Origin of the sequence: Arthrobacter sp. CG_A4 (genome assembly GCF_035985125.1) — a bacterium.
GTDB lineage: Bacteria > Actinomycetota > Actinomycetes > Actinomycetales > Micrococcaceae > Arthrobacter.
In genome coordinates this window covers 1-43,186 of the sequence record NZ_JAXCID010000036.1, presented here as the reverse complement: position 1 = coordinate 43,186, position 43,186 = coordinate 1, and the positions used below count along the sequence as shown (strand labels likewise).

General features: G+C 65.3%; 44 protein-coding genes and 1 pseudogene. 21 read left to right on the top strand and 24 right to left on the bottom strand.

The window, feature by feature from the left end:
• The 4 genes from RCH07_RS14590 to RCH07_RS14575 form a co-directional block, all read right to left on the bottom strand.
• A partial coding sequence (locus RCH07_RS14590; RefSeq protein ID WP_326968202.1) for a hypothetical protein occupies positions 1-2,175 on the bottom strand: 2,175 nt, incomplete at its 3' end.
• 505 nt (positions 2,176-2,680) lie between these two features.
• Positions 2,681-2,965, bottom strand: coding sequence for a hypothetical protein (locus RCH07_RS14585; protein WP_326968201.1), 285 nt, complete (start codon positions 2,963-2,965; stop codon positions 2,681-2,683).
• 308 nt (positions 2,966-3,273) lie between these two features.
• Positions 3,274-3,882 carry a response regulator transcription factor gene (locus RCH07_RS14580; RefSeq protein WP_326968200.1) on the bottom strand — a complete coding sequence of 203 codons (609 nt, stop codon included), beginning with the start codon at positions 3,880-3,882 and terminating at the stop codon, positions 3,274-3,276.
• The gene (locus RCH07_RS14575) at positions 3,780-5,084 is read right to left on the bottom strand and encodes a sensor histidine kinase (protein WP_326968199.1); all 1,305 of its coding nucleotides are present in this window, start codon (positions 5,082-5,084) and stop codon (positions 3,780-3,782) included. Before RCH07_RS14575 ends, RCH07_RS14580 begins: the two co-directional genes overlap by 103 nt.
• Positions 5,085-5,252: 168 nt before the next feature.
• Here RCH07_RS14575 and RCH07_RS14570 point away from each other — a divergent pair, with 168 nt between their 5' ends.
• The 3 genes from RCH07_RS14570 (at position 5,253) to RCH07_RS14560 (ending at position 8,273) form a co-directional block, all read left to right on the top strand.
• On the top strand, positions 5,253-7,124 hold the full coding sequence (locus RCH07_RS14570; protein ID WP_326968198.1) for a Na+/H+ antiporter: 1,872 nt from the start codon (positions 5,253-5,255) through the stop codon (positions 7,122-7,124).
• Positions 7,125-7,249: 125 nt separating this feature from the next.
• Positions 7,250-7,567, top strand: a complete 318-nt coding sequence (locus tag RCH07_RS14565) for a DUF6221 family protein (RefSeq protein WP_326968197.1) — start codon at positions 7,250-7,252, stop codon at positions 7,565-7,567.
• A 64-nt stretch (positions 7,568-7,631) separates the two neighbouring features.
• Entirely contained in the window at positions 7,632-8,273 is a 642-nt protein-coding gene (locus RCH07_RS14560) for an NADPH-dependent F420 reductase (RefSeq protein ID WP_326968196.1), read from the top strand.
• 16 nt (positions 8,274-8,289) lie between these two features.
• Here RCH07_RS14560 and RCH07_RS14555 read toward each other — a convergent pair whose 3' ends face one another.
• Positions 8,290-9,978: a long-chain-fatty-acid--CoA ligase gene (locus RCH07_RS14555; RefSeq protein ID WP_326968195.1), complete on the bottom strand. Its 1,689-nt coding sequence runs from the start codon at positions 9,976-9,978 to the stop codon at positions 8,290-8,292.
• Positions 9,979-10,080: 102 nt separating this feature from the next.
• On the bottom strand, positions 10,081-10,260 hold the full coding sequence (locus tag RCH07_RS14550; protein ID WP_326968194.1) for a hypothetical protein: 180 nt from the start codon (positions 10,258-10,260) through the stop codon (positions 10,081-10,083).
• A 277-nt stretch (positions 10,261-10,537) separates the two neighbouring features.
• Here RCH07_RS14550 and RCH07_RS14545 point away from each other — a divergent pair, with 277 nt between their 5' ends.
• From RCH07_RS14545 to RCH07_RS14525, 5 genes are all read left to right on the top strand, one after another.
• Positions 10,538-11,176: an AmiS/UreI family transporter gene (locus tag RCH07_RS14545; protein ID WP_326968193.1), complete on the top strand. Its 639-nt coding sequence runs from the start codon at positions 10,538-10,540 to the stop codon at positions 11,174-11,176.
• A 34-nt stretch (positions 11,177-11,210) separates the two neighbouring features.
• Entirely contained in the window at positions 11,211-11,498 is a 288-nt protein-coding gene (locus RCH07_RS14540) for an FmdB family zinc ribbon protein (RefSeq protein ID WP_326968192.1), read from the top strand.
• 36 nt (positions 11,499-11,534) lie between these two features.
• Complete coding sequence (gene fmdA, locus RCH07_RS14535) at positions 11,535-12,791, top strand: formamidase (RefSeq protein ID WP_326968190.1); 1,257 nt, start codon at positions 11,535-11,537, stop codon at positions 12,789-12,791.
• Between the two features lie 192 nt (positions 12,792-12,983).
• Positions 12,984-15,098: a putative bifunctional diguanylate cyclase/phosphodiesterase gene (locus RCH07_RS14530; protein ID WP_326968189.1), complete on the top strand. Its 2,115-nt coding sequence runs from the start codon at positions 12,984-12,986 to the stop codon at positions 15,096-15,098.
• On the top strand, positions 15,095-15,304 hold the full coding sequence (locus RCH07_RS14525; RefSeq protein ID WP_326968188.1) for an EAL domain-containing protein: 210 nt from the start codon (positions 15,095-15,097) through the stop codon (positions 15,302-15,304). The genes RCH07_RS14530 and RCH07_RS14525 overlap by 4 nt, the downstream gene beginning before the upstream one ends.
• Positions 15,305-15,330: 26 nt before the next feature.
• Here the strand turns inward: RCH07_RS14525 and RCH07_RS14520 are convergent, their stop codons facing one another.
• Both RCH07_RS14520 and RCH07_RS14515 read right to left on the bottom strand, forming a co-directional pair.
• Positions 15,331-16,005 carry a VOC family protein gene (locus tag RCH07_RS14520; RefSeq protein WP_326968186.1) on the bottom strand — a complete coding sequence of 225 codons (675 nt, stop codon included), beginning with the start codon at positions 16,003-16,005 and terminating at the stop codon, positions 15,331-15,333.
• Positions 16,006-16,106: 101 nt separating this feature from the next.
• Positions 16,107-16,706 (bottom strand): TetR/AcrR family transcriptional regulator, encoded by a 600-nt coding sequence (locus RCH07_RS14515; RefSeq protein WP_326968185.1) that lies wholly within the window; start codon positions 16,704-16,706, stop codon positions 16,107-16,109.
• Positions 16,707-16,772: 66 nt separating this feature from the next.
• Here RCH07_RS14515 and RCH07_RS14510 point away from each other — a divergent pair, with 66 nt between their 5' ends.
• Together RCH07_RS14510 and soxR are read left to right on the top strand one after the other, a co-directional pair.
• A complete protein-coding gene (locus tag RCH07_RS14510) occupies positions 16,773-17,315 on the top strand; it encodes a hypothetical protein (protein WP_326968184.1) in 543 nt (180 codons plus the stop codon).
• Positions 17,316-17,479: 164 nt separating this feature from the next.
• Positions 17,480-17,953, top strand: a complete 474-nt coding sequence (gene soxR, locus RCH07_RS14505) for a redox-sensitive transcriptional activator SoxR (protein WP_326968183.1) — start codon at positions 17,480-17,482, stop codon at positions 17,951-17,953.
• Positions 17,954-18,067: 114 nt separating this feature from the next.
• Here the strand turns inward: soxR and RCH07_RS14500 are convergent.
• Positions 18,068-18,196, bottom strand: a pseudogene (locus RCH07_RS14500) (glucosamine-6-phosphate deaminase); the annotation flags it as partial.
• A gap of 66 nt (positions 18,197-18,262) precedes the next feature.
• On the opposite strand from RCH07_RS14500, the gene RCH07_RS14495 reads away from it, so the two are divergent.
• Positions 18,263-18,835, top strand: a complete 573-nt coding sequence (locus RCH07_RS14495; RefSeq protein ID WP_326968182.1) for an MOSC domain-containing protein — start codon at positions 18,263-18,265, stop codon at positions 18,833-18,835.
• 18 nt (positions 18,836-18,853) lie between these two features.
• On the opposite strand, the gene RCH07_RS14490 is transcribed toward RCH07_RS14495, so the two are convergent.
• Together RCH07_RS14490 and RCH07_RS14485 are read right to left on the bottom strand one after the other, a co-directional pair.
• Entirely contained in the window at positions 18,854-19,783 is a 930-nt protein-coding gene (locus RCH07_RS14490) for a DUF817 domain-containing protein (protein WP_326968203.1), read from the bottom strand.
• 692 nt (positions 19,784-20,475) lie between these two features.
• Entirely contained in the window at positions 20,476-21,237 is a 762-nt protein-coding gene (locus tag RCH07_RS14485) for a FadR/GntR family transcriptional regulator (RefSeq protein ID WP_326968181.1), read from the bottom strand.
• 89 nt (positions 21,238-21,326) lie between these two features.
• Here RCH07_RS14485 and RCH07_RS14480 point away from each other — a divergent pair, with 89 nt between their 5' ends.
• From RCH07_RS14480 to RCH07_RS14470, 3 genes are read left to right on the top strand one after another with little or no spacing between them, the layout of a single operon-like run.
• Positions 21,327-22,235: a proline iminopeptidase-family hydrolase gene (locus RCH07_RS14480; protein WP_326968180.1), complete on the top strand. Its 909-nt coding sequence runs from the start codon at positions 21,327-21,329 to the stop codon at positions 22,233-22,235.
• 36 nt (positions 22,236-22,271) lie between these two features.
• The gene (locus tag RCH07_RS14475; protein ID WP_326968178.1) at positions 22,272-23,705 is read left to right on the top strand and encodes an APC family permease; all 1,434 of its coding nucleotides are present in this window, start codon (positions 22,272-22,274) and stop codon (positions 23,703-23,705) included.
• Positions 23,702-24,640, top strand: a complete 939-nt coding sequence (locus RCH07_RS14470) for an acetamidase/formamidase family protein (RefSeq protein WP_326968177.1) — start codon at positions 23,702-23,704, stop codon at positions 24,638-24,640. Before RCH07_RS14475 ends, RCH07_RS14470 begins: the two co-directional genes overlap by 4 nt.
• Positions 24,641-24,767: 127 nt before the next feature.
• On the opposite strand, the gene RCH07_RS14465 is transcribed toward RCH07_RS14470, so the two are convergent.
• The 6 genes from RCH07_RS14465 to RCH07_RS14440 all read right to left on the bottom strand — a co-directional run bounded on the left by RCH07_RS14465 (position 24,768) and on the right by RCH07_RS14440 (position 30,066).
• Entirely contained in the window at positions 24,768-26,357 is a 1,590-nt protein-coding gene (locus tag RCH07_RS14465) for an alkaline phosphatase D family protein (protein WP_326968176.1), read from the bottom strand.
• 160 nt (positions 26,358-26,517) lie between these two features.
• Positions 26,518-26,895: a hypothetical protein gene (locus tag RCH07_RS14460; protein ID WP_326968175.1), complete on the bottom strand. Its 378-nt coding sequence runs from the start codon at positions 26,893-26,895 to the stop codon at positions 26,518-26,520.
• The gene (locus RCH07_RS14455) at positions 26,892-27,470 is read right to left on the bottom strand and encodes a TetR/AcrR family transcriptional regulator (RefSeq protein ID WP_326968174.1); all 579 of its coding nucleotides are present in this window, start codon (positions 27,468-27,470) and stop codon (positions 26,892-26,894) included. The genes RCH07_RS14460 and RCH07_RS14455 overlap by 4 nt, the downstream gene beginning before the upstream one ends.
• A 134-nt stretch (positions 27,471-27,604) precedes the next feature.
• Complete coding sequence (locus RCH07_RS14450) at positions 27,605-28,339, bottom strand: TetR/AcrR family transcriptional regulator C-terminal domain-containing protein (protein ID WP_326968173.1); 735 nt, start codon at positions 28,337-28,339, stop codon at positions 27,605-27,607.
• 59 nt (positions 28,340-28,398) lie between these two features.
• Positions 28,399-29,139 (bottom strand): DUF4386 domain-containing protein, encoded by a 741-nt coding sequence (locus RCH07_RS14445; protein ID WP_326968172.1) that lies wholly within the window; start codon positions 29,137-29,139, stop codon positions 28,399-28,401.
• A 156-nt stretch (positions 29,140-29,295) separates the two neighbouring features.
• Complete coding sequence (locus RCH07_RS14440; RefSeq protein WP_326968171.1) at positions 29,296-30,066, bottom strand: GOLPH3/VPS74 family protein; 771 nt, start codon at positions 30,064-30,066, stop codon at positions 29,296-29,298.
• Between the two features lie 391 nt (positions 30,067-30,457).
• Between RCH07_RS14440 and RCH07_RS14435 the strand changes: the two genes are divergently transcribed.
• Positions 30,458-31,645 (top strand): TerC family protein, encoded by a 1,188-nt coding sequence (locus RCH07_RS14435; RefSeq protein ID WP_326968170.1) that lies wholly within the window; start codon positions 30,458-30,460, stop codon positions 31,643-31,645.
• Positions 31,646-31,778: 133 nt separating this feature from the next.
• Here RCH07_RS14435 and RCH07_RS14430 read toward each other — a convergent pair whose 3' ends face one another.
• The 6 genes from RCH07_RS14430 to RCH07_RS14405 all read right to left on the bottom strand — a co-directional run bounded on the left by RCH07_RS14430 (position 31,779) and on the right by RCH07_RS14405 (position 35,821).
• Complete coding sequence (locus RCH07_RS14430) at positions 31,779-32,543, bottom strand: potassium channel family protein (RefSeq protein ID WP_326968169.1); 765 nt, start codon at positions 32,541-32,543, stop codon at positions 31,779-31,781.
• Positions 32,544-32,637: 94 nt separating this feature from the next.
• Complete coding sequence (locus tag RCH07_RS14425; RefSeq protein ID WP_326968168.1) at positions 32,638-33,009, bottom strand: VOC family protein; 372 nt, start codon at positions 33,007-33,009, stop codon at positions 32,638-32,640.
• 92 nt (positions 33,010-33,101) lie between these two features.
• Positions 33,102-34,034, bottom strand: a complete 933-nt coding sequence (locus RCH07_RS14420) for an NADP-dependent oxidoreductase (RefSeq protein WP_326968167.1) — start codon at positions 34,032-34,034, stop codon at positions 33,102-33,104.
• A gap of 127 nt (positions 34,035-34,161) precedes the next feature.
• Positions 34,162-34,305, bottom strand: a complete 144-nt coding sequence (locus RCH07_RS14415; RefSeq protein ID WP_326968166.1) for a hypothetical protein — start codon at positions 34,303-34,305, stop codon at positions 34,162-34,164.
• A gap of 185 nt (positions 34,306-34,490) precedes the next feature.
• On the bottom strand, positions 34,491-34,721 hold the full coding sequence (locus tag RCH07_RS14410; RefSeq protein WP_326968165.1) for a hypothetical protein: 231 nt from the start codon (positions 34,719-34,721) through the stop codon (positions 34,491-34,493).
• A gap of 167 nt (positions 34,722-34,888) precedes the next feature.
• Positions 34,889-35,821 (bottom strand): aminoglycoside phosphotransferase family protein, encoded by a 933-nt coding sequence (locus RCH07_RS14405; protein WP_326968164.1) that lies wholly within the window; start codon positions 35,819-35,821, stop codon positions 34,889-34,891.
• 539 nt (positions 35,822-36,360) lie between these two features.
• On the opposite strand from RCH07_RS14405, the gene RCH07_RS14400 reads away from it, so the two are divergent.
• The 3 genes from RCH07_RS14400 to RCH07_RS14390 are packed head-to-tail and all read left to right on the top strand — an operon-like array spanning position 36,361 to position 39,604.
• Positions 36,361-37,137 (top strand): electron transfer flavoprotein subunit beta/FixA family protein, encoded by a 777-nt coding sequence (locus tag RCH07_RS14400; RefSeq protein ID WP_326968163.1) that lies wholly within the window; start codon positions 36,361-36,363, stop codon positions 37,135-37,137.
• Positions 37,138-37,148: 11 nt separating this feature from the next.
• Positions 37,149-38,135, top strand: coding sequence for an electron transfer flavoprotein subunit alpha/FixB family protein (locus RCH07_RS14395; RefSeq protein ID WP_326968162.1), 987 nt, complete (start codon positions 37,149-37,151; stop codon positions 38,133-38,135).
• Positions 38,135-39,604, top strand: coding sequence for a cytochrome b/b6 domain-containing protein (locus RCH07_RS14390; RefSeq protein ID WP_326968161.1), 1,470 nt, complete (start codon positions 38,135-38,137; stop codon positions 39,602-39,604). Before RCH07_RS14395 ends, RCH07_RS14390 begins: the two co-directional genes overlap by 1 nt.
• A 61-nt stretch (positions 39,605-39,665) precedes the next feature.
• Here the strand turns inward: RCH07_RS14390 and RCH07_RS14385 are convergent, their stop codons facing one another.
• Complete coding sequence (locus RCH07_RS14385) at positions 39,666-40,250, bottom strand: helix-turn-helix domain-containing protein (protein WP_326968160.1); 585 nt, start codon at positions 40,248-40,250, stop codon at positions 39,666-39,668.
• A gap of 121 nt (positions 40,251-40,371) precedes the next feature.
• Here RCH07_RS14385 and RCH07_RS14380 point away from each other — a divergent pair, with 121 nt between their 5' ends.
• The 3 genes from RCH07_RS14380 to RCH07_RS14370 form a co-directional block, all read left to right on the top strand.
• The gene (locus tag RCH07_RS14380; RefSeq protein ID WP_326968159.1) at positions 40,372-41,430 is read left to right on the top strand and encodes an NAD(P)/FAD-dependent oxidoreductase; all 1,059 of its coding nucleotides are present in this window, start codon (positions 40,372-40,374) and stop codon (positions 41,428-41,430) included.
• Positions 41,431-41,435: 5 nt separating this feature from the next.
• Complete coding sequence (locus RCH07_RS14375; protein ID WP_326968158.1) at positions 41,436-42,245, top strand: class I SAM-dependent methyltransferase; 810 nt, start codon at positions 41,436-41,438, stop codon at positions 42,243-42,245.
• A 45-nt stretch (positions 42,246-42,290) separates the two neighbouring features.
• Positions 42,291-43,186, top strand: an 896-nt coding sequence (locus RCH07_RS14370) for an alpha/beta hydrolase (protein ID WP_326968157.1), incomplete at its 3' end; no start/stop codon positions are given.

Below are 43,186 nucleotides of genomic sequence, written 5' to 3'. Positions count from 1 at the left end.
GAGGCGCCCGGCCTTGTCGTAGGTGTAGGCGGTGGCTACGCCGGTGAGGTTGTTCTTCGTCCACTGGATCTTGGCCCGGTCCGCGGCCGTCGTGGTCGGGCAGGTCGGGGCGGTGGAGCCGGCGGAGTAGCAGTAGGACAGGTCGACGACGGTGGTGTTGTTCGTGTCGCCTTCCCCGGCTTTGGAGGTGACCCGGGTGATCCGGCCGGTACGGTCGTAATCGGTGTGGGTGTAGGCCTTCCAGCTGCTGCGGGACTGGGAGGCCTGCAGCCAGGTGTCGGTCCGGCGTCCACGGTCATCGGTGGCGACCGCGAGGGTCTTCTGCACCCCGGAGATCAGATAAGTCAATTCGGTCATGACCCCGGAGTCATCGAAAGCATAGGAGGTGGTCCCGCGGGTGTCGGTGGTGGAGACCAGATTCGAGGCCTTGTCGTAGGCGTAGGTGATGGTCCCGCCGCCAGCGGTGTTTTCCCGGGACTTCAGCCGCCCCATCTGGTCATAGCCGTAGGTGGTGGTCCCGGACCCGTCGACCCGGGTCTGGACCCGGCCGTTCGCGGTGTAGGTGTAGGAGACCGCGGGGGTCCCGTCGGAGAACGTGGTCTGGGCGAGCCGGCCGACCCCGTCGTAGGTGTAGGTCAGGGTGATGCCGCGACCGTCGGTCGCCGTCGCCGGGCGGGCCCAGACGTCGTAGGTGAAAGCCCGGGCCCCGAGTGAGGACCCGGTGACCGGAGTCAGGGACGTCAGTTCCTTGGTGGCGTTGTAGCCGTACTGGGTTTTGTTTGTGCCGTTCCCCGGTGCGAGGGCGGTCTTGGCCGTTCCGTCGAGGTTCACTTCGAGGGTGGCCGTCGCGGCGAGGGCGTCCGAGGAGCTCAGGGTGTTCCCGGCTCCGTTGTAGGTGTAAAGGGACTGGTTCCCGGCGTCGTTCGTGGAGGAGGTCGCCAGGTACTTGGTGTTCGCGGCGGTGTTGGCGTAGGCGCCCTGCCCGGCGGCGCCGCCCTGGGACGCCGACGCGGTGATCGATTCCCCGGTGTTCGCCCCGTACGTGTTCGTCGTCGTCCCGGAACCCGTTCCGGTGCCCTGGGAAGAGGTCAGGGTATCGAAGTCCCCCGTATAGGTCGCTGTGCGGGCCCGGCCCATCGCATCGGTCGCGGCGGTAACCCGCAGATCGCTGTTCAGTGTGTAGGTGGTGCGCGGGCCCGAGGCGACCGCGACGGCCGGATCGGTGTTCGGTCCGGCGACCAGGGTCTGGGTCGCGGACGGGTACGCCAGGCGGGTGACCGAATTCCCGGGCGAGCCCGGGGAGGTGTTCACCTTTTCGATCTGCACCACCCTGCCGGATGAATCGTAGCTCAGCATGGTGGCGCCTCCGGCCGGCGGAGTGATCGTGGTGAGACGGCCCCCGCTGGTGGTGAACGTGGTGATCTTCCCGGCCAGGTCCGTGAAGGAGGACAGGTTCCCGTAACCGTCAGGGCTGAACGACACCGACCGGGCCGCAGCCCCGCTCGTCTGGGAGAAGCCGATGAGGGTGTTTGAGAACGAGTGATAGGACAGGCGCGCGGACCTGGCCCCGGTCACGCCCTTCGTGGCGGTGATGTCGGTGATTTTTCCCGTCGCCGGGGCAAAGGTGGTGGTGTTGGCGTTCCGGTCAGTCATCGATTTCACCCGCCCGTCAGCATTGAAGCCCACCACCGTCGCCGTGGTCCGGGACGTGAGCGTGTAGGACCCGTCCGCCTTTTTCTCCAGGTCAGCTTTCGTGCCGGCCGGCGCCGTGAACGCCGTCGTGGACCCGGCGACCGGGGTGTACAGGGAGGAATACCCGTCCCCGCCGGTGTGGAGAACCCCGGAAGGCGTGGTGGACAAAGATCCGGCCCCGCCCAGGGACAGCGTCCAGCGGTTCGCGACGTCCGCCCCGGTGGTGTCGGTGGATTCTGAGTTGTAGACCACCCCGAGCGGTACCTCACCGGTGATCCCCGGCAGGGAAATGCCGGTGACGGAGAGCATCAGGTTTCCGGTCCCGACATCGACGCTGGCGGCGACCTGATCGCTGATACTGATCGGCAGCCGCGTCGCGCCCGGCCGGGACCCCAGGGCCCCGATCGTGGTCACCGCGCCGGGCGGTGCCCCGGGGATGGCCATCGGCACCAGAGCCAGGCCCGGGCCGGAGGAGCCGGCCACCAGGGCCAGTCCCAACCCCGAGGCGAGAGCGCCCCGGCATAACAAAGCCGGCAGCCTGTGGCCACCGGCAACCCGATTTAGACGTGACGGCAGACGCCGCTTTCCCCAACATGCATCGTAGCTCCCCAGCTGGAAACGAGTGTTGGCTCACGGTACGCCCGGGATATTTCCAATGTCTAGAGTTCCGGCCATAAATTTTTGTCACAGCACATCAGGTTATCTGTCACGGTGAATATTCAGGCGAATGCGGCGACTCCCGCCCCGCCGTGCCATGGGCCCGGACAAGGAAGCGATTTACCGCTGACCGGGGCTCAAATTGGATTGACATTCTCAGGCGGGCTTGGGCGGCGGGTGGAGTCGGTGGCTGACGCAAGGAGCTGAATCCGGGCCTCTCCCAGACGGGCTGAGCGCTGGCTACGAAGATCCCGGAACTACACCCGGGACGTTGGCATCGGGCATACCCAGTTGAAGCGATCTCGACGTGGTGGGCTGGTGCCCGCTGACCTCAACTGGTGATGCTCAGCGGCTTCATTGGCATGACACAGGATGCCCGCTGCAACGACACCGCAGCCCCAGCGGCACGGTTACTATCGGCGCGGTTGTTCCTGCCGGTGTCATCGCACCAGTCGATGTTGTAGGGGAAGGCCGTGACAGCCGCAGCGCCGGCGGCCGCTTGAGCCGTAACCTCAAAAGTGTAAGTAAATCCGCCGGCGTCATTCATCGGGGCCGTGGTGTTGACCACCTCGGCGCTTGCCGCATCCGTGACGGTCACCTGGATACGGGCGTTCACCCCATAGCGGGGATTGCAGCCAGAGTCCGGAGCCGTGACGGTCACGCTATCGCCCGCTTTCGCACTCGACGGGTTCACCGAAAAGGCGGGCGGGAGGCAGGGCGGTTCTCCGTTCCCCGCGGAGGAAGCACATCCCGAAGCAGCAGCTGCCAGGGCGGCAGTGACAGCGACCAGCGCTAAAGACCGCCGGCTGCGATCGAGATCCGGGTGCCTGAGGGGGGCCGTCATCTCCTCATTATTGGCGGGTCAGCACCGAACGGATTGCCTGCCCGGCATTCGTTCCCGAATCGTTGCCGCATCAGGAGGGCTCAGCCCAGAAGACGGCGCTCGTAGGCGAACGCCACCAGCTGGAGCCTGCTTCCGAGCCCCAGTCTGTCCAGCACACTCCTGAGGTGCGTCTTGACGGTGGCCTCGGAAACAAACAGGCTTTCGGCGATCTCGCCGTTGCCCAGGCCTTTGGCTGCCAGCAGGAATACGTCCCGTTCGCGGGCCGAGAGGACTTCGAGCACTGACAGGTCCGGCCCCGCGGAGGGCAGCGTCCTGGCTGCGTGCTGGAACAACGCCTGCACCGACCCTGGAGCGATCACGGAATATCCCGAGTACACGGTGCGGATGGCGGCCAGCACGAACTCCCTTTCCGCGCTCTTGAGCAGGTAGCCGCTGGCGCCGGCGTGCACAGCCTCGACGACGGCCTGGTCCCGGTTGAAGGTGGTCAGGGCGATGATCTTGGGCGCGGCCCTCCCGGATGCCGCCGCCTGCTGCACTATCCGCCGGGTCGCGGCGACGCCGTCGAGCACCGGCATACGCAGGTCCATCAGCATAACGTCGGGGTTGCGTTCGGCGGCGAGCGCAACTGCCTGTTCGCCGTCGGCGGCTTCCCCGGACATCTCCATATCCGCCTGGATTTCGACCAGCATCCGGATCCCGGCCCGGAACAGCGGCTGGTCATCGACAAGCGCCACGGAGATTCGCGCTCCGGCATCAACCACGGACGCCGGCTTCCACACGGGACCCGTCCGGGAGCACGGCGGATGGTCCGGCAGAAACCAGCTGCGACCCGGTGTCCTCGTCGGCGGTGCCCCCGGCGTCGGAAATCCCCGCCCCGTAGGGGATAAAGACGGTCACGCGGTAATGTTCGCCGTCCGGTCCGGCCGTCACCCAGCCGCCGGCAAGGTGCGCACGTTCCCGCATCCCGGCGAGGCCGCGGCCCACCCTTGGTTCGCCGGCGCTTTCCGGGCTGCCGGAACCGGCGGACGGCACCTCCGACGCCACATGCAGGGTCAGCGTTCGTCAGGCATTCCTGGACAATCCGGAACACCGCGAGCTGCTGTCCGGCGGAAAGCTCCACAGGCACCCCGGTTGCGCTGCGCTCGATGCTAAGGCTGTCCTGCATCCGTTCCACCAGCGGTTCGACATCACTGAGCCGTGGCTGGGGCGTGACGAGGCCGTCGTCCCGGACGCCCTCGATGACGCGCTGCGCGCCCACCAGGGCACTCCGGGCCGACGTCGCAATGTTCTCCAGGGCGTTCAACACGGCTTTCGGCTGGTCCTTGCTCAGGTAGCGGGTGCCATCGGCCTGCGCCGCAATCACAGCGAGGGAGTGCGCCAGGACATCGTGGAGGTCGCGGGCTATCCGGGTTCGTTCCTGCTCTATGATCAGGTCCACTTCGGTTTCCTTCAGGCTGCTCTGCGCAAGGCTCCGGGCACGGAACAGGCTGCCGCGTTCCTGGTACAGGGCCAGAAGCAGGCCGACGGCGGCGCAGGAGGCGGCGATGAAGGCAAGCAGGGCGAAAAGCTGCCAGCCGTACTTGACCAACGTGTAGCGGTCACCGGCGTAAGTGGCCCCACACCCACCGAGGCCGTTGCTGTACCGCCAGGAGAGCATCATCAGGGTCATGACTGCTGCGAAGGCTACGTTGGCCCCCGCGGCCACCAGCCGCGTCCTGTGGCCCGCCGTCCACTGAATGAAGCCGAGGGCAATGAAGGAGCCGAGGTAAATCGCCCAGTCATTGCTATACATCGCGGGAATGACGTGCACAAGCTGGCCCGCGAGCAGGGCAACCGTGAATCCGAGGGACACATATGGCTTCCAGCCCGCCGAGGCGATTGCGGCCGTCATTATCAGCAGCGGCCAGGTCCCTATCCACGGCAGAGGGCCCGGCTTCGTCAATTCCTGTCCAGCTCAACCTCAAAGCCAGAAGATTCATCCTTTGGGCCAATCCGCCGGGTGACTTTCTTATAGGGGCCGTCCGGCGGCATCCGTTCCCGCACCTGACAGAATGGCCCTATGGACGTCGCTCTCGGACTGCTGGTACTCGTTGCGGTGGTCTGCGCGGGCAGCGCACTGGGCCGGAAAATCAACGTCTCCGTCCCGCTGCTGCTCGTGCTGGCCGGCGTCGCCGGTTCCTTCCTGCCTTTCGTCCCCCGGATCGAGCTGAATCCCGAACTCGTCCTGGTGGGCCTGCTCCCGCCGCTGCTCTACGCCGCGGCGCTGAAGACCTCGCTCTTCGATTTCGGCTCGAACCGCCGTTCCATTGGACTGCTGTCGGTGGGCTATGTCATCTTCGGCACGGTGGGTATCGGCTTTGTCGTCTGGTGGCTGTTTCCGGAAATCCCGCTGGCCGCAGCCATCGCCCTCGGCGCGGTCGTCGCGCCCCCCGACGCCGTCGCGGCAACCGCCATCGCCCGGAAAGTGGGGATGCCCCGCAGAATCGTCAGCATCCTCGAAGGCGAGTCCCTGGTCAACGACGCGACCGCCCTGGTCTGCCTCCGCGCTGCCATCGCCGCCATCGGCGGAACCGTCTCTGCCGCCGACATCGCCGGCGGTTTCCTGGTGGCGGCCGGTGGCGGCCTGGTGGTGGGCCTTGCGGCCGCCTATGTACTGACCGAGCTCCGCAAGCGGATCCGCAGCGTTGCCATCAACACCTCGACGTCGCTGATGGCGCCCTTCCTGGCGTATCTGCCTGCCGAGGCCATCCACGCGTCCGGTGTCCTCGCCGTCGTCGTCACCGGCCTGGTGATGGGAACGAAGGCGCCGTCCATGCCCAACGGCGCCGCGCGGCTGAGCCAGCGCAGCAACTGGACCACGGTGCAGTTCCTGCTGGAGAATTCCGTGTTCCTGCTGATCGGGCTGCAGGTCCGGACCATCATCGAAGGCGTCCAGGGGGATTCGCTGGGGTCGGCCCGGATCTGGGCCGGCTGCGCCGTGATCCTGCTGGCCGTGCTGCTGCTCCGGCCGCTCTGGGTGTTCCCCGCAACCTACCTGCCGCGGCTGATCCCGTCCGTCCAGCGGAACGACCCGGCGCCGCCGTGGCAATTCCCGGCCATCGTGTCCTGGGCGGGAATGCGCGGTGTGGTGACCCTTGCCGCGGTGCTGGTGTTGCCGGCGGATTTGGAACACCGTTCCGTGCTGGTCCTCGCGGCCATGGTGGTGGTGGGCGGAACCCTGGCGCTGCAGGGCTTCACGCTTCCGGCGCTGGTCCGGCTGCTGCGCGTCCAGGGACCGGACCCGCGCGAGGACGCCCTCAACCAGGCGTCGCTGATGCAGCAGGCCACGGCGGCGGGCGTCGAGCGGCTGCAGGAGCTGCGCACCGCGAGCGATCCGCCCGAAGTCATGGCGATGCTGAAGCGGAGGACGCAGGAACGCGGACTCGCGGCCTGGGAACGCCTCGGCCGTCCCTCGACGGAGGCGTCGACCCCCAGCCAGCGCTACGCCCAACTGCGGCTGGCGATGCTGGACGCGGAGCGGGCGAAGGTGCTGGAGCTGCGGCGCGGAGGCGAGTACGCGCACGAGGTCCTCAGCGAAGTGCTGGACCGGCTGGATGTTGAAGAGTCCATGCTGGAGGCATCGCTGGAGGAGCTGGAAACCTCCGACGGCGGCGGCGAGCGCGCTGCCCGGCCGGGCGGGATCTGTGAGCATCTGGACTCCGCGTCCTCCCCGGCAGTCCCCCCTGACGCCTACTGCGCGGATTGCGCCAGGGAAGGGACGACGCCGGTCCACCTCAGGATGTGCCTGGCGTGCGGGAACGTGGGCTGCTGCGATTCCTCGCCCGGTACCCATGCGTCCAAGCACTTCGACGCGACCCGCCACCCGGTCATGCGGAGCGCCGAACCCGGCGAGGACTGGCGCTGGTGCTACGAGGACGATGTGCTGGGGTGACGGGGTGGCGGAGCGCGGGGTGACGGCGTGCGTTTCCCGTTCGGATGATCCGGCGCAAACCTTGCACCGCACAGCCGCGTCCGCGCGCATATCCGGCCTCGAGGGGTCGCGCGTACCCTCGAGGTGTGGACATTGTTGACTTCCTGTCCCAGCGCATCACCGAAGATGAGGCTGCGGCGCGGACGCTCCTGGGCGACAGATCCGTCTCGATTTCGGGCGAATGGTACGAACGCCGCCTGCTGCTGGAGTGCGAGGCCAAAAGGCGGCTGATCGGCATCGTCGAATCCGCGCGCCAGGCTGCCCTGACGGCAATGGTCAGCGAGCCCGCCGGGGAGCGGCCGCTGATCCCGGAGTCGATCGAGTGGATGGCACACTCGCTGAACGCCGTGGCCTTGCCCTACTTTGAGCACCCGGATTTCAATCAGGATTGGCTGCGGCTCTGAGTTCCGCCGGCCCGCGGACCGTATTCGCAGAAATATCTGCGTCCGGCCCGGTGTTGGCCCGGACATGACAACAATCGGAATCATCGGTGCAGGAAACATTGGCAGCCAGCTCGCACGCAAGGCGGTGCAGCTCGGCTACGACGTCGTGATCAGCAACTCCCGGGGACCGGAAACCCTCACGGAACTCGTCGCGGAGGTGGGGCAGCAGGCCCGGGCCGCGACGCCGGCCGAGGCGGCAGCGGCCGGCGATTTCGCCGTCGTCACCGTCCCGCTCAAGAACATCGGCGAGGTCCCGGTGGAGCCGCTGGCCGGCAAAATCGTCGTCGACACGAACAACTACTACTGGGAACGGGACGGCCGATTCCCGGCCCTGGACGACGGCGAGGCCACCACCTCCGGGCTGTTGCAGGAGCATCTGCCCGCGTCCAAGGTGGGTAAGGGCTTCAACCACATCATGTCCACGCAGATCACCACGGACGGGACGCCGGCCGGCACAGACAACCGGCGTGCGCTGGCCACGGCCAGCGACTACCCGGAGGCGGCGGAGCTGGTGACCAGGCTGTACGACGAGTTCGGCTTCGACACCGTCAACATCGGCCCGCTGTCCGAGAGCTGGCGGGTGGAGCGCGACCGCCCGGCCTACGTCGTGCGGCAGAATGCCGCAGAGCTCACCGAGAACCTGGCCCGGGCCCCGCGCACCGTCTGAGGACGCACCGGACGCGTCAGAGCCTCGGGAGCACCTGTTCCCGGACCTGCCTGCGCAGGATCTTGCCGAGCATCGAGCGCGGCATGTCCGCGATGGCGACGATCCGCTTGGGGACCTTGTAGCCGGCGAGGTGCTCGCGGCAGTGCTCGCGGAGGGCGTCCTCGTGCAGGGTGCTGCCCGGTTCGAGCTCGACGGCGGCGACCACCATCTCGCCGCCGCGTTCGAGCGGCTGGCCGACGACAGCGGCGTCCCTGACGTCGGCGTGCAGCCGCAGCACCGTCTCCACTTCGGTGGGCGCGACGTTGAAGCCGCCGGAGATGATGAGCTCCTTGGCGCGGTCCACGATGGTGGTGAAGCCGTCCGGATCCACGGTCACCACATCACCGGTGCGCAGCCAGCCGTCTGGCGTGAGGGTCTTCGCGGTTTCCTCCGGGTTGTTCCAGTAGCCCTGGAAGACCTGCGGGCCCTTCAGCAGCAGCTCCCCCGGCTGGCCCGGCGGCACCTCGGCCGCGGGATCGTGCAGGTCCACCACCCTCATCAGGGTCGAGGGAAACGGCACGCCGATGGTGCCGTTGCGGCGGGTGGGGTGAAACGGGTTTCCCAGCGCCACGGGAGAGGATTCGGTCATGCCGTAGCCCTCCACGAGCAGGCCGCCGGACACCGATTCCCAGAGCTCCACCACATGGTCTGGCAGGTTCATGGCGCCGGAGATGCAGTACTTGCAGGAGCGCAGCGAGATGCCCTTCTCCTTGGCGGCCATCGCGGTGCGCTCGTAGATCGGCGGGACCGCGCAGTAGACGGTTGCGGGCGACTTCTTCATCGCCGCCAGCACCAGGTCCGGATCGAATTTGGGGAAGAGGACCAGCAGCCCCTGCTTGCGGATGCCGTAGGTGAGGTAGAGCGTCATACCGAAGCCGTGGAACATCGGCAGGATTGCGTAGAAAATCTCCTTGCGGTACTCCGCGCCCGCCATCCAGGCCTCGCCCTGCAGGGCGTTGGAATACAGGTTGAAGTGGGTCAGCATGGCACCCTTGGGCCGGCCCGTGGTGCCCGAGGTGTACTGGATGGCGGCGAGGTCATTCACCGCAGGACGCGGGTGTTCGGGGTCGATCGGGCCGTGGCTCAGGAGCCTCTTCCACGAAATGGTTCCCGGCGCGGGGCCGGTCAGCGCCTCGCGGGACTCGCGCAGTTTCTTCACCGGCAGGTGCAAGGCGAGCCGCTTGACGGCCGGGAAGGCCTCGAGGAGATTGACGGACACGACGTGGTCGATCTCGATATCGGACGGGAACTGCCGGAGGGCTGCCGCCGCCTTGTCCCAGACAATCGCGATACGCGCCTGGTGGTCTTCGAACTGGTGGCGGAGTTCCCTGGAGGTGTACAGCGGGTTGTGTTCGACGACGACGGCGCCGAGGCGCAGCACCGCGTAGAAGGCGACCACGTGCTGCGGGCAGTTCGGCAGGATGAGGGCCACCCGGTCCCCGGCGCGGACGCCCAGCCGGCGCAGGCCCTCGGCGGCCCGGTCGATCTGCCCGCCGAGCTCTGTGTAGCTGGTCCGGCGGCCGAAGAATTCCAGCGCGGGGGCAGCGCCGGCCTCCGCCACGGACCGCTCCAGCATCGCGACAAGGGACTCTGTGGGCAGATCGATTTCGGCCGGGACACCCGGCTGGTAGTTCTTCAGCCAGGGCTGCTGGTCTGTATTCGGCATAGTCTCATCTTGCCGTGAAGTCCCATCTCCGGCGAAATGCCCGGGCCCGGGCGGCCGGACGGGACCCCGGTGCGGATCGGAGGGTTCCCGCACCGGAGAGCGTCACTCGTCGCCGGTGTCCTGCGCTTCCAGGTGTTTCGCCATGGCCTCGCAGGCCTGGTTCCACCGTGTGGTGAGGGCCTGCCGGCTCAGCGGCTCGAACATGCTGTCCAAGACCTTCTCGACTGCATCGTATGCGGCGTCCCGAACCCGTTCCTGCGCCGCCGGGCTGTAGTAGTTCATAACAGGAATTCGCCGCTGAGGAAACAGAAGATGGCCCGGGTTGCCGGCTTTCCCTGCCCACTGATCCGGGGCACAGCCGTCCCTCGCACCGGACCACGCCGCAAAGTAAGGCCATAAGACCTTAGCCCGCTGCGCCGTCGCGGAATATGCTTAGATTTGGTCCTCCAGTTTCACGGACTTTATTCGCTTAAAACATTCCTCCCACTCGATGTGTTCTGTGCCGGGAATGCCCTCCAGTGCATCACTGATCACTTGTGCATCAATTGACGGAGCTGACATGGGCAGTGTTGGTTTGCTTTACGTAGGTGCGGTTCTGTTTGTCAACGGGCTGATGCTCTTGGGGGTCATCCCGGGCAAGTCAGCCGCCATCCTCAATTTTTTTGTGGGAACCATGCAAGTGGTTTTCCCCACGATCATCATCCTCCAGGCGAATGGCGATCTCTCTGTCATTTTCGGCGCGGCCGGGCTCTACCTTTTCGGCTTCACCTACCTGTATGTCGGCGTCCTGCAGATGACAGGGATCAGCGGCGAAGGCCTCGGATGGTTTTCGGTGTTCGTCGCCGCCTGCGCCGTCGTCATCGGGGTCCTGCAGTTCACCCTCGTGGGCGACCCTGTGTTTGGCGTCATCTGGTTCGTGTGGGCAGTGCTGTGGTTCATGTTCTTCCTCCTTCTCGGGTTGAACAAGACGTCACTGACCAAAATGACGGGCTGGTTCACGGTGTTCATCAGCCACCTGACGGGCACCATTCCAGCGTTCTTCCTGCTGCTCGGCCGCTACGAGACCAACAATGGCTACGCGGCCCTGGTAGCGGCGGTGGCGGCGTTCGCGCTGGCGGCAGCCTACGTCCTTGGCCGCAAGTCGATGCGCAGCAGCACCCAGCCCGGCCAGGTCACCAGCGTCACCCGGCCCGCCTGATACTGCTTCACAGCGAATAGAGAGGAACCGATCCGTGGCCACCTATGAGTACCGCTGCTCCGATGGCTCGCTTTTCGAGGAAACCCATCCGATGGGGAAGGCCCCGGACGCCGTGCCCTGCCCCTCGTGCGGTGCACCATCCCGCCGGCTCATCAGCGCGCCGCACTTTTCCAAGGCCGGATCCCAGGCTTTCCGGCTCATCGACGCCACCAAACGCAGTGCAGCCGAACCCGACGTCGTAACGTCCCGGCTCCCCGGAACGCCCCGACGGCTCCAGCCATACTCATCCAACCCGTTACATCGGAAACTGCCGCGGCCATAAGCATCGCGGAAGCGGCGCCCAGTCAAAGGAGACGAAATGCCCGCAAAGATATTTACCCTTGACTCCGCCAGGAAGTTCGAGGACCAGGAAAAGATCGGCCACAACCGGTGGCACCCTGAAATTCCACCCGTCGCCACGGTTAAACCGGGGGACTCGTTCCGGGTGGACTGCCGGGAATGGTTTGACGGGGCCATCGTCAACGACGACTCTGCCGAGGACGTCCTCAACGCCCCGCTGCTGACCGTCCACAAACTCAGCGGACCATTCGCCGTCGAAGGCGCCAAACCCGGCGATCTGCTGGTGGTCGACATTCTGGACGTCGGCCCCATCCCGCAGGAGGACTCCGGGCCGCTTGCCGGACAGGGCTGGGGCTACACCGGCATCTTCGCCACCAGCAACGGCGGCGGCTTCCTCACCGAGCAGTTTCCCGACGCCTACAAGGCCATCTGGGACTTCAACGGCCAAGTCACCTCGTCGCGGCACGTACCGGGAGTGTCCTTCACCGGACTGATCCACCCCGGGCTGATGGGCACAGCGCCCTCGGCCCAATTACTCGCGAAATGGAACAAACGCGAAGGGGACCTCATCGCCACCAACCCCAATCGTGTTCCGCCGCTGGCACTGCCGCCCGAGGCCGAACACGCGGTCCTTGGACACTTGGCGGCCTCGGAATTCGGCAGGGTGGCCGGGGAAGCGGCCAGGACCGCGCCCCCGCGGGAAAACGGCGGGAACCAGGACATAAAAAACATGTCCAAAGGAACACGAATTTTCTACCCCGTCTTCGTCGACGGCGCCAACCTGTCCCTGGGAGACCTCCACTTCTCCCAGGGGGACGGGGAGATTACGTTCTGCGGGGCGATCGAGATGGGCGGATTCATCGATCTGAGAGTCGACCTCATCAAGGGCGGCATGGACACGTACGGCGTGAGCGAAAATGCCATCTTCATGCCCGGGACCGTCGACCCGCAGTTCAGTCAATGGCTGGCATTTTCCGGCACCTCGGTGACCCTGGACGGCGAGCAGCGGTATCTCGACTCGCACCTTTCCTACCAGCGGGCCTGCCTCCATGCCATCGATTACCTGAGCAAGTTCGGCTACAGCAGGGAACAGGCCTACATCATCCTGGGCGCCGTCCCCATTGAAGGGCGTCTCTCCGGCGTGGTGGATATCCCGAACTCCTGCTCCACCGTCTACATCCCCACTGCCGTCTTCGACTTCGATGTGCGGCCCTCGGCGGCCGGTCCCCACCAGGTCGATCCGAGCATAGGAGTCCCCAGGGCCAGCAACCGATGAGCCGGCGCTGAGCCGCAGCACTGACCGCCCACCAGCCAGGGGTCGCCCGGACGGCATGTTGCCGGGCGGGCGCCCCCTCCGTGGTGATGCGCCGGCGCTGAGGCGCACGGGCACTTTGGCCGCGCTGCCGAGGGCATAGTCGGCGCTGGTTTCGTAGGGTAGGCTCGGGCCATCACTTGGGGGGTGGGGTAGTTGGCCGGAGCGCGGCAAGGGTCCAGGATTCTGCGGAAATGGCGGGCCGGGTCCCGGCTCGAACTGGCGATGTGGGCGGCGGTGTCCGCCTACGTGGTGGGCCTGTTCATCCCCGGCAGTGACGCCACCGCGTTCGTGAACAACTGGCTGAGCCCCCTCGCCATGTGGATGACGGCTGCGGTGTGCTGGGCAGCGGTCCATCGAAACGGCTGGAAGAGCCGGCCAGCGCTATTTGCGGCCTTGGCCGTGACGTCGTTCGCTGCGGGTGACCATTACTACACGCTGGCCCAGGCGCTGAGCGGCACGGAGCCTTTCCCAAGCGTGGCCGATATTGGCTACCTCGGCTTCTACCCGTTTATTTTCCTCGCTCTTGCCGCGATGGTGCGGCAGCAGACACGCCGATTGTCGTGGGCTGCGGTCCTGGATGCGGCCGTTGCCTCGCTCGCAGCAGCGGCCCCACTGGCGATCCTGCTTGATCCCATCTTCGTGTCGACGGCAGGGCAGCCGCTGTCGCCCGGCACCATGATTTCAGCCGCGTACCCGGTGCTTGACTGGCTCCTTGTGGCAGCCGTTGCGGGAATGGCAGCGGCCCCGGACCTGAGGATCGGTCACCGGGTGACGGCGCTGGTGCTCGGGTTGATGGTCTTTGCCGTCTGCGACGTGCTGTTCGCCTACCTGGCCAGTGACGGATCCTATGTACTGGGGACTCCGCTGGACGCCGGCTGGGCCGTCGGGCTGGCGCTGACGGCGGTCTGGGTTGGTCGCTCAGAGGACAGTTCCGTTGCCGAGAAACCACGGACCCGCACCCGCACCCTGGCGATTTCAACGGCGGCAACACTCACCGGGTTGGCGGTATTGACTGCGGGCACGCAGGTTCCGGTGTCCCTGCCCGCCGTCATATTGTCCTGCCTGGCGCTCGCCGCTGCCGCCGCCCGCACCCAGGTGGCGTTCCAGGAATTGTTGACGACGGCGGATCTGCGGCGCCAGTCCCGGACCGACCACCTCACGGGACTGCTCAACCGGCGGGCTTTCCATGCGGACTTCCCGGTGCGCCTGGACGCAGCGGCCGGAGGGCACGGCGCACTGGCGTTACTCGATCTCGACAGATTCAAGGAGGTCAACGACGGCCTGGGCCACGGGACCGGAGACCTGTTGCTGGCGGAGGTGGGCCGGCGGCTTAGCCAGCTTCTGCGCACTGAGGATCTGTTGGCGCGGATCGGCGGGGACGAGTTCGCTGTTTTCCTGCCGGATGCGACCCTTGAGGAGGCCTGCTCGGTGGCAGGCAGGATACGTGCGGCCATTGTGGAGCCCATCACCCTGGGCGGAATAGCGCTGCGCACAGATGTGAGCATAGGAATCGCGCTCGCCCCGGCGCACGGCCAGGAGCTCGGCGTGCTGATGCGGAAGGCGGACCTGGCCATGTACAAGGCGAAGTCGACCCGCAGCGGACACCATGTGTACCAGTTGTCCGACGATCCCCACAGTGCCGAAAAACTCCGCGATCTGGAAGAACTCCGCGCCGCGATCAACACCGATCAGCTGGTGCTGCATTTCCAGCCGAAGATTAACCTCGGCACCGGGGACATGGCCGGCGTCGAGGCGCTGGTGCGGTGGGACCGCCCCGGCCGGGGCTTGCTCTACCCCGGCCATTTCCTGCCCCTGATCGAGGAAGCCGGGCTCATGCCGGAGCTGACAGACCAGGTGATCACGCTGGCCCTGGACCAGGCGCGTGTGTGGGGCGAGGACGGCCTCACGTTCCCGGTGGCGGTGAACGTCTCAGCCGGCGCCCTCGCCGACTACGAGCTGCCGGTCCGCGTCGCTGCCATGATCGCCTCACATGGCCTTACGGCTGACAGGCTGATAATCGAAATCACCGAAGAGTGCCTGGTAGCAGACCCGGGCCGTGCATGCGCTGTACTGACCAGGCTTCGGCAGGCTGGAGTCCGGATCTCAGTGGACGACTTCGGAACCGGGTACAGCTCGCTCGCCTATTTGAGGGATCTGCCGCTCGATGAACTCAAACTCGACCGGTCCTTCGTGGCCGGGATGGGCGACAGTCCCCGTGCCGCCAACCTCGTGAAATCCATCATGCCCTGGCCCACGGCCAGGGCATGAGCGTGGTCGCCGAAGGGGTCGAGGACAGTCAAACGCTCGCCCAACTGGCAGATCACGGGTGCGATCTGGCGCAGGGATATTGCGTGGGCCGGCCCGGCCCCGTCGCGGCGCTGGATGTGTGGCTGGCCGACCGCACCGGCAGAAGCGGTCCGGTTGGGCCGACGGCGGCACTGGAAACCACTGAGACCGCCAGCATCTCGGGTTGAAACTTCCGGCCACGCCAGCCCGGGTGCTAGGCCAGAACGTGAAGAGAACCGCAAGCGCCGAGCCGATAGGTTCCCGGGCGGCCACCGACTGCCGTGATCGAGACCGGGCTTTCTTGCGCGGTACGATCCGTTGTTGGAAACCAGGGTCGACCTGGCGTCACGACGATCAGCAAGCCGTCGGCGTCTCCGATTGGCCTGAAGGTGCTTCCGGCCGCATCGCCATACGGAGCAACGTCGGCGTCATCGATGAGAGTTGCCGCCACGGGGGGCACATCGGCTGCGGCGACCCCGACTTCGCTGACGCAGAGGAGGTCAGTACTCGTGAAAGGGCCGGCCGTGGCGTTGTCGAGATCGCGCCGAATGATCAACTCGAGAACCGACCGGTCGTGGCCCGTGAAGTAGAGACTGCGTGCATTCCATGCCGGCGAGCATTCGAATTCGTCCGCGTCGGATGTGCCGAGCAGCACTGCCCTCTGCTGTATCCAGGTCTTTGCTCTGTCGAACTTGTTGGACGGAACTGTAATCGCGAAGTGGTGGTCCCCTTCAGCTGCGGGGTCCTCGACGAGGACCAGCCGAGTCGCCCCTATCGTCACGGACACGGCGTTTGGCGCGCGGTCGACGCCGACGCCGAGAACACTCGCGTAGAAGTCTGCGGCTCCACGAGCGTTCCGGACCCTGGCTGACACCTTGGTAATCTTCATACCCCTCAGCCAAGCGGCTCAAGCTAACTTGAAGTCAAGCGGCCGCTGACGAACCGTGTCGGTCTCCGCGGCATAGGCGCCGCCTAAGATGCCCGTACTTTCTAGTGAACACTTTGCTCAGTGCCACCGATGCGGACCAGTTCTTCTTGAAGAATTTCAATCGCCCATACGTTGTCGCGCTCGGATGCTTCAATGAGCAGATGGATGGCCAGTCCGTCGATGAGCGCGTGCAAACGGCGTGCACTACGAACGAGTGCTGGGTCGCGTGGCCTGCCGGCGAGCATCTCGGCTATCTGGAGGCAGGCGTCCCCCAACCCTCGATATGCGTGGTCTCTGATTGAAGTGAGTTCCGGCAGGGCCGGACTTTCTGCAATCAGCGCAATGTTGACTTCAAGTTCAGCGCGGGTATCTGGCTCAAGGGGCAGGAAGTGCTTCACGATTTCCAGCGCATGCTCCACTTTGCTCGGGTATCCGGGGGCGGCACGCACCCGCTCGGTTGCGCGCTGGACCATCAACTCGGCCGAGAAAACCAGCAACTCAGCGCGGGTGGGAAACACGTGACGCAGGGAGCCAACAACCACTCCGGCCTGCTGCGCAACCGTTCGCACCGAAACGGCACTGATCCCTTTGTCGATGATGACCTGCCAAACCGCTTCAGCGAGCTCCACCTTGCGGGCGTCCCGATCGATAGTCCTTGCCATAGAACGAATCTAGCACGAGCGTGCTAGAGTCTCGCTAAAGCACACTCGTATTAACGGAAGGCGCGCGTGATTCTCGCCATTATTGTCGGCTGCGAGATCGGCTTCTGGGTCCTGATTGTCCTCGGTCTGATTGCGCGATACGTATTGCGGCTGAAAAGGACCGGAGTGGTCCTGCTCGCTATCACCCCGGTGGTTGACCTCATTCTTCTCGCTGCGACAGTTATCGACATGATGGCTGGAGCGATGGCGACGCTCTTTCACGGTATTGCCGCCATCTACCTCGGCGTCTCCGTGGCGTACGGGCACAAGATGATCAGCTGGGCGGACATCCGGTTTGCTCACAAGTTCGCAGCGGGACCGGCTCCGGTCAAGAAATACGGGCGAGCGTACGCGGGCGAGTGCTGGAAAGATGTCGCCCGCACAACGCTCGCCGTCGTGATTGCGGCCGGCATCCTGTGGCTGATTACGTCTCTCGTTGATGACGTGTCGAGAACCAGTGCTCTGAGCGGCCTATATGGGATCCTCGGTCTCATCGTCGCAGCCGAGTTGCTCTGGGCGCTCGGCTACACCCTCTGGCCCAAGGCCGAGTCGGCACCGAAGCCCGCATAGCAAGACCATCGGCTGGGGGTCTTCCGCGACGTCACGACCCGCGGACTCACCGGTGTGAAGCTGGTGATCTCCGGTGCCCCGGCCGGATCCTCTGCGTGGAGATACACCGGCTCGGCGCTCAAGCTGACTTGAGGTCAAGCGCGAGGGCTGCAAAGCTGTTAGCCATGCCGCACATTGCTCGCCTCGAGTTGTTGTCGATTGGCGACCTCGCGCGGCGTGCGGGCGTGAGCGTGCCGACCGTTCGCTACTACGAAGAGCGTGGTCTGATTCAAGCCACCCGGACAGCAAGCAACCAGCGCCAGTTCCCGCGCCACACGCTCCGGCGGCTTGCGGTGGTTGCCGCGGGCCAGCGCGTTGGACTGACCCTTCAGGAAATAGCGGCGGCGCTGGCCGAGTTGCCGCCCGAGCGGGCGCCCACGCAGCGCGAATGGCAAAAAATGAGCCGGCAATGGGCGGCAACGGTTGCCCGCCGGATCCGCCAGCTCGAAGCGCTGCAATCGTCCCTCGACGGATGCATCGGATGTGGTTGCCTGTCGCTGGGCAAATGCACCCTCTTCAATCCGGACGATGCTGCCGCAGGCGAAGGTCCAGGCTCGCGATGGCTGCGAAATGCCGAATCTGCAGCCTTTGCCGATTGACGGGAACGGCACGAGCCCGGCCGTTGCTCGCAGACCATGCAAGTCGGGAATCCGTATCCTGAACCACAATTACCCGGGGGTGGCGTTGCCGCAGCGAAGCCGGGAACTCCTCGCTGGCACGATTTCAAAGGTGTCGAAAAACCGTGCGTTGTCCCGCCGCGTGCGGCCGGCAAGGGTCACCGCCCGGGTTCGGGACGAGAAGGGCGAGCCCGGCTCATTGAAGCCGATGTGGCCGTTGGATCCGGGGCGTGGACGCTCGCCGGCCCGCCCCGGCGTGCTGGCCGCCGCCTCGGAGGGTAGTTTTAGGACGTGACGGAAAGCTACCGGTACGACGTCGAGGTCCTGCATCTGCTCGTGTCCCCGGCGCACGCGTACTTCGGCCGCACGCGCGAGGGCGCAGCGGACGTTCCCACAACAGACGCCGAGCGGGTGGACCTGGTGGCCGGCAAAGGCATCGTCGGCGACCGGTTCTTCGGCAAGGCCGCGCATATGGATGCCGCCGTCACTCTGATCGCCATCGAGGCTCTCGAAGCGATGGCCGCGGAGCTGCGGGCGGCACCGTTTGACCCCCTCCTGACGCGACGCAATGTGGTCCTCAGAGGAGCCCACCTGGCTCCGCTGCTTGGCACGGACTTCGCGCTGGAAACGCGCGGGGATCTGGTGCGGCTCAGGGCCGGACGGCCTGCCCACCCTTGCGCCTGGATGGACCGGATGCTCGCCCCGGGGGCCCACGCCGCCATGCGCGGGCGAGGCGGGGTGCGCTGCCAGCCGCTATCGGACGGTGTACTGCACCGTGGGCCGGGCGTCCTGATCAGCCCGGTGCCCTTGGACCACGAACGCGCCGGCACTCCCAGCCTGCTGCGACCATCACGGCTGCCGTAGCACGCATCCAGATCGGCGCTACCGCGTGGCCCCGCCTTCCGCGATGACAACCGGAACCGCTTGCGACTCACCGGCGTCGGATCCGCCGGCCTCCCGCACCGGCCCGGGTGGCTCCGGCTTGTAAATCCACGCCACCAGGACCACCGAGATGATCATCAGCAGGAACCATGAGACCAGCTTGTCAGACGAGACCGGGTGCCACCCGTTCAGCTGGCTCGGGTAGAGCCAGGCCCCGGACCACGTCGCAATGTTCTCGGCGATCCAGATGAACAGCGCCACGAGCAGGAACGCCAGCACCAAAGGCATGCGGATCTGCCGGCGGAAGACCCGGAGGTGCATGACGCTCCGGCCGTAGATGATGACGACGGCGGCCAGCAGAACCCAGCGAGCGTCGATGATGTAGTGGTGGGTGAAGAAGTTCACGTAGACGGCCGCGGCCAGGACCGCCGTGACCCAGCGCCGCGGGTACCTGGCGAAGCGCAGATCGAAGAGCCGGTAGACGCGCACCATATATGAACCCACTGCGGCGTACATGAAGCCGCTGAAGAGCGGCACGGCCCCGATGCGCAGGAAACCCTCGGCCTCATACGACCAGGAGCCGACGTCGGTCTTGAACAGCTCCATCGCCGTTCCGACCACATGAAAGAGGACAACCACCCTGAGTTCCCGCAGGGTTTCCAGCCGCGCTGCAACCATCAGAATCTGGATGGTGACCGCGGCGAGGGTCAGGAAATCGTTCCTGGCCAGTCCGGCATCCTCCGGATACCACAGGCGCGCTGCAAGGATCACGGCGAGGAGCGCTGCGCCAAAGATGCAGGCCCAGGCCTGTTTTAGACCGAAAACAGCAAACTCGATGAGGCCGGCGCGGACGCCGCCGGCAGGGGCCCGGTCCAGAAACCGATGTGCCCGCTCATCGATGCGGTGCTCTACGGAAGTGAAGCTGCGGATTGGTACCCCACTCCCCCGCCAACCCTGGCGCCAGACTGCCAGGTCATCGCGGCATTCTGTCGGTCCCGTCCTGGCCGGTCCCCGCCCCATGCCCACACCCTACCGGAGTGGAAGGCGACGTTCGCGGGGGGCAGGTTGGCTTGGCGACGCGCCATCGGTTTCCCGCTGCGCAAAAGAGCTGGCGACACCGGAATACCCCATGCGCCAGGATTTTTTCGCGTCGTGGGGAAATCTGCGCCGCGGACGGGGGGAAGGTAACCGGGCGGCGGCAGGGCGCCGTGGCAGGTTCTGGACGCGATCGACTCCAGCGGCTTGAGCCCGGTCACCGAAGCCGTTCATCCCGCACCAACCCCGGCCACTATCGGACATTTTCGTTAGTTCGTCGGCGTCTGGGCGCGGTGGCCCGGCCCAAGGGGACATGCCCCGCCCCGGGGCCAGCGGGTGGACCTAGTGTCATTATGCCCAGTCCCGGCGGTGCGAAGAATGAGCATGTCCCGCTGGACTGGACACCGACCCAAAGGGACATGCCCCGCCCCGGGGCCAGCGGATGGACAGAGTGTCATTATGCCCAGTCCCGGGTGCGAAGAATGAGCATGTCCCCCGGCGCGACAAGGTCCAGGCTCCGTCGAAACCCCCGACGAACTAACGAAAATGATCAATAGCCCAAAATCAATAGCCCAATAGGAGCCGGATTAGATCGAACCAGCCCTGTTCAACGCCGCTTCCAGCAGCTCGATGTCGATCCGTGCGTGCGTGAGGCCAATGGTGCCCGCCTCCGCTTGACGCCGCGCGCAAATGGCATCAACCAGTCTCTCGTGATCAGCCAGCGCGCGGAGCTCCATTTCCCGCATTCCCTCGGGGAAACCCCAGAGGTGGGCGGGGGCGCCGAGCCCGATCTGTGCCTCGAGCTCCAGGAGGATCCTCGTCAGAGTCAGATTGTGGGCCGCCTCCGCGATCGCCATGTGGAGCAGCGCGTCGGCCTTCTGCGAAGCGCTGCCCGATTCCGCCATGCGGTACGCTTCCAACCGCTCCTGAAGGACCACGGCATCGGCATCCGTCCGGTTCTCCGCTGCCGCCCGGGCGATGGTGCCGTACAGGTGGACCATCGCTTCGCAGGTATCCCGCAACGATTCCCAGCGCGACGCGAGCGTCCGCTGCACCGACGCGTTGGATGCCGCCGTCCACTGTTCCCGGACAAACGAGCCGCCCGCACGGCCGCGTTGAGTAGATAGCAGGCCCTGTTCAACCAGCCGGCCAATGGCGGCCCGCACCGTCATCCTGCCGACCTGCAGGGACTGCGCCAGATCCCGCTCCGAAGGCAAACGCGCACCCGGCAGGTACTCCCCGACCGCTATCGCCGTGATGAGACGGTCGGCAATTTCATCGGCCCGGGACATAGCCGCAAGCGGCACGCCCAGGGCTCCTTCGGGACCGCCCTCTTTGCTCTTGCCCATGGGACCAACTTATACATATTTCTAAAAGGTCTTGGAATCAGACCATTTATGCGCAAGGATGATCCTCACGCCCGAGCAAAGGATCAAGTGTGACAACACTCACAACCTTCAGAGTCCCATTCCGCGGTTGGGAGACCTGGACCGCACGCTTCACCCCGGACCTCCCTGTGCCCGGCGCACTGCCGCTCATCGTGCTTCACGGCGGGCCAGGCATGGCCCACAACTACCTGAAGAATCTGGCGGCGCTAACAACCACCGGGCGGACCGTCATTCTCTACGACCAGCTGGGCTGCGGGAACAGCACGCATCTGCCCGACGCTCCGGAGGAATTCTGGTCGCCCGGGTTGTTCGTCGATGAGTTCCACAATCTTCTGGCGTACTTCCGGCTCGACCGATACCACGTCCTCGGGCAATCCTGGGGCGGCATGCTGGGCGCGGAAATCGCCGTGCGCCAGCCACCCGGGCTGGCCAGTCTCTCCATCTGCAACTCGCCGGCCTCAATGGCACTGTGGGCCGAGGCCGCAGAAGGGCTCCGAGGACAGCTTCCCCAGAACGTTCAGGACGCGCTGGTGCGCCATGAAGCGGCGGGCACATTGGCTTCACCGGAGTACGCTGCCGCCTCGCAGGCGTTCTACGAGCGGCACGTCTGCCGACTCACGCCGTTCCCGGCGGACTTCGACGACAGCGTGGCCCAGATGGAGGCCGAACCGACCGTCTACCACACGATGAATGGGCCCAACGAGTTCCATGTCATCGGAACGCTTCGGGACTGGAACATCATTGACCGGCTGGACCAGGTGACCGCACCGACCCTGGTGGTGGCCGGCGAGTTGGACGAGGCGACCCCCGCCACCTGGGCACCCTTCATCGCGAAGATCCCGGACGTATCCAGCCACGTCTTCGCCGGGGCGAGCCACTGCTCACACCTCGAACAACCCGAGGCCTTCCAGGCCGTCATTGCCGCCCATCTGGCCCGCCACGACCGCCACGACCACTAACCACCCAGCAACCACTCCCTCTCCAGAAAGAAGTTGATGGCCACTTCATCCAGCTCTGCCGAGCTCAGCCCCCAACAGCAGCTCGAAGCCTTCGGCTACAAGCAGGAACTGAAAAGATCGGTTTCCACCACGGATCTGCTTGTCTACGGGCTCGTCTTCATGGTGCCGATCGCGCCCTGGGCGATCTTCGGCGTCGTCTATAACGCAGCGGGAGGAATGGTCCCGCTTGTCTACGTGATCGGTCTTGTCGCCATGATCTTCACAGCCCTTGCCTATCAGCAGATGGCAAAGTCCATCCCGCTCGCGGGCTCGGTGTTCTCCTACGTGGGACGCGGGATCCATCCTACGGCCGGGTTCTTTGCCGGCTGGGCCATCCTGCTGGACTATCTCCTTGTCCCGACGCTGCTGTACGTCTTCGCCGCCGAGTCGATGGTGGGGATCTTCCCCGATTCGCCGCGCTGGCTGTGGGCGCTGATCTTCGTCGCAGTCAACACCGTCATCAATCTGCTCGGCATCAGCTCGATCAAACGGATGAACCGTATTTTCCTCGCGATTGAACTCGTCTTTGTCGTGATCTTCGTCGTCATCGCCATCAATGCCCTCGCCGGAAACACCGTGCCCGGCGCCGAGCTGACCATGAGTCCCCTCTGGGACTCGAGCAAGGTGACGGGCCCGCTGATCGCCTCGGCGCTGTCCATTGCGGTGCTGAGCTTCCTCGGCTTTGACGGCATTTCCACCATGGCGGAGGAAGCCACCGGCGGCCGTAACGCCGCCGGCCGGGCGATGATCCTGGCACTGCTCCTCGTGGCCTTCCTGTTCGTCGTGCAGACCTGGCTGGCCAGTGCCCTGGCGGCCGGCCGCGACTCGTTCAACGATGACGAGGTGGGAAACGCATTCTTCACTATCGTGGAGGCTGCCTCGAACAGCGGCTGGATGACAGCTTTCTTCGTCGTGAACGTGCTCGCGATCGGTATCGCCAACGCCATGGCAGCTCAGGCCGCCACGTCCCGGCTCCTGTACTCCATGAGCCGGGACCGCCAGCTGCCGAGGTTCCTGTCCCGGATCGATACCCGGCAGGTGCCCCGGAACGCCATCATCCTGGTGTCCGCCGTCTCGGCGGTCCTCGTCCTGTTCTTCGTCGGACAGATCGACGTCATTTCCGCTCTGGTGAACTTCGGCGCCTTGTTCGGGTTCATGCTTCTGCACCTCTCGGTAATTTTTCACTACGTCGTGCACAAGAAGTCGAAGAACTATCTGCTGCATCTTGTGGTGCCGGTCCTGGGCTTCCTGATTATTGGCTACGTCCTGCTCAACGCGGCGCCGGAGGCGAAAATCGGCGGTGCCATCTGGCTGCTGGTGGGCGCCGCGGTGTTTGCGTTCTACAAGTTCACCGGCCGGACGACGGACCTCACGGAGGGCAACAGCGGGGACCCGGAGCCGGCCATGAGCAGAACGGAGTCCCAGCCGTGACCGACGTCGCCGATCACTTCCTCGACAAATCCCACGGCAAATTTTCCTTCTCCTCGCGGGAAGAACCTGCGCTTCGGATTGATCCCGGAACCGGGGAACGGATCGCGTTCGAGACGAGCGACGCCGTCTACGCGGAGCTGCACGAACATCGCGACCTTGACCGGCTCACCGTCGGCATCAATCCGGTCACGGGACCGGTGGTGGTGGCCGGAGCCGAGCCTGGCGACGCCCTGATCGTCACCATCCACGAGATCCGGCTCAAGGATTTCGGCTGGTCCGTCAGTCTGCCGGGAACCGGAGCGCTGCGCGATGTGATGGGCCCGAAGATGTTCACCCGCCGGATCCCGATCGACGCTGCCGGCGTGCACGTGACCGATCAGCACGTTTTCGACACGAAACCTATGATCGGCTGCATTGGTACCGCACCGGCGGAGGGCGAAGGCTCCACCGTCATGCCAAGCTTCGCGGGCGGCGGCAACATGGACCTCACGGGGTGCCGGCCGGGCTCGAAAGTCTACCTGCCCGTGATGGTGGAGGGCGCCTATCTCTCGATCGGGGACATCCATGCCCTGATGGCTGAGGGGGAGTCATCCTTCGTGGCCATCGAGGCGGAGGGCACAGCCGTCGTCAGCATCGAACTCGCGAAAGGGATGAATCTGCGCGCCCCGCGGATCGAAACCCCTGAGGAATGGCTCTTCGTCGGCTTGGGCAACCCGGTACAGGAGAGCATTACCCGCGGCTATGAGGATATGTTCAGCTTCCTCGTGGAGGATCACGGGTGGACGCGCGAGGACGCCTACGCGGTGCTCAGTGCAGTGGGTGACTCCAGGCTGGGCGGACCTACCGGCTCGTCGACTCCGGACCCGCTCCATCCATTCAACCCGGTGGGAGCAGTCACCGTCCACCATCTGCCCAAGAGCGTACTGCGGCACTGACCGCAACCCCCACGGTCCGCCAGGGGGCAAGCCTTCCTGCGCGCGTAACCCGGCAGCACGACGGCGGCGTCCGCCCGCCGTCGTGCTCCCGGGTTCCCGGCGTGCGTCCCTGCCGCGGTGGACGCTCCTAGCCGCGGCGCTGCAGGCCGGGGACGCCGTCCCGGATCTCGAATGAGGCTTTGGTGCTCACCGGAGAGCCTGCCTCGGTGACGTAGTTCAGGACCCGGAAATCTGCCTGAAATGCGTCCTTGGTGATCCGGGTGTTCACGTAGCCCCGCTGGTCGTTGTAGAACTTGAGGTGCTGGTTCCAGGCCATGGTGGGCTCCGCAATCGAGCCGGAGCCGTTCCCGTTGGACGTTACGGACGTGCAGACCAGCTCTGACCCGACCACCGGGGACGCCGGGTCCTTGTAGTCCACCTTGACGTCGTTGGCCCAGTTGCGGTGGACGTCGCCGGTCAGTACGACGGCGTTGCGCACCTTCGCGTCCACCCAGCCCTGCGTGATGCGCCGGCGTGAGGACGCGTAGCCGTCCCAGCCGTCCATCGAGACCTCGTCGATTTCGGCGGCCGGATCGCGGTCCCGTTCGGCGAAGAACACCTGCTGACCCAGGACATCCCAGCTTGCCTTCGAGGTCCGGAACCCGTCCAGCAGCCACTTCTCCTGCTCGGCCCCGGTAATGGTGCGGGCCTCGTCCAGACGGGCCTGGACGTTTTTCTTCCAGCCGTCGCCGGCCAGTTGGTCGTCCCGGTATTGCCGGGTGTCCATCATGTGGAAGTTGGCGAGCTGGCCCCACTGCACCCGGCGGTAGATCTTCATGTCCGCCCCGGACGGGACCGATGAGGCACGCAGGGGCATGTTCTCGTAGTAGGCCTTGAAGGCGGCGGCCCGCCGCTGCACGAACCTCTCACGGGTATCGTTCATTTGCGCCGGGTCGCTGTTTTCCGGGATTTCGTCCGCCCAGTTGTTGTCCACTTCGTGGTCGTCCCAGACCACCAGCCAGGGCGCCACCGCGTGCGCTGCCTGCAGATCGGCGTCGGACTTGTACTGAGCGTGGCGCTGGCGGTAGTTCGCCAGGGTTACCGTCTCCGGACCCTGGTGGTCGCGGACGTTTCCGCTGCCGGATACGTAGGAGTTGGCCTTGTATTCGTACTGATAGTCCCCCAGGTGCAGGACGAGGTCAGGGTGGTCCTCGGCAAGGCGTTTGTACGCCGTGAAATATCCGTGCTCGTACTGGGCACAGCTGGCGAACGCCATGGCGAGGGATGCCGGCGTCTCATGCCGGGCCGGGCTGGTCAGTGTCCGGCCGATGGGGCTGATGTGGCGGCCCGCGCGGAAACGATAGTAGTACTCCCTGCCGGGCTTCAGCCCGCGCAGTTCGACGTGTACCGAGTGGCCTGCTTCGATGACGGCGCGCTGGCCGCCGCGTGCGGCGATCTTCTCCATCCGGGGGTCCTCCGCGACTTCCCACCCGACATGGACGCTCCGGGACGGCATGCCGCCGAGACCGTCCTCTGCCAGCGGGTCGAGGGCCAGCCGCGTCCAAATAACAAAGCCGTCCGGCCATGGCTCGCCGGAGGCAACACCAAGAGTAAAGGGATCGGTCCTGAGTCCGGAGTCATTCGGGGTTGATGGCACGGCCAGGGCGGTCCCCGGGACAGCGATGACAAGGCCTGCACCGAGGCCGGCAGTGATGAGGGATCTGCGTGTTATGTCCATGTCCGGAAATCTATCGGGGCCGGCTGGACGAGTGAGAGCCTGTACATGGATCAGGGGTTAATGCCCGGTGAAGAAGCGCCGGAGGCGCCCGGGAGGCGCCCGCGGACTCGGCAGGTGGGCAGTGCGCTTTCGGGCAGCGTCCTAATGTGGTGCTAGTTATTCATGCTGCGCCGATAGCGCTGAGGACGGCGATGGGAAGCAGGAGCAGCCACTGCGGCAGGGCGAGTACACGGCGAGGCCGGTCGAGCTGGAGCGCCAGGGCGAGGAAGACCGCGGCGTACGCACCGAAGTGGGCCGCCAGGACGGCGGCCACGAGCCCGCTGCCTGTGGGGTGGGCGATGCCCAGGTAGAGAAGCACCAACGCGCCGAGGACGAGGTCAACGCTTACCAAGTGCCAGACCGCATGCAGCGTGCGCTTCGGTATGTCCGCGAGTGCTGAGCGCAGGAGCGGCTGGACGGGGTCGATGTGACCGAGGATGAGGTGAATCGCGGCCACCACGGCCGTCAGTGACCCCGCACTAATCAACCAGGCATTCATCGTGTCTGGATCCCCGTGACGACCATCGCCGCAAGGTGGCCGGCGAGTTCGGGGGTGACCGGGCCACCGATCAAGCCCACATGGAAAAGCACGCTGCCTGCCAGGCTGTCGAGGATCAGATCGATCGGCACGTCCGACGCGAGCTCGCCACGGGCGGCAGCCCGGTCGAAGACCTCGACCAGCCGCGCTTTCGCGGCAGCCAGAAAGTCCTCTCGGATGCGCATGCGCAGTGCCGGCTGGGCCGCGAAGTCGGCCAACAGACCGGGCAGCGCTGCGGCCGCGGCAGGTGCGGCGAATTCGGCGACCAGTCCTTCGACGAGGATCGTCACATCGCCGATCAAAGTGTTCGTATTAGGTATGGGGGCCATGTCCACAGAGGCGAACACAGCCTCGTAGACGAGTTCGGGCTTGCCCGAGAACCGGCGGTAGATCGCGTCCTTGCCGACCCCTGCGCGAGAGGCAACGCCACCGATCGCGAGGGCCCCGTACCCGGCTTCGACGACGAGCGCGACAGTCGCGGAAAGGATCGCCGCGTGCGTGCGTGCGTCGCGTGGGCGACCCTGAAGAGTGTGCATAGGATTTACCTTACGCGACGTTCCGTTTTGTTTGCAATGGGTTCCGCGTCGAGAACTCAGCACGGTGCATCAGCTCCCGGGCGCCGGCGTCGTCCGGGATGCGCTGTGCGGGGCCCTCGGCCACTCCCTTTCTTTCAGCCGTCCGCCCGCTGTCTGGCGTCCCGGGGACGTGAGCTCCAGCCCTGCCGGTGTAGCCGCTCGAATCCGTCGAGGAGCAGGTCCAGGGCGAACTCGAACTCGAACTGGTCGTCGCAGCCCTGCCCCACTACCGAAGCATTGTCGTGGGCACTCGATGCGGCGATGACAGCGATGTTCGGATAGAGCTGGGCCATCTGCTGCAGCGTCACATCCTGGATAGCCGGTGGCATCGCGGCCTGACCGACGGGCGCGGCAGGGTCTTCGAACAGCTCCTGTGTGAAACCCCACATCCGTCCGCCGAGGGCATGCATGACGTGATGGGCGAGATCGGCCGAGAATCCCCCCGCCAGGAATATGCCAATGAAAGAATCCATGTAGGCGAGGACGGCAGGGGTCTTCGTGGTGCGGGACTCAAGAACCCGGCGCGCCCATGGGTGCCGCTGCAGTGAGTGCCTGGCCGAGAGCACCCGCAGCCGGACCGCGCTTTTCCAGTCGACGCCTGCTGCCGGAGGATCGATCTCGGCGACGACGGCCTCGACCATGCCGTCGAGGAGCTCCTCTTTGTTCGAGACATGCTTGTACAGTGCCATCGGCACCACGCGGAGTTCCTGAGCGAGTCTGCGCATGCTGAGCCAATCAATACCGATATCGTCGGCCAGGGAGACGGCAGCCCGCAGGACACGATCCCTGTTGAGGCGGACACGCTGGTCCACCTCGAGTTTTTCGGTCACTTCCGGCACCCTTTCCATCCGCCGCCAATTGGCTTATTGGTGGGAGTACAGCGTACACGTTACCGTCCCGGGGTTGAGGTGCGCGCGGCCGCAGCGACGCGGGATCGGGTAGCGGGAGCGGTGAGGATACCCACCGGGCGGAAGCCCTTGACGATGAGCCAGACGGCGAGAGTCACCTCCCACGCGAAGACGGGGAGCGCGACAAGGAGGCCAACGGTGGACATCTGCTCATAGGCGCCGAACATCACGGCGACCGCGGAGATAAGGATTAGGGTTCCTCCGACCAGCCCAAGCACAGCGATCGGGCGGGGCACCAAACGGGATGAGTACATCAGGGAGGCCAAGAGCAGCGAGGCGGCACCGAGGGCGAAGTTCGGTCCGAACAGGAACGTCCAGTCGCGCAGGGCCACCAGTGAGGAGCCGATGGTGGAGAGGGCGGTCAGGTCGGCGTCTGCGTCGCCGTCGAACTGCCGCCGAAGCGTGACAATCGACACCAGGCTGAGGGTCCCGACGAGAATGACCACCGCCTCCAGCAGCCGGGCCGCCACGAACGCCAGCGCAACCCCCTCGTTCTGCCGCTTCAGGATCGGATACAGCGTCACGGCGGTGCCGACGGCGGCAATCACCAACAGCAGTTCGAAGAGCGCGCCCAGGAGGATCCTGTCATCCGCCCCGGCGCCGGTGATGTAGTCGGCGCCTTTCAGGATCGGGTTGTAGAGGGCGGCCCCGACAATCGCGCCCACCTCGGTGAGCAGGAAGAACACTCCGGCGGTGACGGCGGTTGGTCTGGACAGTTTCATGATCGATCATTCCCTTAGCTTCAGGTGTACGGCGTACACCAACTAAGAGGAACGCTAAGGTGTACGGCGTACTCCTGTCAAGGGGTGTCACAGCGGACTACCGCGGCCGCCCTGCGATCAGGAGGGAGACGGCGGCGCTTGGGGGCGCCGTCGTCGTCACAAGGTTGGGGCTTCTGCCTCCGCCAGTCTGATCAGACGAAGTTCGTCCTCCACCGCGCGGGAAGGCCAATAGTCCTTTGACAGCTCTCCTGAGCGGCTTCGGTCTGCTGCCGGGAAGAGTCTGCCGAGCAGCCCGGCCGCGTGAAGCAGGGCGATCAGCGCCGCGGTCCTGGCATCGGGCGCCTTGGCATCCGGCTTGGCATCCGGCGCGTTGGAATCCGGCGTTGCATCAGGCGACGCGGCGCCGGGCGACGCGGATTCAGGCGCTTTGGGATCAGCCGATGTGGTACCGGGCTTCCCGGGTTCGGACGGCGCCCCGCTGAGTGCGTCCTCGATCCTTTTCAGGAGCGCCGCTTCCGGCCCGTGGTCCTTCTCGGGGTACCGCATGGACTTGAACAGACCCAGGTGCTTTTCGCCAATCTGTTCCACGATACCCAGAGCCGCCATCCCCTCGTAAACACGCTGCACTTCGGCGCGGCCCTCCAGTATGGAGACCCACCGCTTGGGAGTATGCGGCCGTGATTTGCCGCGGATATGCTCCAGCTCGCGCTGGAAGTCCGTTCGCGGGGCGGTGCCGGTTGCCCTGACGTGCTTTCCCTGCAGCCCGATTGCACCGATCAGGTCCAGCTCGGCCAATATTGCCCCTGCCACAGTGGTCCTGAGGGCGTACACCGGCACAACAGGCTTGCCGTCGTGGTCGTTCGTTGCCAGAAGGAGGAAGGCCTGGGGAAGGTTCAGCTCCGCCGCCTTCGATATTTCAGCGTTCATACGAACATGGTGGCGCAGTCGGGCAGCCACCACAATGAGGATTCGCAAGCGTCTTCGCCGGCGATTACATTGCCCTGCCGCTGGCCGGCGCTTCCAGAGAGTTTCCGGCACGGTGAGCGGACGACGGCGGGACCTCCCGCCGTCGTCGTGGCGGTGGCCATCAGGGCATTTGGGTCGGAGCTCGATCAGGCGCCGGCGTGAGAGGGCTGTAAGGATTCGTCTCAGGCCCGAATCCCGGTTAGAGTGATACTGCGTAGGGGAGTATTCCGAAGCGCTGCAATCGTCAACACGTCAGGCACCGATGCCTGGCCGGGTGCAGCGGCCAGCCGGACGGCGGGCGAAGAGACTTATGAAGCTCTTTGGTACCCACCCTACGAAAGCAGGAATTCCTTTGACTGTTTCTCCCCTGATCTGGGGCATCACCGTTGTTGTCATTTTGGCCCTGCTGGCCTTTGACTACTTCTTCCATATCCGCAAGGCCCACGTCCCCACGCTGAAGGAAGCGGCCTTCTGGTCTTCCCTCTATGTGGGCATCGCCATCGTCTTCGGCATTCTCGTTCTGATCTTTGGCGGCCCGGTTATGGGCTCGGAGTATTTCGCCGGGTACATCACTGAAAAGGCACTTTCGGTGGACAACTTGTTTGTCTTCCTGATCATCATCGCCAGCTTCCGTGTTCCGCGCGAGGACCAGCAAAAGGTGCTGCTATTCGGCATTGTGTTCGCGCTGATTGCCCGGACCGGCTTCATTTTCCTCGGCGCGGCACTGATCAATTCCTTCGCCTGGATCTTCTACGCCTTCGGTTTGATCCTGCTGATCACGGCCGGCAACCTGCTCAAGCCCGAACCTGAGGGCGACGACACTGCCGATAACTTCATCATCCGCCTTGCCCGCAGAATCTTCCACACGACCGAACACTACGACGGCGACAAGCTGTTCACCATGGAGAACGGCAAAAAGGTCCTGACCCCGATGCTGCTGGTCATGGTGGCCATCGGCGGAACCGACATCCTGTTCGCCCTGGACTCGATCCCGGCCATCTTCGGCCTGACCCAGAATGTCTATATCGTCTTCACCGCCACGGCGTTCTCGCTGATGGGCCTGCGCCAGTTGTACTTCCTGATCGACGGCCTGCTGGACCGGCTCATCTACCTCGCCTACGGTCTGGCAGCCATCCTGGCCTTCATCGGCGTCAAGCTCGTGCTCCACGCCCTGCACGAGAACAACCTGCCGTTCATCAACGACGGCCAGCCGGTCCCGGTGGTAGAGATCACCACGGGCCTGTCCCTCTCCGTCATCATCGGCGTACTGGTCTTTACCGTGGTGGCATCCCTAGTGAGCAAGGCAGGCAAGGCACAGGCCGCGATCAACAATGCCCGCCGGCACGCCGTCAGCTACCTTGACCTCGAATACACCGCTGACGCCGCTGAGCGCGAGCGTATCTACAACGATCTGCTCGAAGAAGAACGGCAGATCGAACAAATGGAGCCGAAGTACCGCAACAAGGCCAAGGACGTGGAAAAGATCCGCGCCGAAGTGGCCGAGGCTCACCGGCAGCACGAGCAGCACCTGGCGCGCTAGCCGGCGCTACCGCCGCCATGAATCCCGTCCGCGGACGGATTCAGGAACCCGGGATCAGTAGGCAATGGAGGGGCGGGCTCGGAGCCCGCCCCTCCACGCCGCCAAGTTGATTTCGTGGATCGCCGCTTATTCTTCAAGACCGCATCTGGCTTGGCCCGGACGCTCCCGGATTCTCCTGGGGAAGATGGGCTGCGCCGGCCTGCAGCAACGTCGTCAGGTGCTCTACTTGGGCCGAAAGCCTGCGGATTTCTTGCCGGATCGGCTCCTCAACCGAATCGATCTCCGCCGCCGTTTCTTCCGCGACCGACTGGACCATCCACGACGCTACCGAAGCCGTGACGACACCCAGGACGGCGACGCCTCCGATCATGAGTCCGGCGGCAACACACCTGCCCAAAACGGTCACAGGGTAGTGGTCCCCGTACCCCACCGTCGTTATCGTAGTCATGGCCCACCACACGGCGTCACCAAATGTTGTCAAATTCGAACCCGGGCTGTTTGCCTCGGCGTCGAGGACCGCCAGGGCACCGGCGTAGATCAGCAGCACGGCCGAACTGAGTACGAATATCAGCACCCTCCCGCGCAGAGCATTTCCTCCCACACGGTGCACTACGCGCACAAGACTGACCAAACGCAGCAGCCGCAAGGGCCGGAGCGCCGGCAGCACCACAAGGGCCAGTTCGTGCAGGTTCCGGATGAACCAGCGCCCACGATTGGGAGCCAAGACAAGATTCATCACGTAGTCCACAGCGAAGGCTAGCCAGGTTGTCCAGATGAGGAATTCGACAACTTCGGAGTCCGTGTCGGCGATGACCTGGACGGAGTAGGCGACGAGGAACAGGAGGGCCGCGACGGTCAACGGCCACTCAGAGTGCCTTCGCCAGGATTCTTGCGTCATGGCTGAAGTCTAGGGCAGGGCGGCCCAGTAACTACGGGGCCTGCGGATCGGCCGTGCGGGCAGAAAGCCACCCACCCCTCAGCGACCTCGCGGATCAGACGTGCTGATCGACGAGCACCGGGTTGCCGTCCGGATCCAGGACCAAAAAGCTCGCCGGCCCCGTAGTGCCCTCGTCAGCCTCGGAAAGGAACTCCATGCCCCTAGCTTTCAGTTCCCGCTGGAGCTCGCGCACATCGGTGAACGCGTCCACGGCCTCCGCGTTCTGATTCCAGCCCGGGTTGAACGTGAGCATATTCTTCTCAAAGATCCCCTGGAAGAGGCCGATGACGGTCTCACCGTTTTTCAGGATCAACCAGTCCTGGGTGATGTCGCCCCCGAAACGGCTGAAGCCAAGCTCCTCGTAGAACGCAGCAGACGCCGCAATATCCTTGACGGCGAGGCTGATGGAAAAAGCGCCGAGCTGCATGGGTTGCTCCACTCTCCAGGGGGACGGTTGGTGCCGATGATACCCGCGGCCATCTCGGTCGGCCAGGCGGCGCGGGCGGGGCACCGGCGTCGTTAGAGAACGGCGTCGTCCACCCTGATTACGATCTTGCCGCGCGTGTGTCCTTCCATGTTGAGCCGGAAGGCATCTGCCGCCTGCGCCAGAGTGAAGGTTTGGGCCACCTCAACCGTGAGACCGCGCTGATCGACCAGATCGGCCAGCTCCTGAAGCTCGGCGCCGACGGGGTTTACCCACATCCAGGTGCCGCCGTGCTGCTCCACCTCGTTGTCCGCGATGGAGGCATGGCGGCCCCCATCGGCCAGAACAGCCAGGGTGGCTTCGAGGGTCCCGCCCACGAAGTCTGCGACGACGTCGACGCCTTCGGGGCGCAGCGCGCGCACCCGGCCGGCGAGTCCTTCGCCGTAGCTGACGGGTTCGGCCCCGAGCGAGCGCATGAAGTCGTGGTTCCCTTCCGAGGCGGTCGCAATGACACTGGCGCCCAGCGCCGCGGCGATCTGGATGCCCAGGGATCCGACGCCGCCGGCGCCGCCATGGATTAACACGGTCTCACCGGCTTTGACGCCCAGACGGGTCAACACTTGATAGGCCGTCAGGCCCGCCAGGGGCAGACCGGCGGACTCGTTCCACCCCAGGGATGCGGGCTTCCGGGCAAGGAGCCGTTCCGGCAAGGCGATGTATTCCGCGAAACTGCCACCGTGGACGTAGTCCTTGCGGCCATAGGAAATGACCTCATCGCCGGGCTTGAAATGCGGCGCGTCGATACCAACTGACTCAACGACGCCGGCCACATCCCATCCCGGAATCGCGGGGAACTGCAGGTCCATGGCTGGGTCCAGGTAGCCGGCCATGATCTTCCAGTCGACCGGATTCACCGATGCCGCCTTGACTTTGACCAGGACCATCCCCGGCCCGACCTTCGGCTGTGGCTGCTCCGTCAGCTCGAGGACGTCGGGACTCCCGTATTCGCTGTAAGTTATAGCTTTCATGCCTACCGGAACAGCTACTTTCAGGGCACTATTCCGCAACCGGTCAGTGAGTGGGGCATCTCACCGTGCGGGCGGTCCGGCCGTAGTTAAGGCTCAGGGCCCGCCATGCCACCAACACGAGGCATCCTCAGGTTTTGCCCTCGGACAGCCGGATCACCCCGGAATACGGATTCGATGGATCGCCCGGGGCGGGCGCAGGCGCAGGCAGCTCGCTCTGGATCCTGAGAATCTGCTGCGCCTGATGAGTTTCGGGGCGAAAGATCTCATCCACAATTCCCAGCATTCCGACGGCGGTTCCCCGCCGGTTCCGCCTGGACAACCAGTACCAAAGGCAGGCCAGGCCGGCCGGGGCTCCCAACACAGCCGTAAATACTGCCAAGGCATCCATGCGCCAACTCTAGCCCGCAGGCCGGGAACATAAAGGGGGTGCAACGCGGCCCGCATGCAGACCCGAGGTCAGCCCCGCGGAGTCTCGCTGGACGGACGCTCCGTTTGCTTGCGGGCCTGCATTCCGATGATTAGGAACGTGATGCCTATAGTGAAGAACGCAATCCAGGCCGTGGTTCCCAAAGACATCATGGCGATGGCAACGGCAAAGAAGACGATCCCGATCGGCAGGAATGCCGCACTACCGTCTCTCTCCGATCGGCCATTCGACTCCGACGCGGGCTTTTCTTCACCGTTCATCTGGCCGACGCTACGCCGGCAAACGGAGACGCGCAATCGCTACGCGACTCGGCGACGGTCTTGAACGGGCGGCAGACAAGGGTGGTCTTCAAGGCCCGCGTTCAAGAACTGCGGGCCAAGGATGCGTACGTCAACGTCCAATCGGTGCAACCGACGCCGGGGACCGATCAACGGGAACCTGAGCTGGCGAGCGCGGGCACCGAAAGCTCTGGAGCGTCGAGGATGCGTGCCAGCGTGATGTCCCCGAGCATGCTCATGCCTGGATTGGTCTTCCGGTAGTACCAGACCAGGCCCATCGCCTGCTGGAAAGCCCACGCGGCTCCACGGTGCCACTCGAGGTCATCGCACGCCAACTCCCGGCGAAGAAGTGCCCGTCTATCGTTATCAAGCATGTGCCACGCGGCGACCAGATCGAGTGACGGGTCCGCGGCAGCGAAACCCCCTCCATCCAGGACACCAACTATCCGTTCACCGTCGACTAAAAGATTCGCGGGGATCAGATCACCGTGGGTCATCACGGCGGGTCCAGCTGCTGGCAGGCTTCGAAATCCCGCCCAAAGACTACGGAGCCGATCGACCGGCAAGAGGCCATCGCTCTGAAGGAAGCAGACTTCCATCCACTCATCGGAGCCCTTGAGATCTCCACCACGACCAGCGCCCGCGAATTGACGCCCTCTTGTGCCGGCGGCGCGAAGCGACTGGACGAGGGTGGCGAGGTCACGAGCGAACGTTTCGGCCTGCGCCAAGACGATGGGTATTGCAACCATCCCAGGTACCCACGTCTGCACAGACCATGGCAGCAGATAGCCGCGACCCGGGTTACCCATGGCGACGGGCACCGGGGTGGGGAACGGACAGCACACGGTCAGTTCGCGCATTGCGTCGGCTTCCCGGTCGAGCACACCGCTCATATCGCTCGGGTCAGCTAAGCGGAGCGGGAACCGTGCCGTGAGATCGTTTCCGATTCGGAAAATGGCGTTCACCGTGCCGTCCGTCGTGATGCGGCGGAGGGGCTCGTGGCGCCATTCTGGAAATTGGTCGACTATCAGTTGGCGAGCAATTCCTTCGTCAATGTGCAACTCGTCGTCGTGCATTACCATGTAGACGACTTTAGTTGACCTGAGTGACCGTCCCAGTAGAAATCATCTGATGTGAAACCGACTAATGTCCATGTTGCTCTGCAGAGACAAGCCGCCACAGGACATATTGCTTTCCAAGCCCTATTAGGAACCAACGAAGCTTGATATGTTCCGCGCCGACAGCACCGTGATCGTTACCGGTCTCCGCGGAGTGAGGCAAACGGTTCTGCCCGGGAGTGTTCCGGCAGGTGGCCGAACAGTTCAAGTGGAAGGTCCTCGATACACACTTCCGGCACACCCAGTACTGGCAGCAGCTTCGGGCGGCGCTCCTTTCAGATATCTCCGAAGGCCAAGTGGGACGACAAGGCCTGGAAAACGGCCCAGGTCCCGGCGGGGTTCATCGCAGATCAGATTCGCTGATCGCGGAGGAAAATCAGGAACGGACGGCGGTGTGCAACCCGCCACGCAGGCACTGTCCGCCAGGAGGGCCTCACTTTCGTAGACTCAAGGGAGTTCCAACATGTCTCCGAGAGACAAACCCGCCACAGGAAGAGCCATCGATGAAGATTATCGTCCTTGTCAAGGAGGTTCCCGACACCTACGGGGACCGAAAACTGAACCTGGAAACAGGCCTCGCCGATCGGGAAGCCAGCGAGGCAGTCCTTGATGAGATCGGTGAGCGGGCCCTGGAGCTGGCACTGACTTACGCGGACGCGAACGCGGGCACCGAGGTCGCAGTCCTCTCCCTCGCTCCCGCAGGTGCGACGGCGACGATACGCAAGGGGCTTGCGATGGGCGCGGGAAGCGCTGCCCTCGTCTCTGACGAGGCGCTCCGGGGTGCGGATCTTGGACTGACCGCTGAAACCCTCGCGGCTGCGATCCGCCGCGTTGAGTTTGACCTGGTGATCACCGGCAACATCTCCACCGACGGATCCGGCGGCATGATTCCCGCGATGCTCGCTGAATTGCTTGACGTGCCCCTCGCTACCGGCCTCAGCTCCGTGGAGATCAGCGACGGCGTCGTATCCGGCACCAGGCCCGTTGAATCCGGCGTGCAGAAAGTATCAGCGGACCTGCCCGCGGTAATTTCGATAACCGAGGCGCTGCCCGGGCCGCGCTTCCCCAACTTCAAAGGAATCATGGCCGCGAAGAAGAAGCCGCTGGAGACGCTAACCCTCGCAGACCTCGGGATCACGGCCGACAACCCGGACGCGGCGCGATCCATCATGCTGACCGTGGCAGAGAAACCCCCGCGTGCGGCGGGCGTAAAGATCATTGACGACGGCGACGCCGGCGAGAAACTCGCTGACTTCCTCGTCGAAAACCGGCTGGCTTAAGGAGTCACGACATGACTGAATTCCCTCGTGACGCAATCCTCGTCGTCGTCGAAACCCGGGCTTCCGGTGAACTCGAGAAGGCTGCAGCCGGACTCTTCGGCGCTGCCGCTGCAGCTGGCACACCCATTGCACTGGTCCTTGCCTCACCCGGCGCCGGGAGCACCGCCGCCGCGGAGGCCGCAGACCTTGGTGCCGCGCGCGTCCTGATCGCGGAGACTCCGGACCCGTCCGCGCTCGGCGTGCCGGGCGTTGACGCGCTTGCCGCAGCTGCGGAGCTGGTGCAGCCGGACGCCATTCTGATATCGCACTCCCTGAACGGGCGCGACGTCGCTGGCCGTTACGCTGCCCGGTCACGTGCAGCGATTTCCGCCGATGCGATCGGTGTGTCACGCGATAACGAGGGCGTCGTGGCACACCACTCCGTCTACGGCGGCGCCTACAACGTGACGTCAACGGCCACGTTCGGGGCACCGGTCATTACGATTCGCCAAGGCTCCATCGAGGCGCGCGCCACGGCTCAGCCGCAGGCGTCGGAGACCCTGGCAGTGACGCGCTCCGGGAAGCCGGCCGCGCAGATCGACTCGTTCGACGAGGCATTTGCCGCCACTTCGCGGCCGGAACTGCGTGGTGCCGCGAAGGTTGTCGCGGGTGGCCGCGGACTCGGGTCGGAGGAACAGTTCGCGCTCGTGGGACAGCTCGCCGATACCCTCGGTGCTGCCGTTGGCGCGTCGCGTGCGGCGGTGGATGCAGGCTACATCCCGACATCGCACCAGGTGGGCCAGACCGGCGTCTCCGTGTCGCCACAGCTGTATGTCGCGCTGGGCATTTCCGGCGCGATCCAGCACCGGGCCGGCATGCAGACCGCGAAGATGATCGTCGCCATCAACAAGGATGGGGACGCGCCGATCTTCGAGGTGGCCGACTTCGGTGTGGTGGGCGACGTCTTCAAGGTGGTGCCCCAGCTGATCAGCGCCCTTGAAGCCCGGAAGAAGCAATGATGGCACCTCTGTCTCGGTCCATTCGACGGGGCCTGCCGCGCGTCGAAGGTGGTGAACCCTGGCCTGCAGCAGGCCAGGCGCCCGCACACATTGTCACGGCAGCGGCCGCCCCGTCTGAGTCTGTTTCCGGGGTGGGATCGGTCATCGCCGCGCCTGCGGACGCAGCCGCTGTTCCCGCCGCTGCCCTGGAAACGGCACCGGGTGCGACGGCGGTTTCCGCTCCGGTCCCTGCCGTGAAGTCGGGTGCCGCGGTGGCGCGGCAGCTTCGCCGCGGGCTCCCCCGTGTGCCGGGCGGCGAACCGTGGCCGCCGTCCGGACTTGTTCCGGCGCCCGCTGCCGACTCTGCTCCTGCTCCTGCGGTGCAGGCAGCTCCCGAACACATCGCCCTGGCCCCGACTCCGGCCCCGGCGCCGACCCCGACCCAGGTCCCGACCCCCTTTGTGGTCGGGCCCGTTGCCGAGGCTGAACGGACGTCCACCGCGAGTACGCCCGCGGTCACCGTGGCACCAGCAGCGGCGGCACCGGCAGTCGCCGTCGAACAGCCCGTCAAGCCGGAGGCCGAGGCAAGGCTCTACGGGTCGCGCACGCTGGGCCAGTGGATCAAGCGCGTGGTGCTCCTCGCCGTCGGCGCCGTGGCCGCCGCAGCGATTCTTGTGCTCGCCGCGCGCGGCGTGACCACGCTGCCGGGTGTGCCGGCGTTCCTCGAGAGGTACCCCGGCGAGTATCACTTGCCCCAGACCGCCGAGCCGGGCTTCCCTTGGTGGGCGCAATGGACACACTTCCTAAACTTCTTCCTGATAGTGCTCATCATCCGCTCCGGCTATCAGGTGCGCACCCAGCAGAAGCCGCCGGCGTTCTGGACGCCGAAGCGCGGTGGCAAGAAGATCAGCATCACCCTGTGGCTGCACCAGTCGCTCGACATTCTATGGCTGGTCAACGGGCTCGTCTTTGTGGTGCTGCTGTTCGCTTCCGGCCACTGGATGCGGATCGTACCGACCAGCTGGGAGGTGTTCCCGAATGCGCTCTCCGCACTTCTGCAGTACATGACACTCGACTGGCCCGTGGAGAACGGCTGGGTGAACTACAACAGCCTGCAGCAGCTCATGTACTTCCTCGTGGTGTTCATCGCGGCCCCGCTCGCGGCGATCACGGGTGTACGCATGAGCGAGTTCTGGCCGACCAACGCTAAGACGCTGGACAGGATCTACCCGGTGGAGGCTGCCCGCGCGGTTCACTTCCCCACGATGCTGTTCTTCGTGCTGTTTATCCTCGTCCACGTGTTCCTGGTGCTCTCGACCGGCGCGCTGCGCAACCTGAACCACATGTTCGGCGGCACCGACGTGGTGAACTGGACCGGGTTCTGGCTCTTCGCGGCAGCCATCGCCATCACTATCGCAGGGTGGTACGCGGCACGCCCGATCCTGCTCGCACCCCTCGCGAAGCTGTTCGGTCAGGTGAGCAGCCGCTAGGCTTCACGGCGCCGAAATTTCTTCTGAAAGGTCAGGGACAGAACCCATCGGACCTCTTCGACTATGCAGGTTTGGGCCGTGCGCGGACGTGCATCCGCTCGCCCTGCTGCCCGAACAGGCTGATGAACTCAACGGGTCTGCCGTCAGCGCTGGCGAACCAGTGGGGTGTGTGGGTGTCGAATTCCGCGGCTTCGCCAGGGCGAAGTTCAAAGTCCTTGTCGCCCAGCACCAGACGCAGTCGTCCGTTGAGGATGTACAGCCATTCGTAGCCTTCGTGAACGCGCGGGTCGGGCTCTGCCCCGCGCGCATCACCGGCGAGCACCATCTTGAAGGCCTGCAGTCCGCCCGCGCGGCGCGTAAGAGGAACAGCCGTCATGCCGGCATGGGTGATGGGCTGGAGGTGAATTCTCGGATCCCCGGTGGGCGGGGCGCCGACCAGATCATCGAGGGGAACACCGTACAACCTCGCGAGGGGCAGCAGGATTTCCAGGTTGGGTCTGCGTTTGCCGGACTCCAGGCGGGACAGGGTGCTCACCGACACTCCGGATGCGGCAGAGACATCTCCGAGGGTGCGGCTCCGTTCCGTACGGAGTGCCCGAAGCCGGGGGCCGACCGCCCCGAGAACATCGTCAAGTTCAGTTGCCATACCCCTACTTTGCCATAACGGCAATCATGTTTGTCGATTCTTGTTCGTGCGATGGAAGCTGGTATCACCGCCCGGGGACGCCGGCGGCGAACCCTCAGGACGCGACGAAGGACAGATCAGTATGGACACCACGCGGTATGACGTTGTTATTGTTGGCGGCGGTGCGGCGGGACTCAGCGCGGCCATCACTCTGGGCCGGGCGCTGCGCTCGGTGCTGGTCATCGATTCCGGAACTCCACGCAACGGACCCGCGGCGGGTGTGCACGGGTACCTTTCCAGGGACGGTATGAACCCCTTGGAACTCCTGTCCGTCGGACGCAGCGAAGTGCGCTCCTACGGAGGAACGGTCATAGACGGCGACGCCGTCTCGGCACGTCGAACCCCCGATGGATTCGAGGTGAGCCTCGGAGATGCCCGCCGGTTCTCCGGCAGACGACTCCTCGTCACCACCGGATTGACAGACGAGCTGCCCCCCATCGTCGGGCTGCGGGAGCAATGGGGAAAGGGTGTTGTGCACTGCCCCTACTGTCATGGCTGGGAAATCCGCGGGCAACGGATTGGCGTGCTGGGCACCGGCCCGCTGTCCGTCCATCAGGCACTGCTGTTCCGGCAGTGGTCCCCGGACATCACCCTTTTCCTCAACGACACCGTAGAACCCACCGACGAGGAGTGGGACAAGCTCGCTGCCCGGTCCATAACGGTCGTTGACGGCGCGGTGGCTTCCGTCGACGCTGTCGACGGCGTCTTCACGGGGCTCACGCTCCGCCAGGGCTCCTCGTTCGACATCCAGGCTCTGGCTGTCGGAACACGGATGGAGGCCAGATCCGGGCTGCTGGAATCACTCGGACTGACCTCTCAGGTGCACCCGTCCGGGGCCGGACGGTATATCGAGGCCGGCGCTATGGGTGCGACGGCCGTCCCCGGCGTGTATGCGGGGGGCAATGTCTCCAATTTGATGGCTCAGGTGGTCACCGCGGCGGCCGAGGGTGTCATGACTGGCGCAGGCATCAACGCCGACCTCATTGAAGAGGAAACCCGGTGGGCCGTTGCGGGGCACTTCGGCCCCTTTTCGGCGGCCTCGGAAGCGGCCGTCGCCAAGATCGTGCTGGGTCACCGACGCCATGGCCTCGATGGGCAGAAAGCCACCGACATGGCCCCTGCGGCCACAGTAGAAAGGTGATTGGCATGGATCATCAGCGGCACCTGACGCGGGACAACGGCCACCAGACCCACCAGCGATCCGGCAGTCATGACCAGCACCGCGTCCTTGACCTCGATGCCGAGGTGTTCGGCCACCACCTTGCAGCCGTCCTGGACCTGACCGGGGTGCATGCCGCACGCAGCGTCGTTGACCTCGGCGCCGGCACCGGCGCAGGGAGCCGGTTGCTGCGCGGGCGGTACCCCGACGCCTCGGTCACGTGCGTCGACAACGACCCGCAGATGCTCGAGCTGCTGCGCGAGCAGGGCTTCGCCGTGGTCGAGGCCGACCTCGACGACGGCTTCCCTGCGCTGGCCGAGGCGCCGGTTGACCTGGTGTGGGCATCCTCTTCGCTGCACCACGTCGCCCACCCTGCCCGTCTCCTGCCGGGGGTCCGCCGGGCGCTGGCGCCGGGTGGGGTCCTGGTGGTCGTCGAACTCGCCGCTCTGCCCCGCTTCCTCAGCCATCCGCGCGGAGCACTGCTGGAGCAGCGCTGTCACGCCGCTGCGGCAGCCGAGGGGTGGAACCACCACCCGAACTGGACGCCGGTCATCGAGGCCGCCGGGTTCAGCGTCACCCAGTCCGAGGTGACGACCACCGCCCCCGTGACCCCGGCCGCACGGGAGTACGCCCAGGAGTGGTTCGGGCGCTTCTTGCACCTGGCGGCCCTGACCGCGGACGACCGCGACGCCGTGGCCGACCTGCTGGAGCGGTTCTCCGACGACGTCGAGCTGGAACCCCGCGCCACCCGGACCGTCTGGGTGGCCACCCCCAGCCAGAACCGGGCGCGGTCCTGAGCCCAACGTTCGCCGCAACACTCGGCGCGGGGCCAGAATGGCAGCATGAGCTTTTCATCCTTCGGCCGCATCGAGACCCCCGTCCTGGACATCGGATACGAGTCCGCAGGCGATCCGGGCGGAACCCCGGTCATCCTCCTGCACGGGTTCCCGTACGACGTCAGGGCCTTCGACGACGTCGCTCCGATCCTCGCGGGCCGGGGCGCCTTTGTGCTCGCGCCCTACCTTCGCGGCTTCGGTCCGACGCGATTCCTCCATGACTCAACCATCCGCTCAGGACAACAAGCCGCCCTCGGGCAGGATCTCATCGACTTCATGGATGCCCTCAACATCGCGAAAGCAACCGTCGCGGGCTACGACTGGGGCGGCCGGGCGGCGTGCATCGTGGCGGCACTGGACCCCGGACGCGTCGCCGGCCTGGTCACCGTCGGCGGTTATAACATGCACAACCTCGCGCGTTCCGGCGAGCCCGTCAGCCCGGAATGGGAACGGAGCTACTGGTATCAGTACTACTTCCACTCGGAGCGGGGCCGCCGCGGCCTGGAGCGAAACCGTGACGAACTGTGCGGGCTGCTGTGGCGCACCTGGTCGCCCACGTGGGGCGGGGCACGCCAGGCGTTTCCCGCCAGCGCCCCGAGCCTGCACAACCCCGACTTCGTCGACGTCGTCGTCCACTCCTACCGCCACCGCTACGGACTGGCCGACGGCGACCCCCGGCACCAGGAGCTCGAGGACCTGATCGCGCAGGAGCCGCGGATCACCGTTCCGACGGTGGTGCTCGAAAGCGGGGACGACGGCGTCGGCGGCCCCGCGGCGATAGAGGACAGTGAGTACTTCACCGGCCCCTTGTTACCCGTCGCGTTATTTGACTGTGGCGGCGTCACGTCCGGTGATGACGGGCCGGGCATAGAAATGCCCCGCCGGCGGGTTCCGGCGGGGCG

What these genes read in the sequence shown, in the direction of transcription:
- RCH07_RS14445 (WP_326968172.1), bottom strand. Translation starts at nt 29,139, where the DNA reads ATGAAACTGTCCAGACCAACCGCCGTCACCGCCGGAGTGTTCTTCCTG.
- RCH07_RS14405 (WP_326968164.1), bottom strand. Translation starts at nt 35,821, where the DNA reads ATGGTAATGCACGACGACGAGTTGCACATTGACGAAGGAATTGCTCGC.
- RCH07_RS14515 (WP_326968185.1), bottom strand. Translation starts at nt 16,706, where the DNA reads ATGGCAAGGACTATCGATCGGGACGCCCGCAAGGTGGAGCTCGCTGAA.
- RCH07_RS14520 (WP_326968186.1), bottom strand. Translation starts at nt 16,005, where the DNA reads ATGAAGATTACCAAGGTGTCAGCCAGGGTCCGGAACGCTCGTGGAGCC.
- RCH07_RS14440 (WP_326968171.1), bottom strand. Translation starts at nt 30,066, where the DNA reads ATGAACGCTGAAATATCGAAGGCGGCGGAGCTGAACCTTCCCCAGGCC.
- RCH07_RS14545 (WP_326968193.1), top strand. Translation starts at nt 10,538, where the DNA reads ATGGGCAGTGTTGGTTTGCTTTACGTAGGTGCGGTTCTGTTTGTCAAC.
- RCH07_RS14570 (WP_326968198.1), top strand. Translation starts at nt 5,253, where the DNA reads ATGGACGTCGCTCTCGGACTGCTGGTACTCGTTGCGGTGGTCTGCGCG.
- RCH07_RS14410 (WP_326968165.1), bottom strand. Translation starts at nt 34,721, where the DNA reads ATGAACGGTGAAGAAAAGCCCGCGTCGGAGTCGAATGGCCGATCGGAG.
- soxR (WP_326968183.1), top strand. Translation starts at nt 17,480, where the DNA reads ATGCCGCACATTGCTCGCCTCGAGTTGTTGTCGATTGGCGACCTCGCG.
- RCH07_RS14525 (WP_326968188.1), top strand. Translation starts at nt 15,095, where the DNA reads ATGAGCGTGGTCGCCGAAGGGGTCGAGGACAGTCAAACGCTCGCCCAA.
- RCH07_RS14455 (WP_326968174.1), bottom strand. Translation starts at nt 27,470, where the DNA reads ATGCACACTCTTCAGGGTCGCCCACGCGACGCACGCACGCACGCGGCG.
- RCH07_RS14400 (WP_326968163.1), top strand. Translation starts at nt 36,361, where the DNA reads ATGAAGATTATCGTCCTTGTCAAGGAGGTTCCCGACACCTACGGGGAC.
- RCH07_RS14560 (WP_326968196.1), top strand. Translation starts at nt 7,632, where the DNA reads ATGACAACAATCGGAATCATCGGTGCAGGAAACATTGGCAGCCAGCTC.
- RCH07_RS14485 (WP_326968181.1), bottom strand. Translation starts at nt 21,237, where the DNA reads ATGGGCAAGAGCAAAGAGGGCGGTCCCGAAGGAGCCCTGGGCGTGCCG.
- RCH07_RS14425 (WP_326968168.1), bottom strand. Translation starts at nt 33,009, where the DNA reads ATGCAGCTCGGCGCTTTTTCCATCAGCCTCGCCGTCAAGGATATTGCG.
- RCH07_RS14555 (WP_326968195.1), bottom strand. Translation starts at nt 9,978, where the DNA reads ATGCCGAATACAGACCAGCAGCCCTGGCTGAAGAACTACCAGCCGGGT.
- RCH07_RS14580 (WP_326968200.1), bottom strand. Translation starts at nt 3,882, where the DNA reads ATGCTGGTCGAAATCCAGGCGGATATGGAGATGTCCGGGGAAGCCGCC.
- RCH07_RS14430 (WP_326968169.1), bottom strand. Translation starts at nt 32,543, where the DNA reads ATGACGCAAGAATCCTGGCGAAGGCACTCTGAGTGGCCGTTGACCGTC.
- RCH07_RS14380 (WP_326968159.1), top strand. Translation starts at nt 40,372, where the DNA reads ATGGACACCACGCGGTATGACGTTGTTATTGTTGGCGGCGGTGCGGCG.
- RCH07_RS14465 (WP_326968176.1), bottom strand. Translation starts at nt 26,357, where the DNA reads ATGGACATAACACGCAGATCCCTCATCACTGCCGGCCTCGGTGCAGGC.
- RCH07_RS14475 (WP_326968178.1), top strand. Translation starts at nt 22,272, where the DNA reads ATGGCCACTTCATCCAGCTCTGCCGAGCTCAGCCCCCAACAGCAGCTC.
- RCH07_RS14395 (WP_326968162.1), top strand. Translation starts at nt 37,149, where the DNA reads ATGACTGAATTCCCTCGTGACGCAATCCTCGTCGTCGTCGAAACCCGG.
- RCH07_RS14375 (WP_326968158.1), top strand. Translation starts at nt 41,436, where the DNA reads ATGGATCATCAGCGGCACCTGACGCGGGACAACGGCCACCAGACCCAC.
- RCH07_RS14575 (WP_326968199.1), bottom strand. Translation starts at nt 5,084, where the DNA reads ATGACGGCCGCAATCGCCTCGGCGGGCTGGAAGCCATATGTGTCCCTC.
- RCH07_RS14460 (WP_326968175.1), bottom strand. Translation starts at nt 26,895, where the DNA reads ATGAATGCCTGGTTGATTAGTGCGGGGTCACTGACGGCCGTGGTGGCC.
- RCH07_RS14385 (WP_326968160.1), bottom strand. Translation starts at nt 40,250, where the DNA reads ATGGCAACTGAACTTGACGATGTTCTCGGGGCGGTCGGCCCCCGGCTT.
- RCH07_RS14420 (WP_326968167.1), bottom strand. Translation starts at nt 34,034, where the DNA reads ATGAAAGCTATAACTTACAGCGAATACGGGAGTCCCGACGTCCTCGAG.
- RCH07_RS14390 (WP_326968161.1), top strand. Translation starts at nt 38,135, where the DNA reads ATGGCACCTCTGTCTCGGTCCATTCGACGGGGCCTGCCGCGCGTCGAA.
- fmdA (WP_326968190.1), top strand. Translation starts at nt 11,535, where the DNA reads ATGCCCGCAAAGATATTTACCCTTGACTCCGCCAGGAAGTTCGAGGAC.
- RCH07_RS14550 (WP_326968194.1), bottom strand. Translation starts at nt 10,260, where the DNA reads ATGAACTACTACAGCCCGGCGGCGCAGGAACGGGTTCGGGACGCCGCA.